The following is a 41,400-nucleotide window of genomic DNA, read 5'->3' on the forward strand; positions in this document are numbered from 1 at the left end:
CCTCAGACGCAGGGCAAGATCGAGCGCTGGCACCAGACGCTCAAGAACCGCATCCTGCTCGAACATGCCTACCTGCCCGGCGAACTCGAGGCGCGTGTGGCCGCCTTCGTGGAGCACTACAACCATGTTCGGGCTCACGAGAGCCTGGGCAACCTCACCCCTGCCGACGTCTACTTCGGTCGCGGAGAGGCCATCTTGCGTGAACGGGCGCAGATCAAACGCCAGACCCTCATGGACCGCCGCTTGCGCCATCACGCGCAGGCTGCCTAACCTCTCAATCCAGATGGACCAGAGCCTCCGTTCCTGAGCTTCCCGACTCGTCTCAAATCATCTGACGACGGACACTCTATCGCTACGGCCCGAGCCGGGACGCGCCGCGGTGGCGTTGGGCCACGCCGGGGAGCGCCGTGGCGGCCGTGCTGTGGCTGTCCGCCTCGCTGCTGTTCTCCTGGTACGTGTCGAACTTCGGCAGCTACAACAAAACTTACGGGTCGCTAGGAGCGGCCGTCGGCTTCATGACCTGGATCTGGATCTCGACGATCATCGTGCTGCTGGGCGCTCAGGTGAACGCCGAGATGGAGCACCAAACCGCCGAGGACACGACTGTGGGCGAGCCCCAGCCCCTCGGCGCGCGGGGAGCAAAGATGGCCGACAGCGTCGGTGCTGCGGCGGAGTGAGCCGCTACCGAGTGATGCCCTGCGACCGCAGCATAGAGACGGCGGCTTTTGAGGTCAGGGTAGGGGCAAGCGCTTGAACTGGGTGACCCCACCGTCGGGGCTGCTACTGACATCGATACGGCGGGGCACTCACCCCGCCGCACATAGATCAATCGTCCGCTCTCAATCCGGATCAATCATCGTCGTCATCCTCGCGACGGAGGCGCTCCTCACGGCGGAGCGGATCGCGTCGCCCGTCGCGGAACTCCTCACGACGCTCCTCGCGACGGATCTCGTCCCGGTCGCGCTCCCGCGGCGAGCGCGGATCAACTCTCACGCCACCGGGCCCAACGTCGATGCTTTGTGCAGCTGCCGGAAGAGCTGGAACGCTGAGTAGTCCGGCTGCGATCAGCGCGCCTGCGAGGAGATGCTTCACGGTTGTCCTCCCGTATAAGAGCAGACAACAATCTCGGCAGGTAGCTGTTCCGAACAGCGTATAGCCCAGCGTTTGAACTGGACATTCGTCAGGACAGAAGCATGTGCGGCAGCGGCCAATTAACTATGCCGCATCAGGCTAAGGGTCGAACGGACTTGGCCTCCTCCCGTTCGCTCTTGGGAAGCCCTGCCGTGACCTCAACACGCGGCGAGGGTTTTTCCCGTTCGGCCCAGGTTCTCTGCCGCCGACCAGTGGCTGTAATGTTCAACAGCGGTCAGCATCCTTTCCGCTCCCGAAACCGGGTTCCGTTCCAACGCTGACGGGCCACAAGCCTCGCTTTTACGCTCAAGCTTCGTATCCTGGCGGGCGTCGACAAAGCGTTGCGCGTGAGGGGCCATGACCATCAAGATGAAGACCGCCTGCCTTGGGCTATCCGTTTTTGCTCTGGCCTCTCCGGCGCTCTCACAGGGCACGCCCGAGCAGCAACAAGCCTGCACACCCGACGCCATGAGCCTCTGTCAGAACTACATTCCTGACGCCGGGCGGGTTAGGGCGTGTCTGCTGAGCAGGAGGGCGAGCTTGAGTCCAGCCTGCCGTGCGGCAATAGCAGCGGGTGAGCCTAAGTCGTCCGCGCCACGCAAGCGGCGGCGCAGGCACTCGTAAGCACCAGCGCGCTCCGCTTGGTCGACGAACGTCGCGGCGGCCGCCTCTTTTTTTATAGGCGGGAATTTGGTCGGCGCACACGGTGGTGCTCTGGCGACCGATGCATGTGCCTGATGGCGCCGATCCACCTACGGCTCGATCTCACGGGCGATCCGACCCAAAGCGCGGCATAGCCGAAGTGTCTGGGTCAGCTCGTTCGTCCGGCCACCATGCCGGTAGTTGCCGTTCGCCTTTCCCACCGGCGCGCCGCCACCAGCACCGTGCATCCGGCAGACCCGATACCCTCGCACGGCCGGAGCACGACAGGGCTGGCCTGACCGCTTCGAGCGCGCCGTGCAGCGCGCGGCCAAGTGCATGGGGTTGACGCTACTTTCCATGGTCACCCTCTCCCCCGGCCGAGGAGGTGGTCACCGAGCCGACAATCGCCTGCCCGCCGGCTTCGACGGTGACCCGCTCGACCCGGACTACCTGCTGCCCGGTGCTGCGGTAGCGCTTCAACGCCTCCATCTGCGTGGTGAACGTGCGCATCAATTTGTTGAGCGCGCGCTCTGCACCCTCCTGCTGAGGCAGGTTCTCCACGTGCGCGAGCCGCCTCGCGAAGGTCATGCTCGCCATGTGAACGGCCGCCATCTGCGCCCCGAGCATCGCCTCGACCTCATCGCGCGGTTCGATGCCGTTGATGACGGACAGCACGAAGTTCGTGTCAGCCTCGCTGACCTCCTGCCCTTGGCTGGCGGCGTTCATCACCTGCTTGAGAAGGCCATGCATGAACTCGGGACTGACCGTTCCAAGCGCGCCCATGAGGGTGAAGAGGCCGGTCGCGAGGTCGGGGTGGTCCGGGCGCACGCTGGCGCCGGTTTCGCCTTTGGATCTTTTGATGCGAGCCGGTGGCCGCCGGGCAGTACGCTCCCTGTAGCGGTTCATAGCGGCCGTCTCAGCCGGTGTTGGTTTGTAGGGCTGCGCCACCGCCGTGCGTGGTTTCTCGTTGGTCATGCTGCTGCGAGCCATTCCTTCAGGTTCGCTGCCGCCCTGGGACTTAACCCGAAGCGGCCCTTGAGTGCGTTGGAGAGCTGGGGAGGGCTGACGCCAATTTGATGAGCGACGTCCTCCCGCTGCAGCAACCGAACCCGCTGGGCTTCATGCACGGCTTGGATCACCTCGGGAGGCATGCGACCGCCCGTGTACGCGTCGATAACCGAATGTGCGGCGGCTCCGAGGGTCAGCGTCTCCTCGAAGAGGTCGGGGTGCCTAAAACCTCTCCCCTCCGGTAGCGGTGGCGGAAGCGGTTCAGCGGTACGAACGATCTTCGGGATACTCCTGGGCGAATGCCCGTCAGCGCCGACGCTACGGATCGGGCTGGCCTTCCTCGCTGGACCCAGAGCGGTCTGTTCTGAAGTGTGAGACTGGCCCGTCCGGGGCTGTAGGTACTTCGTACCTGCTGCCGATGAATTAGTCTCACGGTCCCGGATTTGGGCGGGGAGGGTGCCTGCCTTCTGCATCCGGTAGAACTTCGCCCGGCTCATCCCGAGCGCGTCCCACGGCTTCAGTTGCGCCTTCGATTGCTCCCGCGGTCGGGCTCCCTTTGCGGCTCGCCGAGCCTTCGCCAGCTCGGCCTCCCGCTTCCGCTGGTACTTGTTGAACTGCTGGCGGGTCATGTCGGCTGGGCGGATCCGCGTGAGCCTCAACCGCTCGCGTTCGTTTACCGAGAGGCGCAGCAGGTTTCCTAGCTCCTGCGCTGACCATAGGCGCTTGCGGATGTTGCGCCCTCGGGCTTCGGCGATGCAGGTGCGGATCGCACTAAGGCCCAGACGCGGGACGGCTCCTGCGGTCCACTCCGCAACACGTTGTTCCAGATCCTCGGCCTCGAACCCGCCCGCCTTGATGATGAGCCAGGGGACAGCGGCGCGCAGGTAGGCTTCGCTGTCGTCGGTATCGCACGGCCCACGGTGGCGATATTGGATGAGGGTGCCGATCTCGCTGAGGGTCTGACGGTCGCCTGTCCAGTTCGAGCGCTTGTTGCGGCGGCGCCGGATCTTCCGTTCAAGAGCAACTGCCTGTGACTGCGCACGAGCCCGCTTCACCGCCTCAGCGTCGCTGCGGTCAAAGATATCGAACATCCGAGGAGGCTCAGTATCCCAGCGGCCCATCAAGCAGCCTCTAGGTCTAGGCTGAGTTGCATGGGTTTCCGGGACCGAGAGGCCAGCCGTGGGGGTAGTTTTTCGTCTAGGATCCGGCGCGTGTGGTTGATGAGCTGCACGAGGGTGTCGTGATCGCGGAACCCACGCTCAAACCAAAGATAGGCCCCGATATCTTCATCTGGGACCACGATACCACCGTGTGCGTCGCTGCGATGGCCGAGAACGTCGGCGGCAGTCTGAGCAATCGAACAGGCTAGGGCGTCGAGCACGGCTATCCCTGGAGAGGTTACCTGCTAATCTGGGGCCGGAACCGCAAAGCTCAAGATGCGTACCCTGAATTACACTCCAGATCAGAGTAAGACGCTGTTGCGTGTTGATCCACGAGCTGGCGCTGACCCGTTCCCAGTCTGTATTGTGCGCGACCGCTCTGCTGAAGCGAGAAGGATTAATCTCGTAAGGCTGTAGGCGTGTAGATGGCCAGGGCGGCAATCCCTGATGTGTTGGTGGGCTGGGTGGGAGCATAGCTTCGCCTACTGGAGACGAAGCCTGCGACCTGACGTGCCGGAGCCTGCCGTACTGGTCACATAGATCGATGGACGAAACCCTGTCGGGCAGGCCGGGGTCAGGCGGTCGGCCTTTACTCGCCGCTTCACCTCTGCCGAGGTCTGACGCGGAGCGAACCGGGCGCGCATTGATCCGCGCTGCGGTTGTCTGCGGGTGAGGGGCTACCCCATTCCCGCTCCTGCGGCGGAGATCCGCCGCTTGCTGCCGGTGCCCTCCGGACGATGACATGGTCTCCCGGATCTGGCCTGACTAGCCACCCGGACCATGGCTCCGCAGGGGAGCTGGCTATGCCAGCGTAACTGTACGAGTTCCAGTTTTGTTCCTATCGCTCCGGCTAGTCTGGATGGAGTGGGCGCAGTAGGCTGCCGAGGGTCATCAGAAATCGGCGCCGCTGACGCTCTACGAGCACGCGCTGAGGACGGTGCAGAGCAACTCGGTGGCCATCCGCCCCACGACGAGACACGAGAAGCCCGGGCAGCCTCTGGGCTTATCTTGGTGGGAGTTCGGCCGGTGATCCCCGCGTCCGAAGCCTGGGGCCCGTTCCGCCTCGACATCGACAGTCCGAGCGCACGGCGCGCCTCCGCTGCCTACGCGCCGTCGTGCACCTGTCGACAGGCCACACGAGGTGGAGGTGGAGAGCCGCAGCCGAGGCGCTGCCTGTTAGGTTAGATATCCACGCTCGCCGCGCCCGCTTCAGCCGCCTGCCTCACAGTGGCTCCCTCCCGCAGCGCCATGGCTATCGCGGTCGACGTGGTGTCGACGGCAAGTGCGCGATCCTCTCCGTAATCGTAGGGGCTGTTCTCGCCGGAACTCAGCCTTGCGTGGTAGTTGTCGGGGAAGCTCCTATCCATCCGCGTCCTCAGCATGTTTGTGGCGGCATGATAGTCGTCTTCGAAGTTTCTGGCCTTTGTCTCAGTTTCGCCCACGTAAACCCCCGCCTCTTTCTCTTTAGCCATAGCGGAGCTTCTTCGCTCATCTCCGCTGCCGAGAAAGAAATGGACAATCTTGGAGATCAGCCAACTGATGACGTGCATCGGGGGATCCTTAGCGAGCAGCGGCGGACGCGCCCTGTCGTAGAAGACAACGCATCCCGACGGACTTCGGGCGTCGAGGTGTTGTCATTCCTTGCCGAGCTGCGAGCACGGCTCCGATCCCTGCGCCAGACCGGCCACCTCCAGACCGGCCCGCGCGATGCCGCTCTGTGCCAGCTCCTCGCCCAGGCTGAGACGGACCCGACCGCGCTGGAGCCCGCGATCCGCGCCCTCGATGCGCTGGCTGCCAATGACCGCCGCCAGATCCTGGCGAGCTACGCCGCGTTGAATAGACTTGCAGCCTGAGGGGGAGCCGCCATGCCCCGCGATCCCTTCGACATCGTGTGCGACCTCATCGAGCGGTACGTCTCGGCCGAGGAGGCGGCGCCACCCGCGGTCAGCATCATCTCGGCTCTCGCCGTTCTCGCCTCCACCAACAATGCGCCGGCGCCGGCCGCGCGTTCCGACGCGCTGCGCAGGCTCAGGGAGGCCGCGACGTGGTTCGACGGCTCCCCCGCCCAGGTCACCGCTTTGATCAACGGGATCGCGGCGATGGATCCGATCAACCGTGTCCGCCGCAAAGCTGTGCTCACCGCAGCGTGGGCCGATCTTCTCGCTGAATGAAAGGAGCTGCTATGTCCCGCCGCGCGCCCGAGCGCCGCCGTCCCGGTCCCGATCTCGACGACGAGACCGACCTGACCGAGCCCGCCCGCCACGAGCTGGTGGCCCAGGCCGCGCTGATCTTCGGCGAGGAGGCCGCCCGCGAGTTGGCGGGGCACCCCGGCGTGCCGTTCGAGGCGTGCCAGCTGGAGCCAAGCGCATGACCGCCGCCAGCATCCTCGCCCTCGTCGAGAGCATCGAGCGCCACGGCGTGGAGGCTCCGGCAGCCCTCGCCTTCCGGAGTGCCCTCACCCGCAAGGGGCGCGAGGCGCACGCGGCCGGCGGGCCCGCAACCCTCGACGCCATACAGCGCGAGATCGCGGCCGCAGACCCTCGCCGTGCCAAGACCCGCGCTGCCATCCTGGCCGCAGCATGGTCCGGCATCACGGAGCGCGGCTGATGGCACTCACTGCGGCGGTGACGCTGGAGTTTCGGGACGATGCGAGCCGCGTCCAGCATCACGCCGCGGTTGCGGCGCTTCGGAAACTCGCCGAAGCTGCCCGTCTGTTGATGGCCGGCAGCGAACACGTCGATGGCGACCCCACCTGACGTAGTGATGAGATGGCCCCGTCCTACACCACAGACGATGTCGCCAAGCACATGCTGACGATGGCTTCGCCCTACCCTCACGCCAGCGATGGTGCGACGAATTTCCGGGCGCTCTACGCAGAGGTGAGAAAGGTCTTTTCAGGCCTCACCTCCCACGACTTCACTGACGCTTTTGATCGATGCATCGACATGAGGCGGGCCGCGGGTAATCGCCCGGCGAGCTGAGGGCGCTCGCGATCTGAGTATGCACCCTTCGGAACGCCTACGTGAAATTTCATAGCAAGTGCTATATATCATCACGGGACGGCCGACCTGGCTGTTCCCTGACTGATCTTAACAGCCAGCCTGACCGCGAGTGTTGATGATGCGAGGCGACGGAAAACCGTTTGAGGAAGGCCGGTCTGGGAACCCTGCGGGGCGGCCCAAGGGCTCGCGCAACCGTGCGACCCAGGCCCTTGAGAAGATCCTCGACGGCGATGCCGAGGCGATCCTCAACAAGGCCGTGGAAATGGCGAAGGACGGAGATCCAGTCGCACTCCGGTTGTGTCTCGACCGGTTAATCCCGGTGCGGAAGGATCGGCCGATCACCTTCACCCTTCCGGAGATCGAGACCACGGCCAATCTGACCAAGGCGACCCGCGCGCTGATGCAGGGCGTGGCGGACGGCGAGATCACCCCGAGCGAGGCGGCCGAATTGTCGAAGCTCGTCGATGCGCACGTGAAGGCTATTGAGGCCGTGGCTTTCGCCGGGCGCCTCGCCGCCCTGGAGCAGGCCACAGGCGACAAGGGAGGACGGCGATGACACCACGCGCAATGGACAGGCTGGCCCGGCTGGAGGCGAACACGATCTCGCCCACGACCGGCAAGCACCTCATCTTCCGGGTCGAGGCACCGCACGGGACCCGGGTCGGCGAGATCGTCACCTTCCTGAAGGACCGGGGGCACGCCATCCATGAGGACGACGACGTGTTCGTGATGAACGTCGGAGCCTGCGGGATGACCGAGGATGAGCCACCGCACGACCTGTCGCCTGCCCTTCTGACGGAGGAGGCGCGCTCAGCGGCTCCGGCGGCCGGACGCTGGCCGAAGAACTGCGAGCGCTTCACGTTTCGCCTGGAGAGCCCACGGGGGCTGCAATGACGCCGAAGCTGATGGACAGGCTCTCCCGCCTGGAGGCCGTGCGGGCGGCCCAGGATGGCTCAGGAGCCGTGTCGCCCGAATTGGTGCGTGTGTGTGTGGGCTCCGTGCTGTCGCTATCGCGCTGGGCGGCTATCCTCGCCCACGTAGATCCGCCCCGTCTTACCTTGAGGACACCTTCGGCGACGGTTTTGCGCGCGGGCTCGGCTACGCCGACCACAACGACATGGAGGCCCGTGCCGAGGTTGAGCCCGACGACTGGCAGCGGCGGATAGAACAGGCACACGCCGCCCTGTGCGAGCGCTATGAGGCTGACGGCTGCCCTGATCCTGAACAGCGCGGCTCCCGGCTGATGTGCGCGGCCCTCGATGAATGGGCTGGCGCCAAGTCCCAAAACCCCGACTGGTCGGAGCACGACGACAGCGACCGCCTCGCCCATGCGCTGACCTTCTACGGCGTGCGGGCTGAGTCCTTGGAGGCGTACCGATGACCCCGAACCTGATGGCGCGGCTCGCCCGTCTTGAGGGGCAGGCAGCTCCGCCCCCTGCCCTCGCGAACGCATTCACCCCCGGCATCCGGCTGCTGTGGCTGCTCCTGGCCGTGCACGCGGGTGGTCTCCAGCCCCACGAGGCCATTGCGGAAGGCACCGCGCGGGCGCTTGGCTACGATCAGGCCACGGCTATGCGGGCTGCGATGCAGTCCGAGGGGACCGCCTTCATCGAGTGGAATTCCCGGCACAGCGTGGCGGTCGCGGCTCTCCTCAACGAGCGGGGTGGTGGTGTCTCGGCGGGGATGGGGAACAACGAGACGGCGATCCGATCCCTGGTGTCAGACATGCCCGAGGAGTTCAGGTCGGCCCCCAGGATCGACGATGCGGAAGGGGCCATCCGGCTCGCGGCGGAGTGGCTGAGCCTGTGACGACCCCGATCCTGAGTAAGCGCCTAGCAGCGCTGGAGGCGGTCCGAACTGCGGCGCCCGTTCGGTTCACGCCCGAGCACGCGGCTGAAGCCGCCCGGTGCTACGGGGCGTCTCTGCACGAGCCGGAGGAGCCGGACCCGCGTGCTGTGGCCTACTGGGCGACGGCGACTGTGCAGCAGCTTGCCTCGGATTACGCCGAAATGTGCCGGGGCGCTGCGGCGCCTTGGACATGAGCCCGCTGCGCCGACGCCTGACAGCGGGCTGCGCTGGGACGAAGGCCACCCTCAATAACAGCATGCTGTGCCTCACCGGTCCGGAGCTGACGGCCGATGAGTGGGCAGTGAGGTTCGTCACTGAGCACTGAGTCGCGGTGTCCAGCTCGGGGCGGCCTAGGCTCAGTGAGCCAGTGGCGCGTCACATAGCCATGTCACTGCGGCTTCGGTTCGGCGCCCAGGGACTGCGCCGGCGCTGCTGGCACGGGCTGGTCTGAGAGCCGCTTGCGGCCGCTTGCTAGTTGGCTTTGAAGGTCTGCCAGTTCTTGCCGTGCCGACTGTACCTGCCTGTCGAGGTCGGCCAGTTCCTTGTTTCGTCTAGCCAAGCTGTCGCTCAGCGTGGAGAGCTGCGCCTGGGCGTCAGCCTCCCGCTTCTGCAGAGCCGTTAGTTCGGCGCTCAACCCGTCCCGGGTATCCTGAAGCTTCTTGACCGCAGCTTCGGTCTGAGTGCGCTCAGCGGCGATACGATCCCGATCCGCCTGAGCGGTGGCCTCGTCTTTCTGCGCAGAGGCGAGGCTGTCCCGTGCCTGTTGGAGCTGCTGGCCGGTTCGGTCGACGTCTGCCGCCAGCTTGTCTCTGCTCGCACTCAGGCCGCTGATGGCCTGCTCAAGGTCGGCGCGCTGCTTGGATGCCTTCTCGGCCTCGGCCTTCGCGTCCGAGAGGGCCTTCTGCGCGGCTGCAGCCCCCTCGCGGGCCGTCTGCTGGCTCTGCTCGGCTTTCGCGAGTTCAGCCGTCTTGGCGGCGCTCTCCTGTGTCAAGGCTGCGAGGTCGCTGCGCAGCTTGGCCTCCTGCTGGCGTGCCTCCTCCAGCCGCGCGCCGACACTTGCCAGATCCTGAGTGCGGGCTTTAGCGGCCTGATCGGCCTTGTCCGCCGCCTCGCGCAGTGGCGCGATCTTCTGCTCGGCTTGCTGAACCTGGGTCTGCAGCTCGCCTAAGCGCTGTGTTTGCGCCTGCTGCTCCTTCGTGGCCTCACTCGTCTTCTGCTCGGCCGCCTGCTGCTCTTGGCGCAGCGTCGCGAGTCGAGCCTGCGCCTCCTCGGCGTCTTGAGCGGCCTGCCGCCCCTGCTGTTCCGTCCTGGCGATCTTAGCCTGCAAGGCTGATAGCGTGCCGGTGGCCAGCTGCTGTTGAGTAAGCTCGTCTTGCAGCCTGACCTGTTCCGTCTGGAGCAAGCTGATCTGCTGCTCGAAGGCTCTGCGGTTCTTGGCATGGACGGCGGTGACGATGAGCAGCCAGATCAGCAGCACGGCTGCTAGGACGGCGAGGCTGAAGGCTACGGGGCGGCGGAGTTCCGACTGGATATCGATTGCCATGGTTCACCCGCGCGTCGCCAAGGATGCGGGGCTCAACGCAAGAGCGCTGCGAATAGGTCCTGTCACGACGAGTCAACGACCAGGTCGACGCCCTTGGCCTCATCGGTCAGCTGCTCGACAAGGTCTGGACCCCACCGGCGCCGAAGCCCGCGAACGACGGCTTTCCGGATGACCGCTACGGCAAGCGCCGCCTCCGCACGATCCAGCCGCAGCGTGGGTCGGTCTCGGCGCAGTGAACCGGTAGCGCGGTGCAATCTCAAGATGCGCATCTCATCACCGATAGCATTCAATTATCGACGGCTATCAATCTCCTGTATTTTATGTCGCGATTGCGTTTTAGATCCTGACAGCAGAATGTGCCGCCTTTCTAAAGCGCAGGTGCAACGTGAACCAAAACGTAGAAACAAACGGCACTGAGCCTGTCGACTACATCGCGTTGACGTCCGACATTGTCTCCGCCTACGTGTCGAAAAATCCTGTCCGGCCTGCCGACATACCGGGGCTGCTTAGCGGCGTTCACGCCGCTCTCGCCGCGCTCGGTCAAGGTGATGCAGCCAGCGCTCCGGCGGTCGAGAAGCCCACACCCACGCAGATCCGGAAATCGATCACCCACGACGCGCTGATCAGCTTCGAGGACGGCAGGCCCTACAAGACCCTGCGTCGTCACCTGACGATCAGGGATCTCACGCCCGAAGCCTACCGCGAGAAATGGGGCCTCCCGCGCGACTACCCGATGACTGCGGTCGGCTACTCCGAGCAACGCTCGGCGCTCGCCCTGTCCTTTGGGCTAGGGAAGCAGCGCAAGTAGGCGCCCCCGAAGGCTGCTGCCCGTAAGTTATCGATTGTTGGACAGCAGCACGGATGACGTTGCTCCGTCCCACGCTACGACGGCGTCTGGGGCGGTCCCGCTCTCACTAACGAGCGGGCCAATCAAGCGCTTCCTGATTGCGCCGCGGCAGAGATGACTTTGCCGGGCGGTAACTCCTCATCTCTCGCGTCGAGGGCGGCTAGAACGAAGAAAGCCGCCCTGAGGCGGCTTTTCCGGTGTCGGACTGGTGAAGGCCCGCGGCCCTCCGCCGATCCCTTAGTTGAAGGTGTCGATCTCAGCCGACTCGTAGCTGGTGACTTCCATGCCGACGCAAACTTCCTGAACGACGGGGGCGGACCAAGCCATAGTGTTTCTCCCAGTTAATCTTCATAAGAAGATCGTAAGAATTTGAAGTTGCGGCGCAACTTCTATCTCGCAACACTGCCTGAAGGGCTTTAACAAATCAATCTATGGGTTTTATCGGAATTTCCACCCCTATTTTTCTCATGCAGGCCTCTCGCGCCCGGTGCAGCCTTCAACCGCGGGGCGACTGGGACAGGGCGCCTTTCGCGGCTCTCCGGAATAGGTGTCCTAGCGCCGGCTCTGATGTGCAGCGCATTGCGGCTCGTGAGCCCGAGATATCGGAGCCTCCAGGCAGTTTTTTTCTGGTCCGGATTTGTGGTTGTGATTATCGCGCCGATGGCGTACAGATGATAAATCGACTTTTGGCCAGATATTCGGCCGTATCGCCTGAACAGGGCGAGCGCTCTGCATCTCTCCCATTTTCGACAATCAGCGACCGAGCGCGTGCGGTGCATGCGTTCGACCTATTTTCTTGCCTAATATGATATGGAATACCTATGAGCATCGGCACCGTTAAGTGGTTCAACGACACCAAGGGCTTCGGCTTCATCCAGCCGGATGACGGTGGCAAGGACGTGTTCGTCCACATCTCCGCCGTCGAGCGCGCCGGCATGCGCAACCTGATCGAGGGTCAGAAGATCTCCTACGAGATGGAGTCCGACCGCCGCACTGGTAAGCAGTCCGCCGGCCAGCTCCAGGCTGCTTGAGCCTCGCTCATCTGCCTCTGACGAGTTTCGAAGCCGTTCCCTTGGGAGCGGCTTCATCTGTTTCTCGCCACCCTGGCTGAGCCGTGGTGCGCATAAGGAATGTACGTGGGTCAATTCAAAACCAACCAGCTCGTTGATCGTCTTGAGGCGACCGCCAAAGCGCGGCAGGCCACACTCGCCCGCTTCCGGGCACGCCCCGCAGCCGATGATCCGGTCGTCCTCGCACGGCAGGCTGCACAGCGCGCTGTCGTTCAGGCGCGAGACGTGCGGATCGCCGAGCGGGAAATCGCCCGTCTGGCAGCCGAGGCTGAGCGCGAAGCTGAAGCCCTTGTTGCAAGGGAGCGTGCTGCAGCGGAACTCGTCCGCCAAGCTGCCGAGAAGGCGGAACGGCAGGCTGCACTCGCTGCCGAGCAGAAGGCCGCACGTGACGCACGCTTTGCAGCGCGGAAGGCCAAGGTGAAGGCCCGGCGGTAGGCCAGCCCCGGCCCGCAAAGCGTTATTACTGGAGGACGAGAGATGTCTCACAAGTTCAAGATCGGTCAAAACGTCCGGCAGATCGGGACCACCTACGCCGGCAACAAGAGTAGCGTCGTCGATGGCCTCTTTGAGGTGGTTCGACTTATGCCGGACGACCGATCAGGCGAGCCCTGCTATCGGATTAAATCCCCAAGCGGTGAGCGCGCTGTGCGAGAAGACGAACTCGTTCGTGCCTCCTGAACGGTTTTAGACGAGCGGGATCTTGTGGTGGTCAAAAGCTACAGAAACCCGCTCCCCGAGTGCCCCTTGAAGGCGTTCGCCCGGCGGATATAGCCGACGACGGTCCGCGGATCCCGGTGGCCGGACTGATCCATGATGCGGGCGACATCGGCACGTTGCTGCCGTGCTAGCACCGTAGCTCCGTGCGCTCGTGCCGACATACTAGTCTACACCCCTAGGAACCTCGCCGAGCTTTCCGAGGGCCGGGCGTGCAGATAGCGCCCTGTCGTCGCCACTGAGGCGTGCCCCAGCGTGGCCTGCACGAGATGGATTGGCGCGCCGCGGTCGAGGCTGTGCGACGCATGGGCGTGCCGGAGCCAATGCGCCGAGACCTCGGCCGGCAGGCCAGCGCGAGCGGCGGCGGCCTTCACGACCCGGTGGACCGCGCTCGGGTCGAGCGCCCCACCCTTCCGCGACCGGAACACGGGTGCATCGGCCGGCGCATCACCCCGGAGTGCTGTGAGCACCGTCCAGGTCGCGGCCGAGAGCAGGACCGCACGGGTCTTTCCGCCCTTGCCGAACACGGTCGCCTGCCCGGCCTCATCCCGGGCCGCGAGATCCCGCCAGCGCAGGCCGCAGACCTCCGAGATGCGCAGGCCGCCCCCGTAGAGCACGGTCAGCAGCACGCGGTTTCGCAAGCTCGGCTCCTGCCGGATCATCAGCAGCGCGTCGGCCTCGGCCATGATCCGCTCGGCGAGCGTGTTCTTGATCGGCGGCACCTTCACGGCCGCGCCGATGTTGAACCGCAGGTAGCCGACCTCTTGAGCGAAGGCGAACAGGCTCTTGAGTGCGGCGGCGGTTAGCGCGACCGTGGCCGAGGAGCCGGGCCGGCTGGCGATGTAGTCCTGCAGGTCACCCATCCGGACCGAGCCGAGCGGCTTGCCGATATGCGACAGGAAGCGCCGGGCCTCGCGCTCGTAGTTCCGGCGTGTGTTCGGGCTCGAGGACCGGGCTAGCCACAGCCGGACCATCTGCGCGTCGTCATCGGCCTGCGCGGGCAGCGGGGCCTCGATGGGGGTGATGACGGCCGGCAGCGCGGACATCGCGATCAGTCCCAATCCTGGCTGTCGAGGGTGCACTCGCCCTGCATGTGCCGCGCGATGGCCGTCATGGCGTCGTTGAGCGTCGCATGGAAAGTCGGGACGGCCCGCAAGCCGCCGCTCAGCTCGGGCTTGATCTCGAACCCGGTCGCGAGACCGGACAGCTCGATTGCGCCGAGCGGGCGGCCGAGCCGGTCCTTCAGGCTCCACGAAGTGCCTGCTGACCCGGTCGGCGTCACGACGACATCCATGGCATCCCCCGAACGCAAGATAACAGATCTTGTCTTGCGTTCAGAACGATGCCACAACGCCAGCGCCGCAGCAAGCGACGAAGCTACGGCGCTAGCACGATACGCCGCTGCGCCCGAACGATGACACGACGCTGGTTCAATAAATGAATACCTAGGCAGCAGCGCAGCGGTTAACGGCGCTTTCACGCTTCGGCCGCACGGTGATCGCGAGACACGGGAGCATGGGCGTTGCACGCCATCGCAGCATCTATCATTGCCGGGGCAGTGATCGTCGCCGGTTCACACGCCTACTTCGTGCGCTACGATTTCGCCGAAGGCGGCAGTTCTGCCAGTTTTCGGGTCTATGATCGCTGGACGCGTGGCATCGCATCCTGTGTTCACATCCCAAGCCACAAGGCGATGGATGGGGCTGATGTCGAGTGTTCGACTTGGGGCCCGCTTGTCGGAGGCCAGCCGTGAGAGTTGTTGCCTTCACCAGCCGAAAGGGCGGCAGCGGCAAGAGCACGTTGTGCGCGCACCTATCCGTCTATGCCGATAAGCCGGATGCGCCGGCACTCCTGATCGATACCGATCCGCAGGGCAGCCTCGCCCTCTGGCACGAGCTACGCCAGGCCGAGACCCCTGTCTTAGTGAAATGCGAGGCGCGCGACTTGCCCGACACCATTGAGGCGGCGCGCAAGGACGGTGTTGGATGGTGCTTCGTCGACACCCCGCCACACAACACCGCAGACATCGCCGCCGCCATGCGTGTAGCCGACCTCGCTATCATCCCGTTCCGACCGGCGGTGTTCGACATCGCTGCCGTCGCCGCGACGCTCGAGATGGCTCGGGCGATCAACAAGCCGACGCTCCCGGTCATTAACTCGGCACCGCCTCGGCGAGGCGTCCAGACTGCGCACGTCGTGACCGAGGCCCGGGACGCGCTGTTCGCGATGAACGCGACCCCGTGGGCCGGCCAGATCACAACCCGGGCCGCATTCGCCCATGCGCTCGCCAGCGGTCAGGCGGTCGGCGAGTTCGAGCCCGGCAGCGCCGCGGCCAGCGAGGTTTCGGAGCTGTGGCAGGAGACGCGTCGCGCGCTCGGCATCAAGGGGTCGAAGAAGTGAGCAAGAAGCCGTCGTTCGCCAATCTCGGAGCCAGGCTCGCCCCAAAGGCCAACGAGCCAGTTACTGCCGCGCCACTCGCCGTGATGGAGAGCGCCGCGCAGGCCGAGACCGCCACGGCGAAGGCGCCGCGTGGTAAGCGTCAGCCAGACGGTCGCCGTGGGATCCTAGTGCGCGCAAGGCCCGAGGCGTGGAAGGCCCTTAAGCTAGTTGCCTTGGACCGCGAGGTGACGCTGCAAGATGTGATGACAGAGGCCATCAACGACGTGCTCGCGAAGTACGGCAAGCCGCCGGTGGCGTAACGCCGGCAGCGCCGTGCATCGTCACGACAGCATTTCACTATCGGCATGCACTCGCACGGTCATGCGGCCGTGCCGCGCTAATTTGCTAGCACCATAGCGTGCTACGACAATGCGGCGATGCCTATTTACGGCTCTGCCAGCCGTGTAGCGGTCGGGATGTGAGCGAGCCGGGCGAGCTGCGAGAGTGCGGCCGCCCGGCAGTCTCAGTGCCTTTCCCCTCAGCTACGTAGCTTCTGCGGAGCAGGCCGCGAAGTTGCACCTTGGCAGGAACGGAGTACCGCACCGGCGGTTTCCGCCGCGATGACCAACCACGCCGTCCTTGCCGGTTCAGTCCTCGCCGGCGTGGCGCTCTGGGCAGCTGTCTACACCGCCCTGCTGCCGAAGCATGCGCCCGCTCTCCCCATCGCGCGCGAAGTGAGCGCGGTCAGGAGCGCCCCCCCTGCCGACCTTGAACAGGAGGCTATTGGTCCAAGGCGCTGGGCCGACCTACCCCGCCAAGAGCCCAAGCCGTCCATCGTCTCGCCAGCCAACGTCCAGGCTCATTCTGCGACAGACCTGCCGGACGCGCGTCAGCCTCGGGATCATCACCGGACACTGCGCCGGTTCCATCAGATCCGCAGGACAGCCCTTCCGGATGTCTTCATCGAGCACCGCTTCGTCCGCGAGCGAGCCTATGCGCCACGCCGAGGCCGCGCGCGGATGCGTTTCAGGCGCATCCAGGAGCCGATCCAGTTCAGCTTGGCCACGCGCTCTTCGTCCTGAACGCCATCCCAAACACTCACCCGCAGCCGCGCTGTTGGTCACGTGTGCCGAGACGAAGCGGCTCCTGGCGTTGCCGCGCACGATCAGTCACTCGCAGCCCTGCTCTCCCAGATTTCCTTGCACTGCGGCCTGAGGTTCTCTGCTGCGCTCGGCACGCCAGATCGAGCGGCGGTATGAGGCGGCCGAGAGATGGATGCCGAACTGCGTGGCGGCCTCGGTAAGGGTCACCCCCGCCTCGAAGGCAGCGTTGAGGGCGGCGATGCCCGCCTCGGTCAAACGCCCGTCCTGGCGCTTAAGGGCAGCATCCCCGGATTTCGCGGTCTCCTGCTCAATGAGCGTGATCAGGCGCTCGGCGCGCTCGGCCTGCTTGCGGGCAGCATCCTCCAGAGCGCGAGCGCCAAGAGTTATGGCTCTGAGTTCGGAAAGGGTGACGGCGTCCATGCTTCGTACTCCTGACGTGCGATGCCTATCACCACGCGCACGATGATGGACGGGGCAGGGGAGGCGCGATAGCTCTCCGGCATGGCCAAAGAGATACCCAGCGTCGGCGACCTGCGCCGGAAGTCCGAGGTGACGGGCGACGAGATCGCGGCGGCCACGGCGGCCCGACGATATCAGGGCTAACAGGGTTGGTGTGACCATGAGCCGACCACCTTCGGTCCGTGCCCGCATCCTCAACGCTCTTGCCGACGAGCCCATGAGCACTCTGCAGCTCGCCGAGCGGGCTGGCATCACGGCGCGGCGGCGAGGTGAGGTCGTCAAACTGGCGTGCGACGTCCTAGAGGATGAAGGTCTGATCGAGCGAGTGGACGGCCGACGTCATCCGAAGTGGCGCAGGCCGACCCGCTCGACAGCCGGAGTGTGCATGAACACGGCTTCTCCGCCGTCGTCGGTCTGGATGGCGCCGGGCCTCGATGAGCGCTTAGCACGCGAGCTGGTCCAGGGCCTCGTTCAGTCAGCCATCGCCCGAGCGGCCGATCCAGCCGCGCGCCTTCGAGAGTTTCGCACGCTGCAGGAAGCCGCAATGGCGACGTCGCAAGACCCCTCCGTTGCCGAAGCTGCCGAGCGGCTCGTCCGTGCGGTTGACCTCACGCTGCAAGAGCTGGCCGCAGTGAAGTCGTAGGCCGACCGGGCCAATGGCGCAGATGCGCCTTGGTCAAGTCACTGTGAGACGCAGCCGCCGTACATGCGCTCAGTGCCGTCCGCCCCCAGCACCCGGCTTCAGCGCCCGCTCGACGGCCTCCATCGCGCTCTCATGCGCCTTCGCCTCGCTGCGATGCGGGCGGTCGGAGCGCTCGCTCAGCTTGCCACTCTTGCGGATCGCCCACTGGAAGTGGCCCTCCGGCTTGGCGAGCGGCGAGACCTCGATGGAGTAGGGATGCGGAACGTCTGACATCTCTACGCTATGCCAGCCCTGTCCCAAGAACGCCAGCAACCGGCTCGACCCTGCGCCCGGTTCAAGGACTGGCGGCGGTCGCCTCGACATGTCACCTCGCGGGCATGACGATCTCAGACCCCCAGACCTGCGAAGTGAAGATCGAGGGCGAGTGGCGCCACGTCAGCCTCGCAGAGGCCGTGAGCCGCTATGCGGTGGCCGTGAAGCGCTGCCCGGCCTGCCATGGACGGGTGTCGATCAATGGTGCCTACAGCGGCCCTGCCCTTCGAAGGACGATGACGCATCGGAAGGCACACGGCGGCTGCCCGCAAGATCCGAAGCGGTACTGCGGTACTCCCTCGCAGCATCCTCAGGCACTGTCCTGAGGGCCGGACAGTCTCCCGCCGCCCGATCTGATCACGGGCTGGCGGGGCATGCCGTTCGTCACGGCAGGGGCCAGATGCGCGACGCGGCCCGAGATGCAGGATGGCGGAAGGCTGTTAGCCGAGCCTCAACGGCGGCTTCTGAGATGATCCCAGAACGGGAAGGCTCAGGCGCTCTTCAGGTTGGCAGCGCTCTCCTTGCCGCTGCGCCGGTCGGCCTCAATGTCGTAGGAGATCTTCTGTCCCTCAGCGAGATTGCGCATGCCGGAGCGCTCGACGGCGGAGATGTGGACGAACACATCCTTGCCGCCGTCGTCGGGCTGGATGAAGCCGTAGCCCTTGGTCTCGTTGAACCACTTCACAGTGCCGGTAGCCATAGCGGTATCCTGGTCGTCACAGGCACGCCAACGCGGCGTGCCGTGAGGGTCGAACCGGCCGTGTCGGCCGCCCGTTCCGTGAGATGCACGGACCGAATGGCACTTAGCAGGCTGTTCCCAAACCCCGCTAGCGATTTCCGAATTCCATCCGGCGGCCGCATCATCTGGGCTATCTTTGCTGCTCATAGAGGCGCAAGGTGACGCCCTTGGCGGATGGACCGCCCCAAGCTTCAGTGGCTTGGAGGCCGTGCCCCGCCTGTCATGGTCAGGCGCGAATGGCAGACGTCGTGAGCTTTCCGACCGACCGCCGCCCCTCTTCCACGATCTCGCCGTATCGAGCGTACCGGTTCGCACCGGACGGGAGCGTCAGAGCAACCGTCCTGATCGAGGCCGAGACCGACGCGGAAGCCGCGGAACGTGCTCGTCACCTGAGCGAGGGAGATCGCATCGAACTTTGGTGCCGTGCGCGCTTCGTAGCCCACGTTAGTCCGATGGACGGGCCGGTCGCGAGTTCGATCAAATTGCTTGAGGACGAGCCGACAACCGACCCGTGAAGGCGGCTTCCTGACTGCGAAGCCCATCCAGGAGTGAGACCATGGCCACTGAGAAGAAGCGCGGCAATCGCGAGGCCAAGAAGCCAAAGAAGCCGGTGCCAAAGACCAGCGCCGCCGCGCCTTCGACCAAGGGCACCGTTGCTGGAGCCATGAAGGCAACCGGCCGAGGTTGAAGCGACGGCCGCGTGCCATGGACGGGTGGCATATAGGCCGGAGCCCGACCGGTGACCGGCGCGGGGTGGCCAGGGATCGAGGGAGGGAGACGCCCGCCCCTAGGCGAGCTTCTCCGAGATCGACCGCTCAGCTCTTCGTGAACGGGTTGCTGGATTTGTAGTTCTTGCCTCTGGGCTCAGCTTTGCGCGGGTCCGGCTTGTCGGCGAGCAGGCGCTTCACGCGCTCGTTGAAGTCCTCAGCCGTAACGGCTTGGGCTTTGCCGGTCCTGAATTCGCGTGCCATCTCGGCCTCCGCTTCGTAGCCCAGTGCACGGGATTGCGCGGAGGGGTCACCGATCTATGCGCCGGATCGGAGCAAGGTGCCAGTCTGAGTGGGCGCCTCAACCTGATTGATCCAGCGATGGACGGGGCGGAGGAGGCGCTGTAGCGCTCCGCCATGGCCAAAGAGATCCCCGGCGTCGGCTACCTGCGCCGCACCGCACTCACACAGGTCAGGATGCCGGCCTCGGCCCGCTATTGGACGGTGTGGCTGGGAAGGAGGCCGAACTGGTCTTGATTGGACTTCACAACCGAACGGGCGCAGGGTGCTGGGATCACCAGCCGGTCCCCGACCCTGTAGGCTCTGGTGACTGAGAGAGATGTGCGCTCCCGCCTGCATCGTGCGGAGCACCTCTATGTTCGAACCCGAGCACAAACCACTTTCTCGTGCCGGACGTGATGGTGCTGATCAGCTCAGAAGGAAGGGGCATCTGGAGCCTCCGTCGCCTCGGGACACCGTGAACGAGGGTCTGCGCGAGGCGATGCTTGGGCGGATGAATGCCCTCCGGATCACCATCGCGGCGTTGAACACGACCGCCGACGAACTAGTCAGGTCCGCTAATCTGCTCGACGGCCAACCTGTAGCTGAGGCCCTGCGCGGTCGCGCACAACGGCGACGGGTGAAGGTTCTGGAGATGCAGGGCAGGCTCGTCGCCCTGAGCGAGAGATACGCCGCTCAGTTCCACCCGGCGTCGTGAGATGAGGCTGCACAGGTGCCCCATTCTGGCCTGACCACCTGAGAGAGGCCGAGCTATGCGCCTCAAGCTGCTGAGTTATCTCAACGCGCTCCACAAGGGCATCATCGCCCTTGAAGTGATGGTGGATGAACTGGTCCAGGCCGCCGAGATGCCACCCAACGAGACCACCGACATCATGCTCACCATCGTCCGGGATCACCGGGTTAAGATCCTGGAGATGCAGGGTCAGTTCGCCGCGCTCAAAAAGGTCTACTCTGAGCGCTATCACCGCGAGGCGTGACGCGGCTCGACTATCCGCCAGGGTGCGACTGTCGCGGTATTACGCCCCGTTGCGGCTTCGGCGAACTGCGGGCAGGCGTACGGAGAACTGTCCGATAATGGACGGAACCCGACGGCGTTGGTCGTGGGTTCCCGGGAGGGAGGCCATAGAGAAGGACGACTATGCCCCGGTACTTCTTCGACATCACTGCTGGCGCCGCAACGGTCGATAACGAGGGGACGGAGTTCCCCAACGCGCACGCCGCCCGCGATGCGGCGATCAAGACCCTGCCGGAGATCGCGTGTGATGAGATACAGGCGCGGCGAAGCCGGATGGTCTCGGTGCTGATGCGGGACGAGGCCGGTCGGCACCTCTTCGCCGCATCCCTGAACCTTTCAGCCCAATGGCTGGTCGAAACGGCTTGAGCCCCCGCCTTCAGCGCCTCTTCCACGAAGCGGGGGGAGGGGTCAGGTGGGCTCGGTGAGGACGTAGTCGATTATAGCGGCGAATGTGTAGGGCTCGCTCGACAGGTACCCGCTCCCTGCGCCAGGCATCACGTCGAAGGCACGTTGCCCTGCTTGCCCAGCCGCACGCATCGCTTCACTGGGCTCCCGCAACTCTTTCAGCATGGCACGGACGATGGCTTCGGCATCCTCCGGGTCGGCAAGCAGTGATCGGCGCTCGCAGGCGCTAAAGGCCGCTTCGCACAGGCGCTTCATGTCTGGGGTCATAACCGGACGCCTTTATCAGGGTCGCTTCGCCTTCAGGGCTTCTTCTACGAGGCGGGGATCGGGTCAGGAGCGGTACCGCCCCGCCTCAAGGCCCTTCAGCGGCACGCCGGTCCTGAACCGGTCGTACTGACGGCCTATGATGTCGAGCACGGATCCCGTCGCGATCAAGACACGCGGGCGATCTTCCTCGCTGACGACGCGCAGCAAGCGTTCGCGAAAGGCGAAGTCGGGTTCGCCCATGGCTCACCTCAGAAAGGCGACTGCACTGCCGGCGAGTAGCCCCGCAGCTACGACTATGAGGGGGCCCTCTCAATACCCGCATCGCTGAGGAACTTCATAGATAACGCCGCTACGATGAAAACGCCCAACGCCATCGCGAGCGGCGTCATCCCCACGTTAGGTAGCCCCTCGCCTTCAGTGGCTCGGTGGTACGACCTGACTGCCGCCGAGCAGGCTACGGTAGCGGGTCCAAGATCTGGGCACGCATCCAAGCCCATTCGTTCGTGGTCATGTTAAAGAGATCACCCCGGTTCTCAGGGGTGAGATCAGCCCCGAACAGCTCTGAGCCCTTCGCGTTCTGAAAGACCTGATCGAGGTTCTCGACCACTGCTTTGACTTCAGATGCGTGCTCGGCGCTCAGGACGGCAAACAAGCGAACGGTCAGCTGCTCCAGGATGGTCACGCGAGCGCGCAAGCGAAGGGTGGTGTCATCCATCTGGCCGTCCCCGATCTTGAGAGGCTTGCCGCAGCAAGCGCTCTTTCCGAAACGGGAAAGAGCGTGCGGGGTTCGCTGACGTCAGCGAACTCGGCTCACCTCAGAGGCGGCTCGGTCCCCGCCGCCCGATCTGATCACGGCTGGCGGGGCTTGGTGCCGTTCTTCACGGCGGGGCCAGTACGCGACGCGGCCCGATCTGCAGGATGGGGCGGCCAGCCGAAACTCAACGGTGGCCGGTGCCTGGATCCCGGACCGGAAATGCCAGTCGGCAATGTGGGTCGGCAGTGTCGATCCGGAATGGCAGTCGGTCATGGCCGGGATTGGACGGACTGACACTCGCCGGCGTTCTAGTTCCGTTCTAAATGCTCGCAGGGGGCGACGCGGAGCGGCAGAATGGCGAGGCGGGGGGCTTCGTGCGGGCCGAGGAGGTCGCCTTCTTGGAGGAAGCCGCACGGCTGCGCCGCTCCTGCATAGACGTGCTGTCTAGGGCCAAGCCGCAGGGGCCGCTGTACAAGGTCACCGAGGGCATCGTGGACGCCATCGACGGGCTGGCCGAGGTCGTAACCGGAGACCGGCGGCGCTTCTACCAGCGGGACGCGACGACGCCCGGTCCTGATCTGCCACCGACGCGGTTCCGAACCGTCGAGTAGCGCGTTGTCCCTAGTGGTCTGAGTTAGAAGTCTGTTTGCAGAAGCGGCCGACACTGGCCAAGATTGCGTCGGCTGACTTGGTCCAGACGAATGGCTTGGGATGAGCGTTGGTCTCAGTGATGTAGTCTCGGATCGCTGCCTCCAAGTCCTCCGTGCTGGTGAATGCCCCGCGCTCCAGCCGACGTCGGCTCAGAACGGAGAACCAGCACTCCACGAGGTTCAGCCACGACGCGCTCGTCGGCGTGAAGTGGAGGTGGAACCGGGGGTGCTGCAGCAGCCAGTCGTGGATCAGCTTGGTCTTGTGCGTCTTCAGGTTGTCGAGCACGAGATGCACCTCCAGATCGCGTGCGACGCTGCCCTCGACCTGCTCCAGGAAGGTGCGGAACTCGGCGCTGCGATGCCGCGGCTTGCAGCTGCCGATCACCGTTCCGGCTTTCACGTCGAGGGCGGCAAACAGGTCGAGCGTGCCATGCCGGCGATAATCGTGTGTCACGCGCTCGGCCTGACCCGGCCGGAGGGGAAAGGCCGGCGCCGTGCCCTGCACCGCCTGGATCTGCGGCTTTTCATCGACGCACAGCACCAGCGCGCGATCGGGCGGGGCGAGGTAGAGGCCAACTACGTCACGGACCTTCTCGACGAACGCCGGATCCGTGGAGAGCTTGAAGGTGTCGGCTTGGTGCGGCCGCAGACCGAAGGCACGCCAGATGCGCGACACCGCGGTCTGGCTCATGCCCGTGCGGCGGGCCATCAAACGGGTGCTCCAGTGCGTGGCGTTGGCCGGCGCCTCTTCCAGAGTGAGGGCGACCAGGCGCCCGACGGCCGCGTCATCGATGCTGCGGGGTGCGCCAGACCGGGGAGCATCGACCAGCCCCTCCAGCCGATGTGCGGCAAAGCGGCCTCGCCACAGCGCCACGGTCTGCCGGCTCACGCCCAGAGACCTTGCAACGCCCAGATTGGTCGCTCCTGATTGCCCGCAGGCCAGGATGATGCGCGCGCGTTGAGCCAGAGCCTGACCGGTTCCATGCCGCCGCAACAGGCGTTGCAGGGCGGCTTGCTCTTCCGCACTGAGGTCCAGAGCGACAGCTTGCGGTCCACGCGACATGGCACACCTCCTGGCTCGGTGCGATCCAGTCTGCTCCCACAACCCGCAAATGCACGTACTTTTCTAACTCAGACCACTAGCACTACCTGGGCACTTTGAAGTCAGATGGTAGCCTGAAGCAGCTCTGACAGTGCGGACATCGGACGGGCGGGATCAGGGCGGCAAACAGCTGTCCGAGAATGGCCTGCCGCACGGCGGGCAGGCTTGGTGACGGCGGCGGGCCCGGCAAGCGGGCCGTCATTTTTTCCCCGCTCCGTCCGACGTTGCTCGGACAGACGCAGGTGCTGCAGGTAGGCGTAGGCGATGCACGTCATCAGCGCGTGCCGATGCAGCCCCGTCCAGGAGCGACCCTCGAAGTGGTCGAGGCCGAGTTCCTCCTTCAGCTGCTGGTGGGCCTGCTCGCACACCCAGCGCGCCTTGATCGTGCCGGCCAGCGCGCGCCGCGTCGTCCGGGGCGGCAGGTTGGACAGGTAGTACTTGCGCTCGCCTGACGAGCGCCACTCGCCCACGAGCCAGACCTCGGCGCCCGGCAGGTGGTGGTTGTTGCCCCAGACCGGGCCGTCGCCCACGCGCACCCGGATCATGGCGAACCGGGCCGTGAGCTTGCCTCTCGTGCCCGCGCGCCAGGTCACGCGCCGCCAGGCCAGAGCCGCCAGAACCGCCTCGGCGTCCTGCGGCTCCTGGTCCGGCACAGGCGTGCGCGCGCGGCCCGTGGGCGGCACGAGCTGCACGTCGGCGGGGTAGACCTTCTGGTTCTTGGCGATGCCGACCGCCCATCTGAGACCACGCGCGTCGAGGCCGTGCCGGAAGCTGGCGCTGCTGCCATAACCTGCGTCGGCCAGCACAACACCGAAGCGCAGGCTCTCAGCTCGCAGGCGGTCGAGTTCGGTCAGGGCGATCTCACCCTTGCTCCGCGGCGCGACCGCCGCCTCAGGCACGCCAGCCTGCGCACACCGCTCCGGGACGCTTGTCCACTCATCAGGCAGGAACAGGCGCAAGGCGACCGGCACGGGCACCTCATCGCGCGCCAGAGTGAGGGAGACGAGCGCTCGGCAGTTCGCCTTCTTGCCGAGCGCGCCGCAATACTGGCGCGCCACGCCGACCGACAGCGTGCCCTTCTTCGGCAGCGCTGTGTCGTCGATGACCGCCCCGCGCACCGCGTGACCGCCCTTCCCTTTGCGTGCCGTGCGTACCGCCCCGGCCGGATCCTGCCGGGCACCCGTCACATCCCGAGATCTGACCCATGGGCGACGTTCTCACTTTCTCCCCGCGTCCGAAACCGGCCGCTCCGGCAGTCCGGGCTGCACTGTCAGGAGCCGATCTACGCGCCAGCCTGGAGGAGGCGGCCCAGACCGCCCTCGACGCAGCAGACCGCATCATCGCCGTGCTCGACCTCATGGACGGGGATGCGGACCACGAGGACGGCGGGGATGCCGAGCCCTCCCTGGCAGCGCCCGAGAACACCGCCGGCAGTCAGGTCGTCTACATGCGCGGCGGTGATCAGGATCGCGAGGAGGAGGCGCCCGAGACCGTGCTGCCGGAGGTCGTGGTAGATCCTCCTATGCCGGAGATCAGCCCGCGCGGCGGTCTGGTCACGGCCTGCGGATTGGTCTTGATGGATTTCGTGGGCCTGTGACGCGCCAACAGCTCAACGTGGGCCGAAAAGGTAATGCGCGGCAGGATCAGTGGCGCGTTCACATCCGAGCGGCGGCCCTGGATCACGCCCTATGGCCAGTACCGCGGAGTTTCCCAAGGCCCGGTAGTCGCGCGGGCTCTGGCCGTAAGCCTCGCGGAATGCACGGCTAAGATGCGAGTTGCTGCTGAAGCCGTAAGCCGCTCCGATCTCGCCGATGCTGCGTCGTTCTCGTGGGTCATCGAGGGCAACACGCACAGCCGCCAGACGCTGCCGCGCGAGGTAGCGCGCCACCCCGCCCTCTGGTTCGAAGAGACGGTACAACTGCGACCGTGAGAGGCCGAGCGTCTTCGCCATCTCGCCGATGCGGAGTGGCGCGGTGAGATGGCTGCGGACGAACCGTTTGGCGATCCTGAGCCGAGCGGCATCGAGCGGCAGGCTTGCGCGGGCTGAACTTTCGCGCGAGGGGCGCGCACAGGCCGCCAACATGTGGAGTGTCGCTTGAGCGAAATGGGCGGCCTCCGCCGCTCCAATCACATGCCGATGCGCCGCGAGGCTCCGCATATGATCGGCAAAGAGGCAGCCGGCACCCCCGGTCAGGACCAACCCGTGCAACGCATCCTCGTCGGGCAGCACGGAGGCGACGGCTGCCCGCGGCAGGCCGATGATCAGCGAGTTTGTCTCTGGCGCACGGCTGCGGCGGTAGGGCTGGGATAAATCGTGGAGACTGATCGCGCCTGCCGGAACATCGAAGACCCCGCGTTCCGTCTCGACGCTGTAAAGGTGCTGACGCAACAGCAGAAAAAAGCTGTCATGGCCATCCCGCCGGATCCTGGACCGGGACCGGTCAGGGCCCTGCGGCGCGGCGTTGATGACGCGCAAGATCATTGAGCCGACCTGCGCGGTTTCGATGGTGCCCGAGAAGCCATGGGGATTGGCGTCGAGATCAAGAGCGGGAAACAGCGCGCGCCAAGCATCGAAACGGTCGCGCTCGGGCAGACTATCGGTGGAGAAGACAGATCGGGGTATGAGGCCTGCGGTGTTTGTTCTGCCAATAGACGCCGTCAACTGATCCTACCTCAAACAGCCCGCGCCTCCGTTTCCTTTGAAGCGCATATGCAAGTCTCTGGGACGGAGGTAACCTCAAGATCGTGCGCTGGAGCTATCTTGCACGCCCGTGGCCGTGTTTGGCACTATCATAAGATAGCGCTCCTCTCTCGCCAGGCACCGCGTGTGGGTGGCAGGGGAAAACTTATGACTAGTGCAAGGCGCGCTGGTAAATACGCTCGCGCTAGGGCAGCGAAGACCGCGCGTGAAGTCCAGCTGATATGGCGGCGCCGGCCTAAGGACCGGATTATTCGCTGGATCGGAACCTCCAGCCGGAAGCTCGCAAGTTCGGCTCAAGCCAACCCGGCCGAACCTGCAGCGGTGCTGTCGCAAGTTCAGGCCGGCAATGTTGTCGTTCTGACGTGGGCCCAGACCTACGGCCGTCCGGCGCGGCTGGCCCAATAGGCGTTCGCCGTTCAGGCGGCCTTACGACCCTTCCGCTCGCGCGCGGCCATAGCGCCCGGCTGGCCCAGGCCGATGGCCTTGGCGAGCGCGGAGCGCTGCTCGGCATAGCTCGGGGCGACCATCGGGTAGTCGGCTGGCAGGCCGTAGCGGTCGCGGTAGCTGCGTGGGTCGAGGCCGTTGGCGCTCAGATGGCGCTTGAGCGTCTTGTAGGTCTTACCGTCGATAAAGCTGACGATCCCGTCGTCCCGCACCGATTTGCGGATCTGGGCCGGGCTCGGCTTCTCGACCTCAGTGGCTTGGGCTGCAGCCTCTGAGCCACCCGCACTGGCCAGACCGGAAACCGCCCCGTGCACCTTCGCAATCAGGGCCGGAAGCTCGGCCGGGGGCACAGGGTTGTTCGAGACGTAGGCTGAGACGATCTCGGCAGCAAGCTCGGTGAAGTCGAGGCCAAGCGATTGTGTTTCTTCGTTCAAGGCGTTCGCTCCTGCAGTTGTTCTGAGCTCTCGCGGATGATGCAGGTTTTCCGCAAAATCAAGTCCGATGATCTGATTGTGCCGACTGGTCAGATCAAGGATATGTTATCGGTACGGTAGCGAACATTTTGTTGGGCTACAGAAGGGCTTGTTTCGGGCGCGCTTGATTTCTGCCTGAGCACCTTAACCAGTTACAGTGGCGAGAATACACGAGTGCATCCATAAGCCGCTGCACACCGAGCAGGTAAGAACGGAGATGCAGATGCTTTGGATCCACGGCGTCAACTAGATAGCAATTGACGGCGCAATCCTGCAGGAGGAGGCTCGTGCGGGGGCGGCTACGGAGTTAGCCACCATGAGCGACTTCGATCACATCCTGAACTGGAAGCTTCTCGCGGGTTCGCACGTCTTCCCGGGCATAGATGGAGGCACCTGCATCAACGAGGCGGCGGTCGTGGCATGCGGTTTTCCGTACCAGCCAGTCCTCTCAGTGAGCGCCATGCCGAAATGCTTCTCGCGCCCGATCTGCCAGCTCGCCATGCAGCTGAACGACAATGCGACAGATCTGCAGCGGCAACGTCTGATGCCGTTCGTGACGCGGCTGGCCTGCGCGGACACGTCCGAGGTGAAGCGTGAACGGGGCCGTTATATCGACGCCCACATCAATCGAAGCGCGTTTTTCGCACGCGATTTCCAGTTCGATGAAGGGTTGCGGGTCCTGGAAGGCGCACTCGCCATCGGACGGCAGGCGGATCCGCTTGGCATCCAGGAGGCGGCAGGCCGGCTAGACGCGGCTCGCGGCCCAAACAAACCCATCAAGAAGCGCTCTGGCTCTCTACCCGCGAAGGTGAAGGGGTGGCTGGGCATACAGCAGGCACTTGAGAACGCGGATTGACACTCAGTTGAGAGCAGCGCCGCGGGCGGGTAGGACCGAGATCAGGAAGCCCGCTGGAACTGCTCCGCCTCCTGCTCGGGGTCGGCCTTCTCAAGGTTGAGCTGTGCCCGCATGGCCTCGACCGACCCAGCCTCACGCCTTGTCATTGTAGCGGCTGGCGTGGTGGTCATCGACGCGCGGGGGCGTGCCTGATACTGACCGCGGTCAGTTCTCGTCTTCGAGATCAGAAACCGTGTCGCTGAACGGGACAGTGAGCGCGATCTGACCGGTCTCGTCCATGATCTCGAACGAGCAATCCATCCAGTCGCGGATGAACGTATGGCGGTCCCGCGCGATCATGATCCGCGCCTGCGACAGCGCATGCTCACGCGCGGCGTTCACGTCCGGGAGTTCATCGCCTTCCGGGTCCACGGCCAGACCGGTGGGTCCGAGACGATGACGGATGTTGAAGAAGTAGCGCGGCATCACGCGCTCTCGATCAGGCGGGCGAACTCGGCTTCGGGCAGGCCATAGCCATCGTCCGCCACCGCCGCCAGCGCCTCGCGGTCCAGGATCGTGATCTTGCCACGCCGCGCCCGGATCAGCCGGTGCCCCTCCAGCGCCTGCACTGCCAGGGTCGTGCTGGGTCGCCGCACGCCCAGCATGATCGACAGGAACTCGTGGGTGATCTGGAGGTCGTCGCCGTCGAGCCGATCCTGACACATCAGCAGCCAGCGCGCGAGGCGCACGTCGATGGTGTAGGTGGCGTTCGCGAAGGCGGTCTGGGCCGTCTGGATAAACTGCACCTGGATGTAGCGCAGCAGGAGCTTGCTAAGGCTGGCGCTCTGGCTGACGGCGGCGCACAAGGCTACGGTCTCGATCTGCAGCATCTCGCCCGCATTCTGGACGAAGCACTCGTGGGGCATGCGATCCGAACCCAGCAGCACCGGCAGGGCGCCGACCAGTCCCTCGCGTCCGACGAGGCCGACCTCGACTTGGCCACCGGACCCTGAGGCGGTGACCGAGCCGAACCCGACCTCGGGGAAGTACAGCTGCCGGACCGGTTCGTGCGGCCTGATCAGCGACTGCTTCAGTTCGGTCGAGACCGGCTCCAAGTGCGGCTGGAGCAGCGCAAAATCATCGGACAACATCGCCTTTAGAAGGCGATTGCGGACGGCGGATTGTTGAGGCTGAGACACGGCTCTGCTCCCGGTCGGGGCAAGAGCACACGCGGTCTCCTAAGCGCCAAAGGCCCGAAAGCGTTATTGGCGATGAGTGCAATCTCTGCGCTTCACTGAACAATAGCAAAGAAAATCGCTTGTGAAGGGCGGTGAACCATTGGATGGTTCGATCCATTACCGAGCGCCCGGATGCTTCTAAAAACCTGATTTATATCTGGGTCATTCGAACACATGGGTTTACCGTAGGGCTCATCACCGGCTGATCCGACACAGGCGCTGGTGGCTGGAAGAGCTGCGCTTCCGCCTGCAATGCAAGGCGGATCACCATGCCTTCAGCCCCCGATCAGCACGCCACGTCCATGCTCATCCGCAAGCTGGAGAGCGTCGCCACTCTCTCAAACGAGGAGCGGCAGGCCATCAACAGCTTGCCGATGAGGATCAACCACCTGGACGCCCGCCAGGACATCGTGCGCGATGGCGACAGGCCCTCGCACTGCTGTCTCGTCATCACGGGTTGGACCTGCCGCTACAAGCTGCTCAGCGAGGGCAAGCGGCAGATCCTCTCGTTCCACATCGCGGGTGACATCCCGGATCTCCAGAGCCTGCACGTCCCGGCCATGGATCACAGCCTCGCCACCGTGACGAAGGCGACCGTGGCCTTCATCCTGCACGAGGACCTGCGGGACCTCATCATGCGCTTCCCCAACATCGCATCAGTCTTCTGGCGTGACACGCTGATCGACGCGGCGATCTTCCGCGAATGGATGGTCAGTATGGGCCGCCGCTCAGCTTTCGAGCATGTCGCGCACCTGTTCTGTGAGCTGTACCTGAAGCTGCAAGCGGTGGGGCTGGCCGGAGACTACCGGTGTCCACTGCCCATCACCCAAATCGATCTCGCCGACGCCACGGGCATGACGAGCGTGCACATCAATCGGGTGCTGAAGGACATGCGCGGCAGAGCCCTAATCACGCTGCGGAGCCACACGCTGGTGATCGAGGCGTGGGACGAACTTCTACGGGTTTCAGAGTTTGACCCCATGTACCTGCAACTGGAGACGCGAGCGGCTGAATGAGCCTTCGCCTGCAGCCTGTCCGTGTTGCCACCGGCAGCCCCGATACCGCGGGGCAGTTGGCATTTGCCGACGGCTTCCTTGTGGCGGTTCTGGTCCTGCTCTCGGACGGGCACGCCGAAGCCGGGATGTGGTTCTTGGAAGCGGGTTTTGGCCGGGTGAACACCGCAACACCGCCCATGTTCGCCGACATCGACCCGGCACAGAACTGGATCGAGCAGCGGCTGGTACGCACAGCCTAAGCCACCGCACGGCGCGCAGGTGCGGGTGCCCGTTGGCCGAGACGCCCGCTAATCTCGCCCGAGCTTCGGCTCTGGCTTGGCAGCCCGGGTGAGGCTCTGGATCGCTCGCGGTGGCCGACCAGCCTTCTGGGCGATCTCGGCCTCCTGCTGCTCGATGAGCTGTCGGGCGGGCTCGTCGCCATCTAAACCGCCCAGGATCTCCATCGGCACGCGCCGGTTCGAGGCGCGGCTGCCGTCCTCGAAGACGGCATCGAACAGGACGGTGCCCCGCTCCTGCGGGGCCGACTTCAAGCGCTTGGCCATGTGCGGCTGATACGCCGGCCAGTCCGGCGGCGCTAGGCTCACTGCGGCCGCCCGTCGTTCTGGCGCCACCCCGAGCTGAGCGTCCGCTTCGGCTATAGAGCGCCGTTTCCCTGCTCGACGAATGCGAACACTTGGTTGACGAGATCCGGACTGCGGTAGGGCTTCGGCACAAAGCGCACACCCGACGGCAGGTCGCCATGCCCCGGCGTGCTGACGCCCGAGACCAGTAGAATGGCGATGTGTGGCCACCGCACCGCCACCAACCGCGCGAGTTGGTAGCCGTTCATGGGCGAGCCCGGCATGACCACGTCCGCGATCACGACCCGGATGTCGTCTCGAGCCGCCAGAATGGCTACCGCTTCGGTGGCGTCGCTGCTCTCAAAGGTCTGGAGCCCAGCGGCGCTCAGAGCCTCCAGCAGGTCCATTCGCACTGCCGGCTCGTCCTCGACGACGAGCACACCGATCTGATGCGAACCAAGGGGCGGACGCAGAGGCATGGCAATTCCCGTCCCAACGTTGACTTAACCATGCCGTCCGGCCGACATGGACCGTTACGGCCCGATCCGCTTCGGTGGCTCGTGAGCCGGCCATTCAGGAGAGCAACCGCCGCGAGATAGACCCTGAAAAGCCAACACCCCCGTCCCGGCAAGGACGAGGGTGCTGAAAACCTGAGGCGCTGTGAGGCGCGAGTTGCTTCCCCTCACAAGCCATGAGACCCACTCGGGTGTCAAGTCGGAACGGCAATTCCGACAACAGGGAAGGCTTGCCTGGACCCTAGCCGCGGCCCGTGAGGGACCGGGACCGATGTTTCACGCCACCATGCGGGAGGCGGTCGACGCAGCGCGCACGCTCGCGCAGCTCGACGACCTGTCGCGCAAGATCTGGCAGGCCCACGCTGCCGAGACCGTGACCGATGCTGAGGCGCAGGGCCTCGCTGAGCTGCTGCACGACCGCAGGAATGCGATCAGAGAGGCCGTGGCGCCCGTTGGCATTCCGCTCGGCCGTGTGACGCTGTTTCCGCCCAAGCGCCTCCAGCGGGCTCCTGAGCGATCCGTGGCCATCGAGCGCCGCCGCCGGTTGGCCTGTTCCGGTCCAATGCCGCCAGCTCTCGCCAGCCGGTTCACGGCGGGGCAGCTCGCAGTCCTGCGCATCGTCGGTGACGAGGTTGCCCGCAACGGAGCCTGCGGGCTGCCTGTCGACGCCATCGCCGCACGGGCTGGGGTGAGCCGGCGGTTGGCTCAAGGAGCGATCCGCCTCGCCGAGGGCGACGGGTTGCTGACCATCCAGGAGCGTCGGCATCAAGGCCGGAAGAACGACCCGAACGTGCTCCGGATCATCAGCCGGGAATGGCTGGCTTGGCTCCGGCGGGGAGGGCGATCCGCGGCCCCGGCGCTCTTGGGCGGCATAGGGTGCAAAAACCTGCACCCCACGGATAAGGGAGATCCACAGAGGCAGGTTGTGGATACGGAACCGAAGAAGGGCTGCCGAGGGGCAGCGGGCGACCTCGGTCGATCAGCCTCACCGAGAATTCGCGCGGGCGGTAGAGCGGGCAGAGCTATGCGGTGACGCCATACGTTCGGACGGTATGACGAACGAGGCGGGCGGCTATGACTGGGGTGCTACACCGTTTGCGTGTGGCGGCGGAACTCGCTGGGCAGCAGGCCGTAGGCGGCCTTAAACCGCCGACCAAAGTGGGTCATGTCCGAGAACCCCCAGCCGTAGGCAATTTCGCTCACCTTCCGGTGCGACTGCGCCGGATCCGCGAACGCCTGCCGGCAACGCTCCAGACGCCGCGTCTGGAGGAGTTGCATGATCGACGTACCTTCATCCGCCAGCACGGCGTTAGTATACCGGACGCTGACGCCCGCGGCCCGCGCAGCAGCAGCCACCCCGAAGCTTCGGTCGCATAGGTTGGCTTCAACGGCCGCACGCACTCTTGTGCGGACCAGCGCGCGTGCCGAGGAGCCCTGCGCCGCTGTCCGGCCACGTGCCCGGCAGAACGAGAGGGCGATGAGGTCCAGAATGTGCGGCTCGACGCACCCTCCTACCGCCGCGCTGAGGTCGTTCGCGTAGAAGGGCAGCAGGCCGAGATATGCGGATGTGAACCGGGCGTCGGCATTCGCCGGCAGGGCCCGCGCCGTCAATTCGCGCGTTCTTCCGACGCGTCCCTCCAGAGCGTTGCGCCGCACCTTGAGCACGAGCAGTTCGGAGCCACCCGAGAACCGAGCCTCGTAGGGCACAGCCGGGTCGAGCAACGTGACGTCCCCGGGCTCCAGACAAACCTGATGACCGTCCTGCTCCAGCACCAGCCGTCCGCTGAACTGACGGCAGACGAAAATCTCGTCGGTGGGGCCGCGCGCGATATGCCACCTCGTGCGCGAGACGGTCATATCCGAATTCTTGAAGAAGGTGAGGCCGTTTGCGTTGATCGCGCCGACGTGAAGCTCTGCCTGGAATGATTTGTGGCAGACTGGCTTCGCGTCGTGGTCAACAACGCCCTGCCGGGCAATATCGTGCCAGCAAGCGAACCGATCACGCTCGTGAATTCGTTCGGTGTTGAAAATAACCCTCATTTTGGTCTCTCGCCAGCCTGGGCAGCCGATGTTTTGTGCCGGCCAAGTCGGTCCGGGTACCTTGTGCGCATTATATAAACCTCGCCGTTGAACCAAGGGTGCGCGACGCACCGCGACCGGACGAGGATTGCGTGCCACGCTTCTTCTTCGACATCGACGGTGGTGAAAGGATCCGAGACACCAAGGGATATGAGCTTCCCGATCTGAACGCGGCCCGCGTCCTTGCGCAGCGCATGGCCGGCGAGCTGGTCGCACACGATCTACAAGAAACAAGTGCGATCCGGGTCCGTGTGGACGTTCGAAATGAAAACGGGAACCGCATCCTAAGCGCTGTTGGTCATGGCGCAGTGTTGGTCGCGGGATCGGCTGAAGCACTGCAGGGCATTGGAGCGAGCGATGAAGCCTGCGCTCTGGGCCCGCTAGATCGCGCAGCTCGGCATGCCATTGCGGTTCGTCGGGCCATTGATGAAGAGGGAAGCGCATCACTGCGCCCCCTCGTCGACATGCTGATTTGCGAGATCAGCCGCACAATCGCGCAGCGCCCTTGCATCGCTGAACACAAGAGAAAAAATTAGGAAAGGGTAGGATCGTGTCTGGAGATATTCAGCCGATGAGTGCTAATCTCGTTAAAATCACTGGTGAGATCGTTTCAGCGTATGTAACAGGCAACCATGTGTCCGCAGTGGAGATCCCGACGTTGCTGAACAACGTCCACGCTGCGCTGACGGGCCTTGCCAACGGAACCGCACCGACTGTTGTAGAAGTAGAAATCGAGAAGCCGAGCCCGGCCCAGATCCGCAAATCGGTGCGGGACGACGGGATCGTCAGCTTTATCGACGGTAAGACCTACAAGACGCTCAAGCGCCACCTGAGCGCCAACGGCCTCGACCCGCGTAGCTACCGGGAGCGCTACGGCCTACCTGCCGACTATCCAATGATTGCTCCGAGCTACGCCGAGCAACGCTCCGCCATCGCTAAGGCCATCGGCTTAGGCCGCCCGGGCGCCATGGCCGAGAACTCACCGAAGGATCGCCGCAAGGTCGCTTGATCGCGGCGAACGACCTTGCGGCGATCCTGACGGTGATCACGCATCAGCCCCGGCGCGCGCGATCTGCCGCTCGTGCTCGGGAGCATTCGCGTTCAAGATCCGCCAGGAGCTTCCTTCTCTCATAGCAGAGCTGGTGTCCCCCATTAAACCGCTGCGTAGAGAGGCAAGATGATCAACGCTGTGAAGTGGCTTCGCTCAGTGGGTTTATTGTCGGCTGTTGCCTGCTTCTCCCCAGGCGTAGCTTGGGCCGCCGACATTACGGTCCTATGCTCTCAGGGTCTGAGGGCCGTCGTGGAGGAACTCGCACCGCAGTTCGAGGCTCGGACCGGCAATCACCTCGTCGTCACCTACGACACCTCCGCTGTGCTGAAGTCACAGATCGAGGCCGGCAAGCCCTTCGACGTCGTAGTCCTCACGCCGCCTCTAATGACGGCGCTGGTCCAGCAGGGCAGGGTCGCAGGCCGTTCGGCCACCATGCTGGCCCGCACCGGCATTGGCCTTGCCGTGAAGAAGGGCGCTCCCCGGCCTGACATCAGCTCGCCGGAGGCACTCAAACACACGCTCACCAGCGCCGGCTCGGTGGCCTACAGCGCCTCAGGCGAGAGTGGCAGGATGTTCTCGTCTGCCCTGCAGAAGCTCGGGATTACCGACGCGGTGACGGCCAAAGCAAAGGCCGTCGCAAACGGGCGCGCCGGCGATGTGGTCGCCCGTGGTGACGCGGATCTCGCCGTGCAGTCGATGCCGGAGTTGATGTCCGTTTCGGGTGTAGACGTGGTGGGCCCGTTCCCGGCTGACCTGCAGTCCTACGCCGTTCTGGCCGGAGGGATTTCCACTGCAGCGACAGACAAGGCCCGGGCTGAGGCATTCCTCACCTTCTTTGAGCAGCCCTTTGCGACAGCCGTGATCCGCCAGAAGGGCATGGAACCCAGCTAATCTCTGAGGACAATGTCCTAACCAGATCCGGCGCCAACGCAGTAGGCTCTCGTCCTCACCCAGCAGTCATGGGCCAGTAGTAGCCAGCGCCGAACGCGATGCTCAACGTCATGCTGCGCGCTGCAGAGGGCCAAGTGAGCGCCGTGCACCATGCGTACCTGCGCATAGCCCAGCGCCAAGCGCTGGAGCGCAGTGTCCTGGCTGAAGGGTGCTTTGGCATCTGCGGCTTTCAGCCGGTAAGCCTCGCCCGCGGTCTGGACGACGACGCGCAAGGGCGAGCGCTGAAGCCAGTCTCGGCTCCGCGCGGGCGTAGCGGCTCAGCCGTAGGGGCCGCCGAACAGGTCGCCGAGCGCCTTCCTGCGGAACAGCGTTCTCCAGCGCCGCCTCTGATGCTCTGGCCGGTCGTGGATCATATGGCACCTCTGGCAGAAGGCCGCGAGGTTGGCGTCCGCGTTGTTCGAGGTGTCGTGATCCCGGTGGGCCGCCGCTAGGACTACCCGCGTCCTCCGCACGATCCGGAGCACGTCGGCCGCGTCAGCCTTGAGCCGGATCCGCCTGCCCCATCCATCCCGCCACCGGCCGGTATCCGCATCCCACCAGCGGCCGTCACCGAGGTGGTAGACCAATCCGCCCGTGCGGTCGCCCGCAGCCCTCACAGCGCCCGCCAGCCCGCCGGAAGCGGATCACGGCCGAGAGCTGCGGCCAGTCGATGGGGTAGAAGAAGCGGTGCTCGCGCCGGATCGGCATAAGGGCGCACTGTGCCATCCGGCGTGAAGAAAGCGTAGCTCACGTCGGCTACGGTCGCGCGAAGGTTGAACTACCCCGTGGCGCCGCTCGTTCTCCCGCCAGAAGGAGGCCCCATGAGCGCGCGTATCTATCCGGATGTGAACACCAGCTCAGCGAGCAACCAGGGAGCCAATCGGCCCGTCCACCGTCGGGGTGAGGACGTCAACACTACGGACCAGCTCGCCAGCCCGATCCTGCTGGGGGTCGGGGCTGCGGGCTCGGTCGTGGCCCTCCTTCTGATCCGGCTGCTGGTCGGCTAGCGCGGCGACGGTGGACACGAAAAAGCCCGCCGCAAATCTGATCGTTCGCTGGTGCGTTGTGCCTGTAGGATCGCCAACGGGGTCCGACATGCCGCGCGACGTCCTAGATCTGATGCGCGCCCTGTACGGCCGGATCGTCTCTCACGAGGCCCAAGCGGCGCAGGCCGCGCGCAAGGCCGATGCCTTCGAGCGAGACGGGCGCTACGGCGAGGCCGAGCTTTTGCGGGTCCTCGCACGGAACCACCGCATCCGCGCGATGGAAGTTCGCGCGCACATCGGACTGATCGAGATGGGGTTCGGTCCTGACGGAGATTGACCGGCGGACGCCGTGGGACGGATGACGGCGGCCGTAAGAAGGCCCGCCGCGGCGAACCGGGCGGGCTGAAGGTGGAGTAATCCCGTGAACCCGTGAATACCCTGTAGACCCACAGGTAGGTGATCGGTTCCCAGATGAGTGCCGCTTGACCAGCGTCAATCGCAGGCGCCTCATCTGGCCAGCCGCGAGAGGTGTACGGAACTCCTGGCTGCGGTTAGGCCGCTCGGCTCAGACCCCGGCCTGCATGGACCGAGGGTGCTGCTCATCAGCGCCTCATCCGGACCGGGCGGCCGCCTGGATTATACCGGCGCCATGAGCGTCAGCACTGTCGTGGCAACGGCCATCAGGCCGACGGTCGCGAATGCAGAAACCGCAAGCTTCTCCATGGCCCTTCCTCCTAGCAGTATTGGTTGCTCTGCCCGTTGGAAAGCTCCCATGAACCATGAGCCGTCGCGGTGCTCCAGAGCACCTGCTCGAATGCTGATTATCGACGGAGCACAAAAGAAACCCGTCGCAGCTAGGCCGGACGGGTTAGTCTGGATCGGAAGTATGTCCGTCGCAGGACAGACGGGTCCAGCGTACCGGGTTGCTGCGTCGTTGTCGCTGGGAAGGTCTTAGATCCGCGAGAAGCGGCTGCGGCGAGCGCGTAGGACCGCCGATGGTTCGATGCTCAGGGCGGGTCTCTCCGTCGGGGTCGGTGCCAGCTTTCCGACCCGCTCGATGCGAACGCCAATGTGATCGCCGCGGCGCCACGCCAGTCGGACCGCACACACGAAGTCCCGCCCGACCACCTTGAATATGAATTGGTCGGGCAGCGTGTAGGAGCTTGGCACTGTGAGCCGGGCGCCGGAAGGGGAGATGTCCTTCACGGTGGTCGGGATCTCGGTGCCGTCGGGCAAGCGGATCAGCGCGATCCAGTCCGGTTCACGGCGTTCTTCACGGCGGTCAACATGACTGCCTTGCTGCTTAGACCATATGACGTCGTCGATTTCCATCAGGTAATATACACATCACGCCGTTTAAAGAACGCTAAATATGAAATGTTGCCGAATTAGTTGCGGACGATCACTTTATAGAGAGCACCAACTTCGGTCCATACTGCGACATGAGGATGAAGGCGGTGTTCAAGGCCGTCGGGCTCGATCCGCCTCCTCATCCGCGACCGCCTCGACCGCGGCTATGACGTTCTCCAGCTCGGCGACTTGGCGCAGGGCGCTGCCGGCCGGCATTCCGTCATGCTCGGCCATGGCCAGAATGAGATCGCGCTGGTGCGCCTTCAGGCGTTCGAGGAGGGCGGTGAGCTTGTCGGACATCGTGCAGCTGTAGTCGCCAGATGAGGGCTCGACAATTTGGCTGGCTTGAGCCGCGAGATCGGCGCCTTGGTTCTTTGGGCCGGTCTCCAGAAGTTGTTCTGTGGCCGTGGTCGTCGGGAACTGCTCAGGTGCGCCAGCGCACAAGAACGTCAAGCTTCGCCGCTCATTCTGAGGGGTGATGAGACTTGGCAGGTTGCTTGCCGCGGCCCCCAAGCCTAGAAATGCACTGCGGGACAGCGATGGTGTCGCCGTCCCGCAGCCCTTTTGGGGCGTTTCCTCCCCAGACTTCAGGCCGCTCCTTGTGGGCGGCTTTTTCTTGTCCGGGGCGCGGTTCGTAGCTGGATCCGGCCTCAGCGGCAAGCAGGATCATGCTGCATCCAGTGACGTGTGGCGATTTAATACATGGCGAGGGTCCATAGACGCTGCTCGACACCTCGCCGTGCGGCGACCATCTTGGCCGTATGCCCGCGCGGCACGGCCAGGCCTACGATCCGCAGGAGAAGCCGCTGCACCTTTGCGTCTGGTGTGATCCTTTCCCCATCCGGCAGAGCGTCGGGCCGCCTCCGCCATCGTCCGGTCAGGCCAGACCCCCTGATCGATCAGGGCCGGCGCGGTCTGGTCCAGGCGAGGACGTCGAGCGGGTCGTAGTCTCGTCCTGCACCCAAGTTCCGCAAGCCGAGGCTCGGCTGGGACGATGATGAGGCTGGTCGAGGCGCGGCAGAAGCACGGTAGCGAACTGTAGGAGGACGGCAATGCGCGGTAGCATACGGCAAGGCGCGGTAAGAGCGCGGTAGGGGCACGGTAAGCTGTACGGTAGCGAGAGGGGTATCACACCTCACGCACTGAAGGTTCCGAGCCTCCTGCGGTTGTCTTTGTGGCTATTTCGGCATATACCGAAATGCATGAAGTTCTACGCGACGGAGCCCAAGCGGTCGGCGAACATCGCCAAGCACGGCTTCGATCCGGCGGACTTCGAGGATGCCTTCAGCTTCGACCGCTTCCTCACCATCCCCACTCGGCCGAGCCACACAGGCCGAGAGCGGTTCAAGCTGATCGGCACGTGGTACGGCGTGACGGTCGTGGTGGCGATTGTCTCCCCGCTCGGGTCGGAGGCGATTGATGTGGTGAGCGTGCGGTCCGCCGGCGCGAAGGAGAGAGCCCGCTATGACGAAGCGTGAACACGCCCCCGGCTACGTTCCGAACGATGCCTACTCGCAGGCCGACTGGGACGAGGTATCCGACAACCCGCCCCTGACGGGCGAGGAACTGGCCGCCGCTCGCCTCGGCCCTGAGGGGATGCCACCCGCGATGGCGGAGGCGTTCAAGCGAGCGGCGGGCAGGCCGAAGGCTGCCGACAAGGCCGTTCCGGTATCGCTCCGCGTGCCGCCCGACGTGCTGGCCGCCTTCAAGGCCGATGGCCCTGGTTGGCAGACCCGGATGAACGAGGCGCTCGCCGCGGCGGCAGTCGAGTTGCGCAAGGCAGGTGTGGCCTGAACTTCCTCAGGCTGCCCGGCGCCGCTCGTGACGCCAGAGGGCGACTGCAACACGCCGAGCCTCATAAGTCCGCCGCAGCGTTGATCCGAGACCGCCCTGGCCTTCCGGCGAGAAGGCGTAGGTCAGCACCCCGTCAGGCCCATAGTTCCCGCGCATCTCTGCTCGCCAAAGGCTATCGGCTGCCGTGAGGGCAGCCTCCGTCAGGGCGAGGCGGGCGAGGTCCGGCGAGGGAGAGTGGTGGGTGTTCATCTCGTCCAACGTGCCGATCATGCGGAAGGTCCACCTCGACACCTGTTCCGGCGCTCGCCATCTTGAGCGTACGCCCGCGCAGCACGGCCAGACCTGCGATCCGCAGGAGGAGCCGGCGCAGCAGGCCAGCTATTTGCTCCTGCTGATTTCACGCCGAAGCTGATCGGTGCAACGTCCTGAGCAACTCCTCGTTGTTGCGCGTGACCCCACGGCGCAGCCTGACATGCGCGGGAGCCTCCAATGACCCCTTCCCGCCCAGATCGCACGCGTTCTGATCCGGACAAGCAGGGAAACTCGCTTGCCTGGACCCTGGCTCTGACCACCGCTCTTCTCGGCATCGTGGCCCTGCCGCGGCGCACAGCCCGCACAGCACCCACCGTTAAGAAGGCACCAGATGACGAAGACGGGGCGGCGCGTCAGACTTCGCCCTCTCACAGCGGCAGTGACGCCCACGAGGTAGCCCGCACTCAGGCCGACCGGGGACGCCAAGCTACACGTCCGACCGAGATCCCAGCCAAGGGCTGGAAAGACATCGCGCTTCGCACCTACCGCGACGTCGGTGAGAACCGGATTATGCTGGTGTCGGCGGGCGTAACCTTCTTCGCGCTGCTCGCGATCTTCCCGGCGGTGGCGGCCCTGGTGTCCGTCTACGGCCTCGTGGCCGATGCCTCAACCATCAATGACCAGCTCGCCAGCCTGCAGGGCATCCTGCCGTCCGGTGCCCTGGAGATTATCGGCGATCAGGTAAAGCGACTGGACGAGAACGGCAACGCCACACTCGGCTTCAGCTTGGTCCTCGGCATCGGGCTGTCCGTCTGGAGCGCGAACGGCGGGATGAAGCACGTCTTCGACGCCCTGAACCTCGTCTACAACGAGCGCGAGAAGCGCAACTTCTTCGTCCTGAACCTCGTCTCGCTCGGCTTCACGGCGGGCGCGCTGCTGTTTCTGATCCTCGCGCTCGGCGCGGTCGTCGTGCTCCCGATTGTATTCGACTTCGTTGGCATCGGGAAAAGCGCGTGGTGGCTCTCTCTGTTGCGTTGGCCCGTACTGCTGCTTGCCGTGCTGGGCGGCCTCGCGTTGCTCTATCGCTGTCCGCCGTCAGCACCCCTGAGACAGATTGAGGCTCTTCACGAACAGAGGATGGCTGGTTCATCGTAGCCCCCAGGAGCGAAGATGAAACAGACATCCGGGCCGGCGCGGAAGCCGGCAGAAGCCGTGATCAAGGACATCCGCCGGGCCACACGTCGGCAGTTCTCGTCCGAGGAGAAGATCCGCATCGTGCTGGAGGGCCTGCGCGGTGAGGACAGCATCGCCGAGCTGTGCCGGCGCGAGGGCATCGCGTCCTCAATGTACTACGGCTGGTCCAAGGAGTTTCTGGA

65 protein-coding genes and 4 pseudogenes are annotated in these 41,400 nt (G+C 65.0%); 42 read left to right on the forward strand and 27 right to left on the reverse strand.

Annotated features, from left to right (window positions below; genetic code table 11):
* Positions 1-270 (forward strand): integrase core domain-containing protein (locus BM396_RS28415; protein WP_139239562.1); only part of this gene is annotated, 270 nt, incomplete at its 5' end.
* A 74-nt stretch (positions 271-344) separates the two neighbouring features.
* Positions 345-677 (forward strand): annotated as a pseudogene (locus tag BM396_RS28420) (YihY/virulence factor BrkB family protein); the annotation flags it as partial.
* Positions 678-849: 172 nt separating this feature from the next.
* Here BM396_RS28420 and BM396_RS28425 read toward each other — a convergent pair.
* The gene (locus BM396_RS28425; protein WP_081948849.1) at positions 850-1,092 is read right to left on the reverse strand and encodes a hypothetical protein; all 243 of its coding nucleotides are present in this window, start codon (positions 1,090-1,092) and stop codon (positions 850-852) included.
* A gap of 396 nt (positions 1,093-1,488) precedes the next feature.
* Here BM396_RS28425 and BM396_RS33550 point away from each other — a divergent pair, with 396 nt between their 5' ends.
* Complete coding sequence (locus BM396_RS33550) at positions 1,489-1,755, forward strand: hypothetical protein (protein WP_081948851.1); 267 nt, start codon at positions 1,489-1,491, stop codon at positions 1,753-1,755.
* 366 nt (positions 1,756-2,121) lie between these two features.
* Here the strand turns inward: BM396_RS33550 and BM396_RS28435 are convergent, their stop codons facing one another.
* Both BM396_RS28435 and BM396_RS28440 read right to left on the reverse strand, forming a co-directional pair.
* Complete coding sequence (locus BM396_RS28435) at positions 2,122-2,748, reverse strand: hypothetical protein (RefSeq protein WP_139239563.1); 627 nt, start codon at positions 2,746-2,748, stop codon at positions 2,122-2,124.
* Positions 2,745-3,872 carry a hypothetical protein gene (locus BM396_RS28440; RefSeq protein ID WP_043388112.1) on the reverse strand — a complete coding sequence of 376 codons (1,128 nt, stop codon included), beginning with the start codon at positions 3,870-3,872 and terminating at the stop codon, positions 2,745-2,747. The genes BM396_RS28435 and BM396_RS28440 overlap by 4 nt, the downstream gene beginning before the upstream one ends.
* A gap of 122 nt (positions 3,873-3,994) precedes the next feature.
* Here BM396_RS28440 and BM396_RS33035 point away from each other — a divergent pair, with 122 nt between their 5' ends.
* Positions 3,995-4,150 (forward strand): hypothetical protein, encoded by a 156-nt coding sequence (locus tag BM396_RS33035; protein WP_158713322.1) that lies wholly within the window; start codon positions 3,995-3,997, stop codon positions 4,148-4,150.
* A 972-nt stretch (positions 4,151-5,122) separates the two neighbouring features.
* On the opposite strand, the gene BM396_RS28445 is transcribed toward BM396_RS33035, so the two are convergent.
* Positions 5,123-5,491 (reverse strand): hypothetical protein, encoded by a 369-nt coding sequence (locus tag BM396_RS28445; protein ID WP_043388114.1) that lies wholly within the window; start codon positions 5,489-5,491, stop codon positions 5,123-5,125.
* A 78-nt stretch (positions 5,492-5,569) separates the two neighbouring features.
* Here BM396_RS28445 and BM396_RS28450 point away from each other — a divergent pair, with 78 nt between their 5' ends.
* From BM396_RS28450 to BM396_RS28490, 9 genes are all read left to right on the forward strand, one after another.
* Entirely contained in the window at positions 5,570-5,794 is a 225-nt protein-coding gene (locus BM396_RS28450) for a hypothetical protein (RefSeq protein WP_043388115.1), read from the forward strand.
* A 12-nt stretch (positions 5,795-5,806) separates the two neighbouring features.
* Entirely contained in the window at positions 5,807-6,112 is a 306-nt protein-coding gene (locus BM396_RS28455) for a hypothetical protein (protein WP_043388117.1), read from the forward strand.
* A complete protein-coding gene (locus BM396_RS28460; RefSeq protein WP_139239564.1) occupies positions 6,109-6,312 on the forward strand; it encodes a hypothetical protein in 204 nt (67 codons plus the stop codon). Before BM396_RS28455 ends, BM396_RS28460 begins: the two co-directional genes overlap by 4 nt.
* Positions 6,309-6,548, forward strand: a complete 240-nt coding sequence (locus BM396_RS28465) for a hypothetical protein (RefSeq protein ID WP_051976320.1) — start codon at positions 6,309-6,311, stop codon at positions 6,546-6,548. Before BM396_RS28460 ends, BM396_RS28465 begins: the two co-directional genes overlap by 4 nt.
* Complete coding sequence (locus BM396_RS33040; RefSeq protein ID WP_158713323.1) at positions 6,548-6,697, forward strand: hypothetical protein; 150 nt, start codon at positions 6,548-6,550, stop codon at positions 6,695-6,697. The genes BM396_RS28465 and BM396_RS33040 overlap by 1 nt, the downstream gene beginning before the upstream one ends.
* A gap of 361 nt (positions 6,698-7,058) precedes the next feature.
* Positions 7,059-7,499 (forward strand): DUF5681 domain-containing protein, encoded by a 441-nt coding sequence (locus BM396_RS28475; protein ID WP_348273031.1) that lies wholly within the window; start codon positions 7,059-7,061, stop codon positions 7,497-7,499.
* The gene (locus tag BM396_RS28480; RefSeq protein ID WP_139239565.1) at positions 7,496-7,837 is read left to right on the forward strand and encodes a hypothetical protein; all 342 of its coding nucleotides are present in this window, start codon (positions 7,496-7,498) and stop codon (positions 7,835-7,837) included. The genes BM396_RS28475 and BM396_RS28480 overlap by 4 nt, the downstream gene beginning before the upstream one ends.
* 223 nt (positions 7,838-8,060) lie before the next feature.
* Positions 8,061-8,324, forward strand: coding sequence for a hypothetical protein (locus BM396_RS28485; protein ID WP_043388124.1), 264 nt, complete (start codon positions 8,061-8,063; stop codon positions 8,322-8,324).
* Positions 8,321-8,752, forward strand: coding sequence for a hypothetical protein (locus BM396_RS28490; protein ID WP_043388125.1), 432 nt, complete (start codon positions 8,321-8,323; stop codon positions 8,750-8,752). Before BM396_RS28485 ends, BM396_RS28490 begins: the two co-directional genes overlap by 4 nt.
* Before the next feature lie 427 nt (positions 8,753-9,179).
* Here the strand turns inward: BM396_RS28490 and BM396_RS28495 are convergent, their stop codons facing one another.
* Positions 9,180-10,334: a coiled-coil domain-containing protein gene (locus BM396_RS28495; protein ID WP_091995225.1), complete on the reverse strand. Its 1,155-nt coding sequence runs from the start codon at positions 10,332-10,334 to the stop codon at positions 9,180-9,182.
* A 385-nt stretch (positions 10,335-10,719) separates the two neighbouring features.
* On the opposite strand from BM396_RS28495, the gene BM396_RS28500 reads away from it, so the two are divergent.
* Positions 10,720-11,142, forward strand: a complete 423-nt coding sequence (locus tag BM396_RS28500; protein WP_043388522.1) for a Ros/MucR family transcriptional regulator — start codon at positions 10,720-10,722, stop codon at positions 11,140-11,142.
* A 276-nt stretch (positions 11,143-11,418) separates the two neighbouring features.
* Here the strand turns inward: BM396_RS28500 and pqqA are convergent, their stop codons facing one another.
* Complete coding sequence (gene pqqA / locus BM396_RS28505; RefSeq protein WP_043388520.1) at positions 11,419-11,508, reverse strand: pyrroloquinoline quinone precursor peptide PqqA; 90 nt, start codon at positions 11,506-11,508, stop codon at positions 11,419-11,421.
* A 494-nt stretch (positions 11,509-12,002) separates the two neighbouring features.
* Here pqqA and BM396_RS28510 point away from each other — a divergent pair, with 494 nt between their 5' ends.
* The 3 genes from BM396_RS28510 (at position 12,003) to BM396_RS33555 (ending at position 12,929) form a co-directional block, all read left to right on the forward strand.
* Positions 12,003-12,212 (forward strand): cold-shock protein, encoded by a 210-nt coding sequence (locus tag BM396_RS28510; RefSeq protein ID WP_043388508.1) that lies wholly within the window; start codon positions 12,003-12,005, stop codon positions 12,210-12,212.
* 105 nt (positions 12,213-12,317) lie between these two features.
* Positions 12,318-12,686, forward strand: coding sequence for a DUF6481 family protein (locus tag BM396_RS28515; protein ID WP_244538986.1), 369 nt, complete (start codon positions 12,318-12,320; stop codon positions 12,684-12,686).
* 42 nt (positions 12,687-12,728) lie between these two features.
* Complete coding sequence (locus BM396_RS33555) at positions 12,729-12,929, forward strand: hypothetical protein (protein ID WP_081948892.1); 201 nt, start codon at positions 12,729-12,731, stop codon at positions 12,927-12,929.
* A gap of 206 nt (positions 12,930-13,135) precedes the next feature.
* Here the strand turns inward: BM396_RS33555 and BM396_RS28530 are convergent, their stop codons facing one another.
* Together BM396_RS28530 and BM396_RS28535 are read right to left on the reverse strand one after the other, a co-directional pair.
* On the reverse strand, positions 13,136-14,011 hold the full coding sequence (locus BM396_RS28530; protein ID WP_043388511.1) for a tyrosine-type recombinase/integrase: 876 nt from the start codon (positions 14,009-14,011) through the stop codon (positions 13,136-13,138).
* Between the two features lie 5 nt (positions 14,012-14,016).
* Positions 14,017-14,259 carry a hypothetical protein gene (locus BM396_RS28535; protein ID WP_091995228.1) on the reverse strand — a complete coding sequence of 81 codons (243 nt, stop codon included), beginning with the start codon at positions 14,257-14,259 and terminating at the stop codon, positions 14,017-14,019.
* 228 nt (positions 14,260-14,487) lie between these two features.
* Here BM396_RS28535 and BM396_RS32400 point away from each other — a divergent pair, with 228 nt between their 5' ends.
* From BM396_RS32400 to BM396_RS28550, 4 genes are all read left to right on the forward strand, one after another.
* Entirely contained in the window at positions 14,488-14,718 is a 231-nt protein-coding gene (locus BM396_RS32400; protein WP_139239566.1) for a hypothetical protein, read from the forward strand.
* Positions 14,715-15,365 carry a ParA family protein gene (locus tag BM396_RS28540; protein WP_043388373.1) on the forward strand — a complete coding sequence of 217 codons (651 nt, stop codon included), beginning with the start codon at positions 14,715-14,717 and terminating at the stop codon, positions 15,363-15,365. Before BM396_RS32400 ends, BM396_RS28540 begins: the two co-directional genes overlap by 4 nt.
* A complete protein-coding gene (locus tag BM396_RS28545; RefSeq protein ID WP_139239567.1) occupies positions 15,362-15,664 on the forward strand; it encodes a ribbon-helix-helix domain-containing protein in 303 nt (100 codons plus the stop codon). The genes BM396_RS28540 and BM396_RS28545 overlap by 4 nt, the downstream gene beginning before the upstream one ends.
* A gap of 300 nt (positions 15,665-15,964) precedes the next feature.
* Entirely contained in the window at positions 15,965-16,426 is a 462-nt protein-coding gene (locus tag BM396_RS28550; RefSeq protein WP_043388367.1) for a hypothetical protein, read from the forward strand.
* A gap of 87 nt (positions 16,427-16,513) precedes the next feature.
* Here BM396_RS28550 and BM396_RS28555 read toward each other — a convergent pair whose 3' ends face one another.
* A complete protein-coding gene (locus tag BM396_RS28555) occupies positions 16,514-16,867 on the reverse strand; it encodes a hypothetical protein (RefSeq protein WP_043388365.1) in 354 nt (117 codons plus the stop codon).
* Between the two features lie 256 nt (positions 16,868-17,123).
* Between BM396_RS28555 and BM396_RS33560 the strand changes: the two genes are divergently transcribed.
* On the forward strand, positions 17,124-17,549 hold the full coding sequence (locus BM396_RS33560; RefSeq protein ID WP_244538987.1) for a hypothetical protein: 426 nt from the start codon (positions 17,124-17,126) through the stop codon (positions 17,547-17,549).
* Between the two features lie 69 nt (positions 17,550-17,618).
* Here BM396_RS33560 and BM396_RS28565 read toward each other — a convergent pair whose 3' ends face one another.
* Positions 17,619-17,822, reverse strand: coding sequence for a hypothetical protein (locus BM396_RS28565; protein WP_043388363.1), 204 nt, complete (start codon positions 17,820-17,822; stop codon positions 17,619-17,621).
* Positions 17,823-18,351: 529 nt separating this feature from the next.
* Positions 18,352-18,561, reverse strand: coding sequence for a cold-shock protein (locus BM396_RS28575; protein WP_043388361.1), 210 nt, complete (start codon positions 18,559-18,561; stop codon positions 18,352-18,354).
* 595 nt (positions 18,562-19,156) lie between these two features.
* Between BM396_RS28575 and BM396_RS33745 the strand changes: the two genes are divergently transcribed.
* Positions 19,157-19,288, forward strand: a complete 132-nt coding sequence (locus tag BM396_RS33745) for a hypothetical protein (RefSeq protein WP_280142418.1) — start codon at positions 19,157-19,159, stop codon at positions 19,286-19,288.
* 127 nt (positions 19,289-19,415) lie between these two features.
* Here BM396_RS33745 and BM396_RS33045 read toward each other — a convergent pair whose 3' ends face one another.
* Positions 19,416-19,571, reverse strand: a complete 156-nt coding sequence (locus BM396_RS33045) for a hypothetical protein (RefSeq protein ID WP_170867521.1) — start codon at positions 19,569-19,571, stop codon at positions 19,416-19,418.
* Between the two features lie 391 nt (positions 19,572-19,962).
* Here BM396_RS33045 and BM396_RS28585 point away from each other — a divergent pair, with 391 nt between their 5' ends.
* From BM396_RS28585 to BM396_RS28595, 3 genes are all read left to right on the forward strand, one after another.
* On the forward strand, positions 19,963-20,304 hold the full coding sequence (locus tag BM396_RS28585) for a hypothetical protein (RefSeq protein WP_139239568.1): 342 nt from the start codon (positions 19,963-19,965) through the stop codon (positions 20,302-20,304).
* Positions 20,305-20,359: 55 nt separating this feature from the next.
* On the forward strand, positions 20,360-20,584 hold the full coding sequence (locus tag BM396_RS28590; RefSeq protein WP_043388239.1) for a hypothetical protein: 225 nt from the start codon (positions 20,360-20,362) through the stop codon (positions 20,582-20,584).
* Between the two features lie 161 nt (positions 20,585-20,745).
* The gene (locus BM396_RS28595) at positions 20,746-20,988 is read left to right on the forward strand and encodes a DUF6894 family protein (RefSeq protein WP_043388241.1); all 243 of its coding nucleotides are present in this window, start codon (positions 20,746-20,748) and stop codon (positions 20,986-20,988) included.
* 42 nt (positions 20,989-21,030) lie between these two features.
* Here BM396_RS28595 and BM396_RS28600 read toward each other — a convergent pair whose 3' ends face one another.
* The 3 genes from BM396_RS28600 to BM396_RS28605 form a co-directional block, all read right to left on the reverse strand.
* On the reverse strand, positions 21,031-21,282 hold the full coding sequence (locus BM396_RS28600; protein WP_139239569.1) for a glycosyltransferase family 4 protein: 252 nt from the start codon (positions 21,280-21,282) through the stop codon (positions 21,031-21,033).
* A gap of 75 nt (positions 21,283-21,357) precedes the next feature.
* Positions 21,358-21,534 (reverse strand): hypothetical protein, encoded by a 177-nt coding sequence (locus BM396_RS33050; RefSeq protein ID WP_170867522.1) that lies wholly within the window; start codon positions 21,532-21,534, stop codon positions 21,358-21,360.
* A 214-nt stretch (positions 21,535-21,748) separates the two neighbouring features.
* Positions 21,749-22,009: a hypothetical protein gene (locus BM396_RS28605; protein ID WP_043388244.1), complete on the reverse strand. Its 261-nt coding sequence runs from the start codon at positions 22,007-22,009 to the stop codon at positions 21,749-21,751.
* Between the two features lie 362 nt (positions 22,010-22,371).
* Between BM396_RS28605 and BM396_RS28610 the strand changes: the two genes are divergently transcribed.
* Positions 22,372-22,659, forward strand: a complete 288-nt coding sequence (locus BM396_RS28610) for a hypothetical protein (protein ID WP_043388246.1) — start codon at positions 22,372-22,374, stop codon at positions 22,657-22,659.
* Between the two features lie 10 nt (positions 22,660-22,669).
* Here the strand turns inward: BM396_RS28610 and BM396_RS28615 are convergent, their stop codons facing one another.
* Both BM396_RS28615 and BM396_RS28620 read right to left on the reverse strand, forming a co-directional pair.
* On the reverse strand, positions 22,670-23,761 hold the full coding sequence (locus BM396_RS28615) for an IS630 family transposase (protein WP_043388247.1): 1,092 nt from the start codon (positions 23,759-23,761) through the stop codon (positions 22,670-22,672).
* A gap of 101 nt (positions 23,762-23,862) precedes the next feature.
* A pseudogene (locus BM396_RS28620) lies at positions 23,863-24,954 on the reverse strand (IS701 family transposase); the annotation flags it as partial.
* A 50-nt stretch (positions 24,955-25,004) separates the two neighbouring features.
* Here BM396_RS28620 and BM396_RS28625 point away from each other — a divergent pair.
* A complete protein-coding gene (locus BM396_RS28625) occupies positions 25,005-25,397 on the forward strand; it encodes a hypothetical protein (protein ID WP_043388249.1) in 393 nt (130 codons plus the stop codon).
* Positions 25,398-25,409: 12 nt separating this feature from the next.
* Here the strand turns inward: BM396_RS28625 and BM396_RS28630 are convergent, their stop codons facing one another.
* Both BM396_RS28630 and BM396_RS28635 read right to left on the reverse strand, forming a co-directional pair.
* A complete protein-coding gene (locus tag BM396_RS28630) occupies positions 25,410-26,462 on the reverse strand; it encodes an AraC family transcriptional regulator (RefSeq protein WP_244538988.1) in 1,053 nt (350 codons plus the stop codon).
* Positions 26,463-26,917: 455 nt separating this feature from the next.
* Positions 26,918-27,379 (reverse strand): Ros/MucR family transcriptional regulator, encoded by a 462-nt coding sequence (locus BM396_RS28635; RefSeq protein ID WP_091995234.1) that lies wholly within the window; start codon positions 27,377-27,379, stop codon positions 26,918-26,920.
* A 355-nt stretch (positions 27,380-27,734) separates the two neighbouring features.
* On the opposite strand from BM396_RS28635, the gene BM396_RS28640 reads away from it, so the two are divergent.
* Complete coding sequence (locus BM396_RS28640) at positions 27,735-28,274, forward strand: hypothetical protein (protein ID WP_043388555.1); 540 nt, start codon at positions 27,735-27,737, stop codon at positions 28,272-28,274.
* Between the two features lie 204 nt (positions 28,275-28,478).
* On the opposite strand, the gene BM396_RS28645 is transcribed toward BM396_RS28640, so the two are convergent.
* Complete coding sequence (locus BM396_RS28645; protein ID WP_043388308.1) at positions 28,479-28,739, reverse strand: DUF6894 family protein; 261 nt, start codon at positions 28,737-28,739, stop codon at positions 28,479-28,481.
* Positions 28,739-29,452: a Crp/Fnr family transcriptional regulator gene (locus BM396_RS28650; RefSeq protein ID WP_043388309.1), complete on the reverse strand. Its 714-nt coding sequence runs from the start codon at positions 29,450-29,452 to the stop codon at positions 28,739-28,741. The genes BM396_RS28645 and BM396_RS28650 overlap by 1 nt, the downstream gene beginning before the upstream one ends.
* A gap of 308 nt (positions 29,453-29,760) precedes the next feature.
* On the opposite strand from BM396_RS28650, the gene BM396_RS28655 reads away from it, so the two are divergent.
* Both BM396_RS28655 and BM396_RS28660 read left to right on the forward strand, forming a co-directional pair.
* Entirely contained in the window at positions 29,761-30,507 is a 747-nt protein-coding gene (locus tag BM396_RS28655) for a Crp/Fnr family transcriptional regulator (protein WP_051976334.1), read from the forward strand.
* The gene (locus BM396_RS28660) at positions 30,504-30,746 is read left to right on the forward strand and encodes a hypothetical protein (protein ID WP_043388310.1); all 243 of its coding nucleotides are present in this window, start codon (positions 30,504-30,506) and stop codon (positions 30,744-30,746) included. Before BM396_RS28655 ends, BM396_RS28660 begins: the two co-directional genes overlap by 4 nt.
* Before the next feature lie 48 nt (positions 30,747-30,794).
* On the opposite strand, the gene BM396_RS28665 is transcribed toward BM396_RS28660, so the two are convergent.
* A complete protein-coding gene (locus tag BM396_RS28665; RefSeq protein WP_043388312.1) occupies positions 30,795-31,049 on the reverse strand; it encodes a hypothetical protein in 255 nt (84 codons plus the stop codon).
* 92 nt (positions 31,050-31,141) lie between these two features.
* Complete coding sequence (locus BM396_RS28670) at positions 31,142-31,546, reverse strand: response regulator (protein WP_081948880.1); 405 nt, start codon at positions 31,544-31,546, stop codon at positions 31,142-31,144.
* A 307-nt stretch (positions 31,547-31,853) separates the two neighbouring features.
* Here BM396_RS28670 and BM396_RS33175 point away from each other — a divergent pair, with 307 nt between their 5' ends.
* The gene (locus tag BM396_RS33175; protein ID WP_043388314.1) at positions 31,854-32,615 is read left to right on the forward strand and encodes a hypothetical protein; all 762 of its coding nucleotides are present in this window, start codon (positions 31,854-31,856) and stop codon (positions 32,613-32,615) included.
* 53 nt (positions 32,616-32,668) lie between these two features.
* Here BM396_RS33175 and BM396_RS32405 read toward each other — a convergent pair whose 3' ends face one another.
* Positions 32,669-33,622: an AraC-like ligand-binding domain-containing protein gene (locus tag BM396_RS32405; RefSeq protein WP_043388316.1), complete on the reverse strand. Its 954-nt coding sequence runs from the start codon at positions 33,620-33,622 to the stop codon at positions 32,669-32,671.
* A 131-nt stretch (positions 33,623-33,753) separates the two neighbouring features.
* Here BM396_RS32405 and BM396_RS33055 point away from each other — a divergent pair, with 131 nt between their 5' ends.
* The 3 genes from BM396_RS33055 to modA all read left to right on the forward strand — a co-directional run bounded on the left by BM396_RS33055 (position 33,754) and on the right by modA (position 35,603).
* Positions 33,754-34,197, forward strand: coding sequence for a DUF6894 family protein (locus tag BM396_RS33055; RefSeq protein WP_158713332.1), 444 nt, complete (start codon positions 33,754-33,756; stop codon positions 34,195-34,197).
* A 35-nt stretch (positions 34,198-34,232) separates the two neighbouring features.
* Positions 34,233-34,670 carry a Ros/MucR family transcriptional regulator gene (locus tag BM396_RS28685; RefSeq protein WP_091995237.1) on the forward strand — a complete coding sequence of 146 codons (438 nt, stop codon included), beginning with the start codon at positions 34,233-34,235 and terminating at the stop codon, positions 34,668-34,670.
* 168 nt (positions 34,671-34,838) lie between these two features.
* Positions 34,839-35,603, forward strand: a complete 765-nt coding sequence (gene modA, locus BM396_RS28690) for a molybdate ABC transporter substrate-binding protein (protein ID WP_081948871.1) — start codon at positions 34,839-34,841, stop codon at positions 35,601-35,603.
* A gap of 317 nt (positions 35,604-35,920) precedes the next feature.
* Here modA and BM396_RS28695 read toward each other — a convergent pair.
* Positions 35,921-36,350, reverse strand: a pseudogene (locus BM396_RS28695) (hypothetical protein).
* 113 nt (positions 36,351-36,463) lie between these two features.
* On the opposite strand from BM396_RS28695, the gene BM396_RS28700 reads away from it, so the two are divergent.
* Together BM396_RS28700 and BM396_RS28705 are read left to right on the forward strand one after the other, a co-directional pair.
* Positions 36,464-36,649, forward strand: a complete 186-nt coding sequence (locus BM396_RS28700) for a hypothetical protein (RefSeq protein ID WP_043388277.1) — start codon at positions 36,464-36,466, stop codon at positions 36,647-36,649.
* An 88-nt stretch (positions 36,650-36,737) separates the two neighbouring features.
* On the forward strand, positions 36,738-36,965 hold the full coding sequence (locus BM396_RS28705; protein ID WP_043388278.1) for a hypothetical protein: 228 nt from the start codon (positions 36,738-36,740) through the stop codon (positions 36,963-36,965).
* A gap of 614 nt (positions 36,966-37,579) precedes the next feature.
* On the opposite strand, the gene BM396_RS28710 is transcribed toward BM396_RS28705, so the two are convergent.
* Positions 37,580-37,960: a PilZ domain-containing protein gene (locus BM396_RS28710; RefSeq protein WP_051976330.1), complete on the reverse strand. Its 381-nt coding sequence runs from the start codon at positions 37,958-37,960 to the stop codon at positions 37,580-37,582.
* A 129-nt stretch (positions 37,961-38,089) separates the two neighbouring features.
* The gene (locus BM396_RS33565) at positions 38,090-38,431 is read right to left on the reverse strand and encodes a hypothetical protein (RefSeq protein ID WP_244538989.1); all 342 of its coding nucleotides are present in this window, start codon (positions 38,429-38,431) and stop codon (positions 38,090-38,092) included.
* A 749-nt stretch (positions 38,432-39,180) separates the two neighbouring features.
* Here BM396_RS33565 and BM396_RS28720 point away from each other — a divergent pair.
* The 5 genes and pseudogenes from BM396_RS28720 to BM396_RS28740 form a co-directional block, all read left to right on the forward strand.
* Positions 39,181-39,456, forward strand: a complete 276-nt coding sequence (locus BM396_RS28720; protein ID WP_043388280.1) for a BrnT family toxin — start codon at positions 39,181-39,183, stop codon at positions 39,454-39,456.
* Positions 39,443-39,772: a BrnA antitoxin family protein gene (locus BM396_RS28725; protein WP_043388281.1), complete on the forward strand. Its 330-nt coding sequence runs from the start codon at positions 39,443-39,445 to the stop codon at positions 39,770-39,772. The genes BM396_RS28720 and BM396_RS28725 overlap by 14 nt, the downstream gene beginning before the upstream one ends.
* A 241-nt stretch (positions 39,773-40,013) precedes the next feature.
* Positions 40,014-40,184 (forward strand): hypothetical protein, encoded by a 171-nt coding sequence (locus BM396_RS33060; protein ID WP_158713330.1) that lies wholly within the window; start codon positions 40,014-40,016, stop codon positions 40,182-40,184.
* Between the two features lie 146 nt (positions 40,185-40,330).
* Positions 40,331-41,122, forward strand: a pseudogene (locus BM396_RS28735) (YihY/virulence factor BrkB family protein); the annotation flags it as partial.
* Between the two features lie 72 nt (positions 41,123-41,194).
* Positions 41,195-41,400, forward strand: a 206-nt coding sequence (locus BM396_RS28740; RefSeq protein WP_139239570.1) for a transposase, incomplete at its 3' end; no start/stop codon positions are given.

Source organism: Methylobacterium sp. UNCCL125 (genome assembly GCF_900116795.1).
GTDB classification, from domain to species: Bacteria; Pseudomonadota; Alphaproteobacteria; order Rhizobiales; family Beijerinckiaceae; genus Methylobacterium; species Methylobacterium fujisawaense.

Bases quoted from the DNA above. Each gene is read 5' to 3' on its own strand.
- BM396_RS33550 (WP_081948851.1), top strand. From the start codon at position 1,489: ATGACCATCAAGATGAAGACCGCCTGCCTTGGGCTATCCGTTTTTGCT.
- BM396_RS28435 (WP_139239563.1), bottom strand. From the start codon at position 2,748: ATGACCAACGAGAAACCACGCACGGCGGTGGCGCAGCCCTACAAACCA.
- BM396_RS28440 (WP_043388112.1), bottom strand. From the start codon at position 3,872: ATGTTCGATATCTTTGACCGCAGCGACGCTGAGGCGGTGAAGCGGGCT.
- BM396_RS28445 (WP_043388114.1), bottom strand. From the start codon at position 5,491: ATGCACGTCATCAGTTGGCTGATCTCCAAGATTGTCCATTTCTTTCTC.
- BM396_RS28455 (WP_043388117.1), top strand. From the start codon at position 5,807: ATGCCCCGCGATCCCTTCGACATCGTGTGCGACCTCATCGAGCGGTAC.
- BM396_RS28460 (WP_139239564.1), top strand. From the start codon at position 6,109: ATGAAAGGAGCTGCTATGTCCCGCCGCGCGCCCGAGCGCCGCCGTCCC.
- BM396_RS28465 (WP_051976320.1), top strand. From the start codon at position 6,309: ATGACCGCCGCCAGCATCCTCGCCCTCGTCGAGAGCATCGAGCGCCAC.
- BM396_RS33040 (WP_158713323.1), top strand. From the start codon at position 6,548: ATGGCACTCACTGCGGCGGTGACGCTGGAGTTTCGGGACGATGCGAGC.
- BM396_RS28475 (WP_348273031.1), top strand. From the start codon at position 7,059: ATGATGCGAGGCGACGGAAAACCGTTTGAGGAAGGCCGGTCTGGGAAC.
- BM396_RS28480 (WP_139239565.1), top strand. From the start codon at position 7,496: ATGACACCACGCGCAATGGACAGGCTGGCCCGGCTGGAGGCGAACACG.
- BM396_RS28485 (WP_043388124.1), top strand. From the start codon at position 8,061: ATGGAGGCCCGTGCCGAGGTTGAGCCCGACGACTGGCAGCGGCGGATA.
- BM396_RS28490 (WP_043388125.1), top strand. From the start codon at position 8,321: ATGACCCCGAACCTGATGGCGCGGCTCGCCCGTCTTGAGGGGCAGGCA.
- BM396_RS28495 (WP_091995225.1), bottom strand. From the start codon at position 10,334: ATGGCAATCGATATCCAGTCGGAACTCCGCCGCCCCGTAGCCTTCAGC.
- pqqA (WP_043388520.1), bottom strand. From the start codon at position 11,508: ATGGCTTGGTCCGCCCCCGTCGTTCAGGAAGTTTGCGTCGGCATGGAA.
- BM396_RS28510 (WP_043388508.1), top strand. From the start codon at position 12,003: ATGAGCATCGGCACCGTTAAGTGGTTCAACGACACCAAGGGCTTCGGC.
- BM396_RS33555 (WP_081948892.1), top strand. From the start codon at position 12,729: ATGTCTCACAAGTTCAAGATCGGTCAAAACGTCCGGCAGATCGGGACC.
- BM396_RS28530 (WP_043388511.1), bottom strand. From the start codon at position 14,011: ATGTCCGCGCTGCCGGCCGTCATCACCCCCATCGAGGCCCCGCTGCCC.
- BM396_RS28535 (WP_091995228.1), bottom strand. From the start codon at position 14,259: ATGGATGTCGTCGTGACGCCGACCGGGTCAGCAGGCACTTCGTGGAGC.
- BM396_RS28550 (WP_043388367.1), top strand. From the start codon at position 15,965: ATGACCAACCACGCCGTCCTTGCCGGTTCAGTCCTCGCCGGCGTGGCG.
- BM396_RS28555 (WP_043388365.1), bottom strand. From the start codon at position 16,867: ATGGACGCCGTCACCCTTTCCGAACTCAGAGCCATAACTCTTGGCGCT.
- BM396_RS33560 (WP_244538987.1), top strand. From the start codon at position 17,124: ATGAGCACTCTGCAGCTCGCCGAGCGGGCTGGCATCACGGCGCGGCGG.
- BM396_RS28565 (WP_043388363.1), bottom strand. From the start codon at position 17,822: ATGTCAGACGTTCCGCATCCCTACTCCATCGAGGTCTCGCCGCTCGCC.
- BM396_RS28575 (WP_043388361.1), bottom strand. From the start codon at position 18,561: ATGGCTACCGGCACTGTGAAGTGGTTCAACGAGACCAAGGGCTACGGC.
- BM396_RS33745 (WP_280142418.1), top strand. From the start codon at position 19,157: ATGGCCACTGAGAAGAAGCGCGGCAATCGCGAGGCCAAGAAGCCAAAG.
- BM396_RS33045 (WP_170867521.1), bottom strand. From the start codon at position 19,571: ATGGCACGCGAATTCAGGACCGGCAAAGCCCAAGCCGTTACGGCTGAG.
- BM396_RS28585 (WP_139239568.1), top strand. From the start codon at position 19,963: ATGTTCGAACCCGAGCACAAACCACTTTCTCGTGCCGGACGTGATGGT.
- BM396_RS28590 (WP_043388239.1), top strand. From the start codon at position 20,360: ATGCGCCTCAAGCTGCTGAGTTATCTCAACGCGCTCCACAAGGGCATC.
- BM396_RS28595 (WP_043388241.1), top strand. From the start codon at position 20,746: ATGCCCCGGTACTTCTTCGACATCACTGCTGGCGCCGCAACGGTCGAT.
- BM396_RS28600 (WP_139239569.1), bottom strand. From the start codon at position 21,282: ATGAAGCGCCTGTGCGAAGCGGCCTTTAGCGCCTGCGAGCGCCGATCA.
- BM396_RS33050 (WP_170867522.1), bottom strand. From the start codon at position 21,534: ATGGGCGAACCCGACTTCGCCTTTCGCGAACGCTTGCTGCGCGTCGTC.
- BM396_RS28605 (WP_043388244.1), bottom strand. From the start codon at position 22,009: ATGGATGACACCACCCTTCGCTTGCGCGCTCGCGTGACCATCCTGGAG.
- BM396_RS28610 (WP_043388246.1), top strand. From the start codon at position 22,372: ATGCTCGCAGGGGGCGACGCGGAGCGGCAGAATGGCGAGGCGGGGGGC.
- BM396_RS28615 (WP_043388247.1), bottom strand. From the start codon at position 23,761: ATGTCGCGTGGACCGCAAGCTGTCGCTCTGGACCTCAGTGCGGAAGAG.
- BM396_RS28625 (WP_043388249.1), top strand. From the start codon at position 25,005: ATGGGCGACGTTCTCACTTTCTCCCCGCGTCCGAAACCGGCCGCTCCG.
- BM396_RS28640 (WP_043388555.1), top strand. From the start codon at position 27,735: ATGAGCGACTTCGATCACATCCTGAACTGGAAGCTTCTCGCGGGTTCG.
- BM396_RS28645 (WP_043388308.1), bottom strand. From the start codon at position 28,739: ATGCCGCGCTACTTCTTCAACATCCGTCATCGTCTCGGACCCACCGGT.
- BM396_RS28655 (WP_051976334.1), top strand. From the start codon at position 29,761: ATGCCTTCAGCCCCCGATCAGCACGCCACGTCCATGCTCATCCGCAAG.
- BM396_RS28660 (WP_043388310.1), top strand. From the start codon at position 30,504: ATGAGCCTTCGCCTGCAGCCTGTCCGTGTTGCCACCGGCAGCCCCGAT.
- BM396_RS28665 (WP_043388312.1), bottom strand. From the start codon at position 31,049: ATGGCCAAGCGCTTGAAGTCGGCCCCGCAGGAGCGGGGCACCGTCCTG.
- BM396_RS28670 (WP_081948880.1), bottom strand. From the start codon at position 31,546: ATGCCTCTGCGTCCGCCCCTTGGTTCGCATCAGATCGGTGTGCTCGTC.
- BM396_RS33175 (WP_043388314.1), top strand. From the start codon at position 31,854: ATGTTTCACGCCACCATGCGGGAGGCGGTCGACGCAGCGCGCACGCTC.
- BM396_RS32405 (WP_043388316.1), bottom strand. From the start codon at position 33,622: ATGAGGGTTATTTTCAACACCGAACGAATTCACGAGCGTGATCGGTTC.
- BM396_RS28685 (WP_091995237.1), top strand. From the start codon at position 34,233: ATGAGTGCTAATCTCGTTAAAATCACTGGTGAGATCGTTTCAGCGTAT.
- modA (WP_081948871.1), top strand. From the start codon at position 34,839: ATGATCAACGCTGTGAAGTGGCTTCGCTCAGTGGGTTTATTGTCGGCT.
- BM396_RS28700 (WP_043388277.1), top strand. From the start codon at position 36,464: ATGAGCGCGCGTATCTATCCGGATGTGAACACCAGCTCAGCGAGCAAC.
- BM396_RS28705 (WP_043388278.1), top strand. From the start codon at position 36,738: ATGCCGCGCGACGTCCTAGATCTGATGCGCGCCCTGTACGGCCGGATC.
- BM396_RS28710 (WP_051976330.1), bottom strand. From the start codon at position 37,960: ATGGAAATCGACGACGTCATATGGTCTAAGCAGCAAGGCAGTCATGTT.
- BM396_RS28720 (WP_043388280.1), top strand. From the start codon at position 39,181: ATGAAGTTCTACGCGACGGAGCCCAAGCGGTCGGCGAACATCGCCAAG.
- BM396_RS28725 (WP_043388281.1), top strand. From the start codon at position 39,443: ATGACGAAGCGTGAACACGCCCCCGGCTACGTTCCGAACGATGCCTAC.